The 57,671-nt window shown below is 48.2% G+C and carries 52 protein-coding genes (2 of these 52 running past the window's edge); 28 read left to right on the top strand and 24 right to left on the bottom strand.

Features of this window, described 5'->3' with window-relative positions; all coding sequences use genetic code 11:
• Positions 1 to 934 carry the 3' portion of a PAS domain-containing sensor histidine kinase gene (locus tag EJV45_RS11145; protein ID WP_165305040.1) on the top strand. It extends 542 nt beyond the left edge of the window, so only the last 934 of its 1,476 coding nucleotides appear in the window; its start codon lies beyond the left edge, outside the window; the stop codon is at positions 932 to 934.
• Here EJV45_RS11145 and EJV45_RS11140 read toward each other — a convergent pair.
• Positions 931 to 1,413: a thioesterase family protein gene (locus tag EJV45_RS11140; RefSeq protein ID WP_129715755.1), complete on the bottom strand. Its 483-nt coding sequence runs from the start codon at positions 1,411 to 1,413 to the stop codon at positions 931 to 933. The genes EJV45_RS11145 and EJV45_RS11140 overlap by 4 nt on opposite strands.
• Before the next feature lie 77 nt (positions 1,414 to 1,490).
• Between EJV45_RS11140 and EJV45_RS11135 the strand changes: the two genes are divergently transcribed.
• The 4 genes from EJV45_RS11135 to EJV45_RS11120 all read left to right on the top strand — a co-directional run bounded on the left by EJV45_RS11135 (position 1,491) and on the right by EJV45_RS11120 (position 5,990).
• Entirely contained in the window at positions 1,491 to 1,925 is a 435-nt protein-coding gene (locus tag EJV45_RS11135) for an Hsp20/alpha crystallin family protein (protein ID WP_129715754.1), read from the top strand.
• Positions 1,926 to 2,050: 125 nt separating this feature from the next.
• Complete coding sequence (locus tag EJV45_RS11130; RefSeq protein WP_129715753.1) at positions 2,051 to 3,364, top strand: nicotinamide mononucleotide adenylyltransferase; 1,314 nt, start codon at positions 2,051 to 2,053, stop codon at positions 3,362 to 3,364.
• Positions 3,365 to 3,564: 200 nt separating this feature from the next.
• A complete protein-coding gene (locus tag EJV45_RS11125) occupies positions 3,565 to 3,981 on the top strand; it encodes a Fur family transcriptional regulator (RefSeq protein WP_129715752.1) in 417 nt (138 codons plus the stop codon).
• Between the two features lie 56 nt (positions 3,982 to 4,037).
• On the top strand, positions 4,038 to 5,990 hold the full coding sequence (locus EJV45_RS11120) for a heavy metal translocating P-type ATPase (RefSeq protein ID WP_240755260.1): 1,953 nt from the start codon (positions 4,038 to 4,040) through the stop codon (positions 5,988 to 5,990).
• A gap of 57 nt (positions 5,991 to 6,047) precedes the next feature.
• On the opposite strand, the gene EJV45_RS11115 is transcribed toward EJV45_RS11120, so the two are convergent.
• Entirely contained in the window at positions 6,048 to 6,413 is a 366-nt protein-coding gene (locus tag EJV45_RS11115; protein ID WP_129715750.1) for a PleD family two-component system response regulator, read from the bottom strand.
• Positions 6,414 to 6,550: 137 nt separating this feature from the next.
• On the opposite strand from EJV45_RS11115, the gene EJV45_RS11110 reads away from it, so the two are divergent.
• From EJV45_RS11110 to EJV45_RS11080, 7 genes are all read left to right on the top strand, one after another.
• Positions 6,551 to 7,684: an MBL fold metallo-hydrolase gene (locus tag EJV45_RS11110; protein WP_129715749.1), complete on the top strand. Its 1,134-nt coding sequence runs from the start codon at positions 6,551 to 6,553 to the stop codon at positions 7,682 to 7,684.
• A 43-nt stretch (positions 7,685 to 7,727) separates the two neighbouring features.
• Complete coding sequence (locus tag EJV45_RS11105; protein WP_129715748.1) at positions 7,728 to 8,099, top strand: hypothetical protein; 372 nt, start codon at positions 7,728 to 7,730, stop codon at positions 8,097 to 8,099.
• Complete coding sequence (locus EJV45_RS11100; protein WP_129715747.1) at positions 8,090 to 8,863, top strand: hypothetical protein; 774 nt, start codon at positions 8,090 to 8,092, stop codon at positions 8,861 to 8,863. The genes EJV45_RS11105 and EJV45_RS11100 overlap by 10 nt, the downstream gene beginning before the upstream one ends.
• Positions 8,856 to 9,818 (top strand): tRNA (adenosine(37)-N6)-dimethylallyltransferase MiaA, encoded by a 963-nt coding sequence (miaA, locus tag EJV45_RS11095; protein ID WP_129715746.1) that lies wholly within the window; start codon positions 8,856 to 8,858, stop codon positions 9,816 to 9,818. The genes EJV45_RS11100 and miaA overlap by 8 nt, the downstream gene beginning before the upstream one ends.
• A 205-nt stretch (positions 9,819 to 10,023) precedes the next feature.
• Entirely contained in the window at positions 10,024 to 10,524 is a 501-nt protein-coding gene (locus EJV45_RS11090; RefSeq protein WP_129715745.1) for a hypothetical protein, read from the top strand.
• Between the two features lie 147 nt (positions 10,525 to 10,671).
• Positions 10,672 to 11,205 (top strand): DUF3347 domain-containing protein, encoded by a 534-nt coding sequence (locus EJV45_RS11085; protein WP_165305039.1) that lies wholly within the window; start codon positions 10,672 to 10,674, stop codon positions 11,203 to 11,205.
• An 83-nt stretch (positions 11,206 to 11,288) separates the two neighbouring features.
• Positions 11,289 to 12,578: a citrate synthase gene (locus EJV45_RS11080; RefSeq protein ID WP_129715743.1), complete on the top strand. Its 1,290-nt coding sequence runs from the start codon at positions 11,289 to 11,291 to the stop codon at positions 12,576 to 12,578.
• Between the two features lie 74 nt (positions 12,579 to 12,652).
• On the opposite strand, the gene EJV45_RS11075 is transcribed toward EJV45_RS11080, so the two are convergent.
• From EJV45_RS11075 to EJV45_RS11055, 5 genes are all read right to left on the bottom strand, one after another.
• Complete coding sequence (locus tag EJV45_RS11075; protein ID WP_129715742.1) at positions 12,653 to 13,798, bottom strand: DUF3667 domain-containing protein; 1,146 nt, start codon at positions 13,796 to 13,798, stop codon at positions 12,653 to 12,655.
• A gap of 23 nt (positions 13,799 to 13,821) precedes the next feature.
• Complete coding sequence (locus tag EJV45_RS11070; RefSeq protein WP_129715741.1) at positions 13,822 to 15,078, bottom strand: nucleoside permease; 1,257 nt, start codon at positions 15,076 to 15,078, stop codon at positions 13,822 to 13,824.
• A gap of 190 nt (positions 15,079 to 15,268) precedes the next feature.
• Entirely contained in the window at positions 15,269 to 15,889 is a 621-nt protein-coding gene (locus EJV45_RS11065) for a bifunctional nuclease family protein (RefSeq protein ID WP_129715740.1), read from the bottom strand.
• 63 nt (positions 15,890 to 15,952) lie between these two features.
• Positions 15,953 to 16,921 (bottom strand): electron transfer flavoprotein subunit alpha/FixB family protein, encoded by a 969-nt coding sequence (locus EJV45_RS11060; RefSeq protein WP_129715739.1) that lies wholly within the window; start codon positions 16,919 to 16,921, stop codon positions 15,953 to 15,955.
• Positions 16,922 to 16,976: 55 nt separating this feature from the next.
• Positions 16,977 to 17,714, bottom strand: coding sequence for an electron transfer flavoprotein subunit beta/FixA family protein (locus EJV45_RS11055; protein ID WP_129715738.1), 738 nt, complete (start codon positions 17,712 to 17,714; stop codon positions 16,977 to 16,979).
• Between the two features lie 47 nt (positions 17,715 to 17,761).
• On the opposite strand from EJV45_RS11055, the gene EJV45_RS11050 reads away from it, so the two are divergent.
• Both EJV45_RS11050 and chrA read left to right on the top strand, forming a co-directional pair.
• The gene (locus EJV45_RS11050) at positions 17,762 to 18,100 is read left to right on the top strand and encodes a tetratricopeptide repeat protein (RefSeq protein ID WP_129715737.1); all 339 of its coding nucleotides are present in this window, start codon (positions 17,762 to 17,764) and stop codon (positions 18,098 to 18,100) included.
• 60 nt (positions 18,101 to 18,160) lie between these two features.
• On the top strand, positions 18,161 to 19,360 hold the full coding sequence (gene chrA, locus EJV45_RS11045; protein ID WP_165305038.1) for a chromate efflux transporter: 1,200 nt from the start codon (positions 18,161 to 18,163) through the stop codon (positions 19,358 to 19,360).
• Between the two features lie 20 nt (positions 19,361 to 19,380).
• On the opposite strand, the gene EJV45_RS11040 is transcribed toward chrA, so the two are convergent.
• Together EJV45_RS11040 and EJV45_RS11035 are read right to left on the bottom strand one after the other, a co-directional pair.
• Entirely contained in the window at positions 19,381 to 20,016 is a 636-nt protein-coding gene (locus tag EJV45_RS11040; RefSeq protein WP_129715736.1) for an autotransporter outer membrane beta-barrel domain-containing protein, read from the bottom strand.
• Positions 20,017 to 20,075: 59 nt separating this feature from the next.
• A complete protein-coding gene (locus EJV45_RS11035; protein ID WP_129715735.1) occupies positions 20,076 to 20,441 on the bottom strand; it encodes a response regulator transcription factor in 366 nt (121 codons plus the stop codon).
• Positions 20,442 to 20,588: 147 nt separating this feature from the next.
• On the opposite strand from EJV45_RS11035, the gene EJV45_RS11030 reads away from it, so the two are divergent.
• From EJV45_RS11030 to EJV45_RS11020, 3 genes are all read left to right on the top strand, one after another.
• Complete coding sequence (locus tag EJV45_RS11030) at positions 20,589 to 21,287, top strand: DUF421 domain-containing protein (protein ID WP_129715734.1); 699 nt, start codon at positions 20,589 to 20,591, stop codon at positions 21,285 to 21,287.
• A 94-nt stretch (positions 21,288 to 21,381) separates the two neighbouring features.
• A complete protein-coding gene (locus tag EJV45_RS11025; RefSeq protein ID WP_129715733.1) occupies positions 21,382 to 22,074 on the top strand; it encodes a lysoplasmalogenase family protein in 693 nt (230 codons plus the stop codon).
• Between the two features lie 52 nt (positions 22,075 to 22,126).
• Positions 22,127 to 22,534 carry a hypothetical protein gene (locus EJV45_RS11020; protein WP_129715732.1) on the top strand — a complete coding sequence of 136 codons (408 nt, stop codon included), beginning with the start codon at positions 22,127 to 22,129 and terminating at the stop codon, positions 22,532 to 22,534.
• 29 nt (positions 22,535 to 22,563) lie between these two features.
• Here EJV45_RS11020 and EJV45_RS11015 read toward each other — a convergent pair whose 3' ends face one another.
• From EJV45_RS11015 to topA, 5 genes are all read right to left on the bottom strand, one after another.
• The gene (locus EJV45_RS11015; RefSeq protein WP_129715731.1) at positions 22,564 to 23,622 is read right to left on the bottom strand and encodes an NAD(P)-dependent alcohol dehydrogenase; all 1,059 of its coding nucleotides are present in this window, start codon (positions 23,620 to 23,622) and stop codon (positions 22,564 to 22,566) included.
• A 55-nt stretch (positions 23,623 to 23,677) separates the two neighbouring features.
• Positions 23,678 to 26,095, bottom strand: a complete 2,418-nt coding sequence (gene pbpC, locus EJV45_RS11010; protein WP_129715730.1) for a penicillin-binding protein 1C — start codon at positions 26,093 to 26,095, stop codon at positions 23,678 to 23,680.
• Positions 26,074 to 31,656: an alpha-2-macroglobulin gene (locus tag EJV45_RS11005; RefSeq protein ID WP_129715729.1), complete on the bottom strand. Its 5,583-nt coding sequence runs from the start codon at positions 31,654 to 31,656 to the stop codon at positions 26,074 to 26,076. Before EJV45_RS11005 ends, pbpC begins: the two co-directional genes overlap by 22 nt.
• Before the next feature lie 154 nt (positions 31,657 to 31,810).
• Positions 31,811 to 32,215, bottom strand: coding sequence for a hypothetical protein (locus tag EJV45_RS11000; RefSeq protein ID WP_129715728.1), 405 nt, complete (start codon positions 32,213 to 32,215; stop codon positions 31,811 to 31,813).
• 27 nt (positions 32,216 to 32,242) lie between these two features.
• The gene (topA, locus tag EJV45_RS10995; RefSeq protein ID WP_129715727.1) at positions 32,243 to 34,792 is read right to left on the bottom strand and encodes a type I DNA topoisomerase; all 2,550 of its coding nucleotides are present in this window, start codon (positions 34,790 to 34,792) and stop codon (positions 32,243 to 32,245) included.
• Positions 34,793 to 35,054: 262 nt separating this feature from the next.
• On the opposite strand from topA, the gene EJV45_RS10990 reads away from it, so the two are divergent.
• A complete protein-coding gene (locus EJV45_RS10990; protein ID WP_129715726.1) occupies positions 35,055 to 35,567 on the top strand; it encodes a glutathione peroxidase in 513 nt (170 codons plus the stop codon).
• Between the two features lie 1,109 nt (positions 35,568 to 36,676).
• On the opposite strand, the gene EJV45_RS10985 is transcribed toward EJV45_RS10990, so the two are convergent.
• Both EJV45_RS10985 and mnmA read right to left on the bottom strand, forming a co-directional pair.
• A complete protein-coding gene (locus tag EJV45_RS10985) occupies positions 36,677 to 37,156 on the bottom strand; it encodes a hypothetical protein (protein ID WP_129715725.1) in 480 nt (159 codons plus the stop codon).
• Between the two features lie 9 nt (positions 37,157 to 37,165).
• Positions 37,166 to 38,257 (bottom strand): tRNA 2-thiouridine(34) synthase MnmA, encoded by a 1,092-nt coding sequence (gene mnmA, locus EJV45_RS10980; protein WP_129715724.1) that lies wholly within the window; start codon positions 38,255 to 38,257, stop codon positions 37,166 to 37,168.
• A gap of 173 nt (positions 38,258 to 38,430) precedes the next feature.
• Here mnmA and EJV45_RS10975 point away from each other — a divergent pair, with 173 nt between their 5' ends.
• Entirely contained in the window at positions 38,431 to 40,716 is a 2,286-nt protein-coding gene (locus tag EJV45_RS10975) for a GH92 family glycosyl hydrolase (RefSeq protein WP_129715723.1), read from the top strand.
• A gap of 62 nt (positions 40,717 to 40,778) precedes the next feature.
• Here EJV45_RS10975 and EJV45_RS10970 read toward each other — a convergent pair whose 3' ends face one another.
• Together EJV45_RS10970 and EJV45_RS10965 are read right to left on the bottom strand one after the other, a co-directional pair.
• A complete protein-coding gene (locus EJV45_RS10970) occupies positions 40,779 to 41,798 on the bottom strand; it encodes a glycosyltransferase family 2 protein (RefSeq protein WP_129715722.1) in 1,020 nt (339 codons plus the stop codon).
• Positions 41,798 to 42,670: a lysophospholipid acyltransferase family protein gene (locus tag EJV45_RS10965; protein WP_129715721.1), complete on the bottom strand. Its 873-nt coding sequence runs from the start codon at positions 42,668 to 42,670 to the stop codon at positions 41,798 to 41,800. The genes EJV45_RS10970 and EJV45_RS10965 overlap by 1 nt, the downstream gene beginning before the upstream one ends.
• Positions 42,671 to 42,710: 40 nt before the next feature.
• Here EJV45_RS10965 and EJV45_RS10960 point away from each other — a divergent pair, with 40 nt between their 5' ends.
• The 6 genes from EJV45_RS10960 (at position 42,711) to EJV45_RS10935 (ending at position 49,902) form a co-directional block, all read left to right on the top strand.
• Positions 42,711 to 43,325: a WbqC family protein gene (locus tag EJV45_RS10960; protein ID WP_129715720.1), complete on the top strand. Its 615-nt coding sequence runs from the start codon at positions 42,711 to 42,713 to the stop codon at positions 43,323 to 43,325.
• Positions 43,326 to 43,477: 152 nt separating this feature from the next.
• Positions 43,478 to 44,530, top strand: coding sequence for a magnesium/cobalt transporter CorA (gene corA, locus EJV45_RS10955; protein ID WP_240755259.1), 1,053 nt, complete (start codon positions 43,478 to 43,480; stop codon positions 44,528 to 44,530).
• Positions 44,531 to 44,560: 30 nt separating this feature from the next.
• Positions 44,561 to 45,910 carry a magnesium transporter gene (gene mgtE, locus EJV45_RS10950; RefSeq protein WP_129715718.1) on the top strand — a complete coding sequence of 450 codons (1,350 nt, stop codon included), beginning with the start codon at positions 44,561 to 44,563 and terminating at the stop codon, positions 45,908 to 45,910.
• Positions 45,911 to 45,923: 13 nt separating this feature from the next.
• The gene (gene bioB / locus EJV45_RS10945) at positions 45,924 to 46,934 is read left to right on the top strand and encodes a biotin synthase BioB (protein WP_129715717.1); all 1,011 of its coding nucleotides are present in this window, start codon (positions 45,924 to 45,926) and stop codon (positions 46,932 to 46,934) included.
• A 47-nt stretch (positions 46,935 to 46,981) separates the two neighbouring features.
• Positions 46,982 to 48,796: a M1 family metallopeptidase gene (locus EJV45_RS10940; RefSeq protein WP_240755258.1), complete on the top strand. Its 1,815-nt coding sequence runs from the start codon at positions 46,982 to 46,984 to the stop codon at positions 48,794 to 48,796.
• Between the two features lie 338 nt (positions 48,797 to 49,134).
• Entirely contained in the window at positions 49,135 to 49,902 is a 768-nt protein-coding gene (locus EJV45_RS10935) for a porin family protein (RefSeq protein WP_129715715.1), read from the top strand.
• 60 nt (positions 49,903 to 49,962) lie between these two features.
• Here EJV45_RS10935 and queG read toward each other — a convergent pair whose 3' ends face one another.
• Positions 49,963 to 50,901, bottom strand: a complete 939-nt coding sequence (gene queG / locus EJV45_RS10930) for a tRNA epoxyqueuosine(34) reductase QueG (protein ID WP_129715714.1) — start codon at positions 50,899 to 50,901, stop codon at positions 49,963 to 49,965.
• Positions 50,902 to 50,981: 80 nt separating this feature from the next.
• Between queG and EJV45_RS10925 the strand changes: the two genes are divergently transcribed.
• On the top strand, positions 50,982 to 51,188 hold the full coding sequence (locus EJV45_RS10925; RefSeq protein ID WP_129715713.1) for a hypothetical protein: 207 nt from the start codon (positions 50,982 to 50,984) through the stop codon (positions 51,186 to 51,188).
• Between the two features lie 74 nt (positions 51,189 to 51,262).
• Here EJV45_RS10925 and EJV45_RS10920 read toward each other — a convergent pair whose 3' ends face one another.
• The 5 genes from EJV45_RS10920 to pdxH all read right to left on the bottom strand — a co-directional run bounded on the left by EJV45_RS10920 (position 51,263) and on the right by pdxH (position 56,569).
• Positions 51,263 to 52,771: a carbon-nitrogen hydrolase family protein gene (locus EJV45_RS10920; protein WP_129715712.1), complete on the bottom strand. Its 1,509-nt coding sequence runs from the start codon at positions 52,769 to 52,771 to the stop codon at positions 51,263 to 51,265.
• Positions 52,772 to 52,873: 102 nt separating this feature from the next.
• Complete coding sequence (locus EJV45_RS10915; protein WP_129715711.1) at positions 52,874 to 53,947, bottom strand: Gfo/Idh/MocA family protein; 1,074 nt, start codon at positions 53,945 to 53,947, stop codon at positions 52,874 to 52,876.
• 1 nt (position 53,948) lies between these two features.
• Positions 53,949 to 54,971, bottom strand: a complete 1,023-nt coding sequence (ruvB, locus tag EJV45_RS10910; RefSeq protein WP_129715710.1) for a Holliday junction branch migration DNA helicase RuvB — start codon at positions 54,969 to 54,971, stop codon at positions 53,949 to 53,951.
• A gap of 15 nt (positions 54,972 to 54,986) precedes the next feature.
• A complete protein-coding gene (locus tag EJV45_RS10905; RefSeq protein ID WP_370291347.1) occupies positions 54,987 to 55,883 on the bottom strand; it encodes a 3-hydroxybutyryl-CoA dehydrogenase in 897 nt (298 codons plus the stop codon).
• Positions 55,884 to 55,915: 32 nt separating this feature from the next.
• Entirely contained in the window at positions 55,916 to 56,569 is a 654-nt protein-coding gene (pdxH, locus tag EJV45_RS10900) for a pyridoxamine 5'-phosphate oxidase (protein ID WP_129715709.1), read from the bottom strand.
• Positions 56,570 to 56,622: 53 nt separating this feature from the next.
• On the opposite strand from pdxH, the gene EJV45_RS10895 reads away from it, so the two are divergent.
• Positions 56,623 to 57,186, top strand: a complete 564-nt coding sequence (locus EJV45_RS10895) for a YqgE/AlgH family protein (RefSeq protein WP_129715708.1) — start codon at positions 56,623 to 56,625, stop codon at positions 57,184 to 57,186.
• Between the two features lie 70 nt (positions 57,187 to 57,256).
• Positions 57,257 to 57,671: the 5' portion of a DUF2975 domain-containing protein gene (locus EJV45_RS10890; protein ID WP_129715707.1), read on the top strand. The gene runs 239 nt beyond the window's last position; the window shows 415 of its 654 coding nt (coding positions 1-415); the start codon lies at positions 57,257 to 57,259; its stop codon lies beyond the right edge, outside the window.

The following is a 57,671-nucleotide window of genomic DNA, read 5'->3' as shown; positions in this document are numbered from 1 at the left end:
CGGCCTGCCGCTGGCAGAAGCAATACCTGACGCTGCCGAACAACCGCATCTGTCGATCCTGAAAAAAGTTTACGAAACAGGTGAGGCCTTTCATATTGATCAGCAGCAGCTTCTGCTCGGGGCCGGAGACGAAAAGATTCCATTCTGGTTCAACTTTACGTACAAGCCGCTTAAAAATCCTGAAGGAAAGGTTTACGGCATCGTTCACGCAGCAGTAGACATCTCGAGGCTGGTTCAGCTTCAGAAGCAAAAAGATGAATTTCTCGGCGTAGCCAGCCACGAACTGAAAACCCCCGTAACAAGTGTCAAAGCATATACGCAGGTTCTCGAGCGTATTCTTCGTGCAGAGGGCGATGTGAAAAAGGCAGACATGGTTGGTAAGATGGACAGACAGCTTGACCGCCTTACCGGTCTTATCAACGATCTTCTCGACGTAAACAAAATCCAGTCCGGACGGCTGCGCTTCAACCCCGAGTATTTCAATTTTGATGAAGCTGCAATCCAGATGCTTGATGAGCTGAGCCTGTCTATGAATAATCACAGGATTCATATCGATTATAACGCAGACACAACCGTTTTTGCAGACCGCGAACGTATCCGTCAGGTCATTGCAAACCTGCTGAACAATGCGATCAAGTATTCGCCCGGCAGTGCAGACATCTGGGTAAGCACGGCTGTATCAGGTCAGAGTGTTGTGGTATGCATCCGAGATGAAGGCATCGGTATTGCAGATGAAAATAAGGAACGCATTTTTGAACAATTTTTCAGGGTAACGGGCGACCTTCAGCACACTTTCCCAGGCTTAGGACTTGGCTTGTATATTTCATCAGAAATTATCCGCACAGAAGGGGGTAAGATGTGGGTCGACAGTGCTGAAGGCGCTGGTTCAAGTTTCTTTTTCAGTATTCCGGTTCGCAGCCGGTCCGGCGCTTAGAGCTGTTCGAAATTTATCATACGTAACCTTTCTTCGGCCGGAATCTCTGTTGGACGCTTGTCCTGATAACTTACGGCTATGCAGGTCGTTTTGCCTGTGCTGCAAACTTCATCCGAACCGTTGCTGTTTTTTACAATTTTGTACTCAAGTTCAAAACTGCTTCTGCCAATCCTTACTGTCCGAACATAAATACTGATCTTTTCATGTAGCAGCACAGGTTTAATGAAATCCAGTTCAGCATGCGCAAGAACAATTCCGGTCTTTTTCCAGTCCCACTTCACAATCTCCTGCCAATAACGTGTGCGGGCATTCTCAAGATAGGTAAAGTACACGGCGTTGTTAACGTGCCCCATCATATCAAAATCAGAAAATCGCGTCTCCACTGTCGTTTTGAAGTTGAATTTGTCTGAGTTATTTATAATTTCTGACGATTTGTCATCTAGTTTTGGCTTTTTACGCCATAATGTCTTAAAGATCATCTGGTTTGGACGTTGGTATAAGAGTTGAATAGCGACAGATATAATCGTGAACTTTAAAATATAAGGAGATAAACACCATGACATTAGTAAAATTCAACAACCGTACCCGCAACCATGTGCCATACTTTAACAATGTTTTTGATTCTTTGTTTAACGATGCATTGATCAAAACCGGTCGTCCGGCACAACAGCCGCAGGTAAACATTAGCGAGACGGAACAGGCCTATCATATTGAAGTCGCCGCTCCCGGTCTTAAGAAAGAAGATTTTCAGGTAACCGTGAATGAAAGCGTGCTTTCTGTCTCAGTTGATAAGAAAACGGAGCAGGCTGAAGAGGCAAAAGGTTACACCCGCAAGGAATTTACCTTCAGCTCATTCAGGCGCTCGTTCAATCTTCCTGAGACTGCAGATGAGTCGCAGATCAGTGCAGCTTACACAGATGGAATTTTGAATATCACAATCGGAAAAAAAGAAGAATCGAAACCTGAGAAACGGTCGATTGAAGTTGCCTGATCATTTCAGGGCACGAACAGGCGCTCGCACGGCAAAGCGCTTCAGCATGAGGTAAGTGCAGATTTAATGTGATTGATAAGGGCAGTATGGCAACATATTGCCCTTATTTTTTTTAGTTTTGCGGCATGGAAAGAGAAATTTTGGACACGAAGCGCAAAGCCCTGAAAATTAACCTTGACCCGAACATTTATGGCACATTTGCCGAAATCGGGGCAGGGCAGGAGGTGGCCAGAAATTTTTTCACAGCGGGTGCTGCATCAGGCACGGTTGCAAAAACCATGTCTGCGTACGATATGACTTTCAGTGATGCCATCTATGGTGCAGAGGCTTCAGGCAGGTATGTGAGCCAGAACCGTTTGCTGCGTATGCTTGATCATGAGTTTGGTTTGCTGACTGAGCGGCTAAATGGCGAAAAGTACGATTCACGGACCTTCTTTGCCTTCGCAAACACGGTTACCACGCTGAATTATAAACGAACGAATGACCCGCATGGCTGGATCGGCATTCGCTTTCAGACTGAAGCTGGCGGTAGTCCGAATGAGATATTTTTCCACGTCCGGTTGCTCGACACTGACGTTTACATGCAGCAGAAGGTGCTTGGCATTATCGGCGTAAACCTGGTTTATGCAGCATTTTATCACAACAGCGATCCCAAAACAATGATTGAATCGCTGGCAGACAATCTTACCATCGGTTCAGTAGAAATAGACCTGATTTCTGTAAAGGGCCCGGCGTTCCCGGATGTCAATAACATCCTGCTGAACCTGTACCTGATTATGAAAGATTTTTCGACTGCGGCCATTTTTGACTCAGACGCGCATCCCCGACAGGCAAAAGACCTGTTGTACAAAAAGGATGTCATGATTCTTCGCACAAAGTATGGCCAGAAATCAAAACCAAATTTCAGCATGTTGAATAAAGCGGTGGAGCAGTTTGTGCGAGCAGAGCATGTAGCACAGGAAAATCTTGCCGTTCTTATTGAAGTGTTGCTGACCAATGTGCTGACAGATGAGAACGAAACGCCCGATGACATTGATCTGGAAGCCGTTGCAAAACGTGCAGAGGAAATGTGTGAAACCGGTAATCTCGTGCTCGTATCAAACTTTACACGGCATAACCGCCTGGCGAAATATCTTGACCGCTGCCGCGCGAAGAGTGTGGGCCTGACCACGAACATCAACAACCTCAAGTTCGTTTTCAATTCCAATAACTTTGGCGAGAACTATGCGGGTCAGTTGCTGAGTTATGTAAATGATATGTTTAGTCGCAATACCCGCCTGTTTGCCTATCCTTTCCTTGATAAAAAAACAAATGAAGTGATTACTACGGCCAACATGCCTATCACGCCGGATGCCAAGCCTTTATTTGATTTCCTTCTTACCAACGGTTACATCACAGACATCAGGGATTACGAAGAAGACGACGTAAAAACTGTCTGATCGCTGCGCTTGCCAACCGGCGCTTTTCGCTCCTTGAAAAACGCTACTCACTATAAAGTTTGCAACCCGGTTGCAGTTCGTTTTACGTGTCAATGAATGTAGAGTTTGCGTAAACTGCTTACCTTTGCATAAAGTTTCGGGCTGGTTCTCCCTGCGCATAGTGCAAGGAGCGACTGCTGACCCCGGAAACCTGATACCGGATGAAAGATAACATCGAACAGTTGTTAAGAGCTCATGACGTAAGTCCGACGGCTATGCGCATGATCGTTCTGGATTACCTGGTCGATCAGCCTTCGGCCCTGAGCCTGGCAGACCTCGAAACTGCGCTGAGACCGGCAGACCGGATTACAATTTACCGCAGTCTTCGCACCTTTGAAGAAAAAGGTCTTGTTCATAGTATTGACGACGGATCGGGAATAACGAAATATGCCTGTTGTGCTTCAGACTGCGGGCCGTTTGGTCATCATGATGTACATGTGCATTTCGTTTGCCGTGGTTGTCAGGAAACCTATTGCCTGCCCCGTACGCAGGTGCCTGAGCTTGGACTTCCACAGCAGTTCCTTTCTGAAGAAGTCAATTTGGTCGTAAAGGGCGTCTGTGCAGCCTGCAACCGCTAACATTGCAATCCCATTGCAGGCTTTCCTTTTGTACTTTTGGACAAATGACAGCACACATGCAATCCACATCACATCAACATACCGGGCATAAACACGACCATAACCATGATGACGACCATAACCATGATCACGATCATGAGCATCATATGCATGACACCATCGGTATTCCTGCCTGGAAGCAGCATGGTGCGCTGATACTTGCCTTTCTCGTACTTGTCGTTATGCTTGTGTGCGAGAATTTTGGCGTCATCATTCCAGTTCCTGTTCAGCTTGCTGTGTTTGTGCCAGCCTACCTGCTGGCCGGATGGAATGTTTTGTTACTGGCGCTGAAAAAACTGCTGCGTGCAGATTTTTTTAATGAGTTTGTGCTGATGAGCGTGGCAACCATCGGTGCTTTTTCCATCGGTGCCTATAGCGAGGGGCTCGCGGTTATGGTGTTTTATTCAATAGGTGAATGGTTTCAGGAAGCAGCGGTAAACCGGGCAAAAAAAAGTATAAAAGCCTTGCTCGATGTCAGGCCTGACCGTGTAAGCGTTTTCCGGAATGGCAACCTGACGGATGCTGATCCGGCCGGGGTACAACCCGGTGAAACGATTCGTGTACTTCCCGGCGGAAAAGTAGGCCTTGACGGCGAGCTGCTTACGGAAAGCGGCCGTTTCAATACCGCTGCGCTGACAGGTGAGGCGAAACCGAGGCATCTTGTAAGCGGCGAAACTGTGCTGGCCGGCATGATCAATTTAAATACCCCGGCAGATATCCGCGTCACCTCGCGATTTGCGGACAGCAAAATGAGCCGGATTCTGGAAATGGTACAGGATGCCACTTCGAGAAAATCGAAAACGCAGCTCTTTATCTCGCGTTTTGCAAAAGTGTATACACCTATCGTTTTTGCGCTCGCGCTCTGCGTACTTATTGTCCCTTACATTTTTCTGGACCATTACAATTTTCAGGACTGGCTTTACAGATCGCTTGTATTTCTTGTAATCAGTTGTCCCTGTGCGCTCGTAGTTTCTATCCCCCTGGGATATTTCGGAGGAATTGGACTTGCCTCAAGAAACGGGCTGCTTTTCAAAGGTGCTAACTTTTTGGATGTACTGGCAAGAACAACCACTGTGGTGATGGACAAAACAGGAACACTAACTGCTGGTGTATTTGAAGTGCAGGAAGTGAGTTCGGCGAGGGCTGACGATCTGCTTGTCATGGCTGCTGCGGTAGAACGACACTCGACACATCCCGTGGCAAAAGCAGTTGTCAGGGCGGCAGGCAGTGCTGAACTGCCTGAAGTATCGAACGTAGAAGAACACCCGGGGCAGGGTATGACTGCAATGCTTGACGGTGACCGTGTGTTGGCCGGTAACAAAGCGCTGTTAAAAAGTTTCGGCGTTACCTACCCCGATGATCTTGATGCGATCACGGATACGCTTGTCCTGGTTGCAATAGCCGAAAGGTATGCTGGTTACATCCGTATTGCCGATCAGATGAAACCGGATACGCCTGCGGCTATAAAGGCACTGCATAAGGCGGGAATCAGGACCGTTCTGCTGAGCGGTGATAAGCAGGCGGTAGTTGATCAGATTGGCAGTCAGCTTGGTATTGAAGCGCGGTTTGGAGATTTGATGCCTGAAGATAAGACGGCACGTCTTAACAGCCTCAGGCGTTCAGGAGAGACAATTGTATTTGTTGGCGATGGAATTAATGATGCTCCTGTACTTGCGCTTGCCGATGCAGGTATAGCCATGGGAGGGCTGGGAAGTGATGCGGCGATCGAAACTGCAGATATCGTAATTCAGGATGACCAGCCTTCGAAGGTCGTACGGGCCATACTGATTGGTAAAAAAACGAGGAACGTTGTCTGGCAAAATATCATTTTAGCCATGACCGTTAAAGTGGCGGTATTGATTCTTGGTGCCGGCGGGCAGGCCAGTCTGTGGGAAGCGGTAATTGCAGATGTGGGCGTTGCGCTCCTGGCAATTCTTAATGCGGTGCGGATTCAGCACACTAAATTTTAACAACGGTCAGGGCTAGCCAAGTTTTCTGTAGGCGCCTGCTGCCGGGCTCGTTATGTGCTAGTGCGCGGTTAAGCGTTCAATCCGGTTCACGAGGTCAGAAATTTCGAAGGGCTTGGGAATAAAATCATCTGCACCTGCATCTTTAGCTGATCTTTCAAGCTCGGCGCCTGCAGAGAAAAGAATGATTGGAATGTGTTTGGTTTGCTGATCGCTTTTTAACTTGCGGCATATATCCCGGCCGTCAGATCCGGACATCCAGATGTCTAACAATAAAATGTTCGTCTGTGGATCAACAAGCTGAAAAACGCTGTTTCCGTTATCTGTGGCGAGAAGTTCGTATCCCTCATATTGCAGAATCAGACCAACGGCGTCCAGAATTCCTGGGTCGTCATCTGCGAGAATTACTTTTTTAGTTTGCGGCATCGCAAAGTGTAAACAAAAACCTTGCCTTTTAGGCGATTGTCTAACATTTCTCATAACTATCGCACATGGACTGAAAAAAACCTGAAATTTTTGGGTCGTAACGCCTTAAGTTTACCTTTGCAAACCGCACAATCACCATGATCTATTTTCTGATATTTATAGTTGCTGCCACCGCGCTTGTCTGGTGGATTCTCAAACTGCCTGTGTTTGGCCGGCTGCCCGCCGGTTTTCGCCTGGAACGAATTAGGGCACAGCCAAATTATGCAAATGGTGCTCTGAACAACTTATTGCCAACACCTATGCAGCCGGAGGGCGTCAGCATGGTTACCATTCTTCGCGCGTTTCTGAAAGGTGATCCGGCGAGGCGGCCGCCTGTCCCGATTGTTCCTGCCTTACCCGACTTTACACGCCACGGCGGCGCCGGAAGCGAATTATGTATAACATGGTTCGGGCACTCCAGTTACCTGATCCAGTCTGAAGGCAAATCGCTGCTGGTTGATCCGGTGTTTAGTGAGCGTACATCGCCATTTGACTTTATCGGGACCAAGTGTTTTGAGGGCATGAATTTTATGGATACCGGCAAATTGCCTGTACCTGATGTCGTTCTCATTACACATGATCATTATGACCACATGGATTTTCAAGTGATCAAAAAACTGAGAAAAGAAAAGACTATTTTTATTTGCTCGCTGGGCGTCGGTGCGCATCTTGAGCACTGGCAGATTGAGTCTTCACGCATACACGAGCTTGCCTGGTATGAGCACGCCGAAGCAGCAGGCTTCTCATTAAGAGCGGTGCCGGCCAGACACTTTAGCGGCAGGCTGTTTAAGCGGAACCAGACGGCCTGGTCAGGGTTTGTCCTGCAAACGGGTAACAAGCGGCTTTTTTTGGGCGGCGATTCGGGTTATGGTCCGCATTTTAAAGACATCGGCGAGGCGTACGGACCATTCGATCTTGCCCTGCTTGAGTGTGGGCAATACAATGAGTTTTGGCCTTACATTCATATGTTTCCGGAAGAAACTGTAGCTGCCGCCGCTGATCTGCGCACAGCTGCACTGATGCCGGTGCACTGGGGAAAATTTACGCTGGCCATGCACCCCTGGAATGAATCTGTGATCCGGGTCCGTGCCAAAGCGCTCGAGACCGGCATGCCTTTATTGACGCCCCGGCCCGGCCATACATTCCGGATCAGTGAACGGCCCGCTGATGCATGGTGGGAAAATCTGCAGTTTGCCGGAACCAGCACACAAAATATTGCAACCGCAGGCTAAATTTGTGAAACCAATTACCGCCCGCGGCGTTTAAATGATGAATATGAAAACAGATCCTGTAGAAATTTTTCAAACCATCAGGGCAGTCCTGCAGCCCTATGCGGCCCTTGGTTTTGTAGTCAGGGAAAACAGCGAAACGGTTTACGACCTCTGGAGTGAAAAAAAAATCGAAGTAAAAGGTCAGGAACGTACTGAGCTTCACTTTGCTTCACTTGAAATAGACGGTACGGCAGTTGATTTTCATTTCCTTCCGCCAGATACGGCCGACGATTCGAATCCCGGCTCTGCGCTGACTTCATTGCAAAGCGGCGATGGTCACTTCAAAATAAATGAACTGGATGATACCATCCTCGCAGAGATTGAAAACCTGCTGGCTATCGGCTTTAAAAAGTTTAAGCAAAACGATTGGATCTGAGAGACTGGTCCGCTGCGGTTGTAAATCGTCTCGGGGAGCCTGCGAATTGCCAGGTTTTTGAGGAAGAGGGAATGCTGCTAGCCGCCTTTCCGCCACAGCGCCTGGTTATACACTTTGTGAGTCTCTTTACAAAGGACACGCCCGCTAAATTACTTTCCGTTCAGGCGCGTTACGCACAGTCGGGACATTTTCTCATTCACTTGTGGGAAGATGTCTGGAAGGCCAGGCCCGAGCAGGTATTGAGCCGCGTCCGTTCACTGCTCGGCCTTGACCGGAAGATATATGCCCGTCAGACACACGCATCAGTACTCGATAGCCGGGCCACATCAGCCTTTCTCGACGATCATCATTTGCAGGGTGCGGTACGCGCAAAATATCGTTATGCGCTTTTTAAAGATGATATGCCGGTGGCTGTGGCTACATTTGGTCCGCTGAGGCAAATGGAAAGCCGGGGCGTGCAGCATATCTCTACAGAATTAATCCGCTTTGCCGGACTTTCGGGTTTCAGGATAACCGGCGGACTCAGCAAACTGCTTCAACATGCTATCACAGAGCTCGGGGTTCAAGATGTCATGTCGTATGCGGACAGGGACTGGTCGCTCGGCAAAGGTTATGAAACGCTTGGTTTTAAATTAGCGGGCGAAACCCCACCTTTGTACTTTGAACTCAGAAACGGTGAGCGGGTCAGGAAGAATAACGAAACCGCCGATTGCACTGCTAAACCTTTTAATACAGGAAGTTTGAAATATATCTTAGATGTCTGATCAGGAAATACCTAACCTCATCGTGATTCTTGGCCCCACGGCCTCAGGAAAGACCCGGCTTGCCGTCCGCCTTGCTACCATACTCGATGCCGAAATCATCAGTGCAGACAGCAGGCAGGTTTTTAAGGGGATGGATATAGGTACGGGAAAAGACCTGACGGAGTATGAGACGGAAACAGGCAGTCACATTCCATACCATCTGATTGACATTTTGCCGGCGGGTGCCAGTTATGACGTTGCTCAATATACAAACGATTTTTACAGAACTTTTGAAGATATAACCAGACGCGGAAAACGTGCAATTCTTTGCGGGGGAACGGGTTTATACATTCATGCCCTGCTGAAGAATTATCAGGAAACCCTGGTACCCGTAAATATGAATCTGCGGCAACGCCTGGAACATGATGAGCTTCCCGATCTGATCAGGAAGCTTCAAAATTTCCCCGAGTCGCTGCGCCTGAATGCCGATACGGGCACAAAAAAACGAACCATCAGGGCAATAGAAAAAGCAATGCACTTACAGGAAAACAGCATGCCTCAAAAGGCACGACCTCGCTTGATTCCGGTCGTTTTCGGGTTAGAGCTGGCGCGCGATGAACGCTGGTCTCGTATCGAAAAGCGGCTCGATGACCGGCTTCAGGCCGGTCTGGTTGCTGAAGCTGAACAGCTGCTTGCGAACGGGGTCTCTGCCGACCAGCTTAAATTTTATGGCCTGGAGTATAAATACCTTGCGCAGCATCTTGAAGGAGCGCTTGACAGAGCGCAGCTGCGTGAACAACTTAATTTTGCGATCCGTCAGTTCACCAAACGGCAGATGACGTTTTTCAGAAAGATGGAGAAAGACGGTATTGCCATCAACTGGCTGCCCGCTAACACACCCATTGCCACGCAAACGGAAGCGATTTGTCAGATTCTGGCTCAGGCAGGTCTTGAATTTCCGACAAAGCCCGATTAATTAACCCGAACAGATTTACCGGCGTTATTCGGGCTGAAAGCCTTAGTTATCTGTGGTTTGAAGGCTTCCGGCTGGTGCCTGGCGCGGTTGGAACAATGGATTGGCATGCCTTTTGAAAGGGTGAGAAAACTGAGCTGCCGGGCACGGCCAGCGGGAAAAGGGAATCTTTGACCGTGGCACTCAAACACTAAATGAAAAACTCGAAATGAAAAAATTAACAAAAATGATCGCTGCCGCTGCAGCAGTAGCAGTGATACTTTTCTCGACAGAAAGCAAAGCCCAATCAACGACAAAACTTGGTATCGGATTAAACGGCGGCATCCCGACGAATGACGGACACGGATTTGCACTGGGCGGAGACCTTCGCTTACAGTTTGACGTATCTAAACGCGTATCGATCCCTGTAACTACAGGCTATACGCACTTCTTTGGAAAAGACAACGTGCCTGATTTTGGTTATATCCCCGCTAAAGCAGGTGTTAAAGTATTCTTGAATGATACAGGTTCAGGTGCTTATGGTTCAGGAGAACTTGGAGCGGCCTTTGGTACCAACGAAGGTGGCGGTACCCGCTTCCTGTATTCGCCGAGTCTTGGATATGCATGGAGCAACGGTCTTGACTTAAGCGTTAAGTATGAAGGCCTTCCGCAAAGCGGTAACAACATTGGTCAGGTAGGACTAAGACTGGCTTACGGTTTTAAACTGTAACCTCAATTTCATGAAACGAATAAAGCCCCGCAAACTCGGGGCTTTTTTTATTTTTTTACGATATAAATTGCTATTTTGAGCGCATAACCGAATAACACCGGGAGACGTGGCAACTTTCCACTGATGCCATATATTAACACAATACGAATGAAAAAACTACTCATGCTTGCCTCTTGCCTCGCGTTTTTTGCCTGCGGCAACAGCAAACAGGAACATGCCGATGCCCATCAGGAAAAAGAAGAAAATGTGGTTCCCGTAGCCACCGTGCCAATAAAAATAAAGGATCCTCAGATTCAAAACGTTTATACCCAATACATCCGCCTGAAGGATGCGCTGGTCAGCTCAAACTTTGATGCAGCCAAACAAGCTTCTGTAAGTCTTCAGCCCGAGCTAAAGAATGTATCAGGCTGCGAAACCGCGCTGTCACTCAACAAAAAGATCAGTGAAGCAAAAGACCTGGCAGAACAGCGTAAGCACTTCACCTCATTGAGTGAAGATCTTATCGGGCTTTTTAAAAATACTTCGCTGGTTACCGGTAAGATCTATGTTCAGCATTGCCCGATGGCCAACAATGGTGATGGGGGCGACTGGCTGTCATCAGATGAAAAAATCCAGAATCCTTACTACGGCGACGAGATGATGGAATGTGGTAACATTTTAGAAGAGATTAAGGCTAAGTAGGCATTTTAACACGAAATTAACATCAGATAAGGCACCTTTAAGGTCTATTTAACTACTTTTATATCATAAATAATTAGAAGCACATGTCAGATATTGCAGAAATCAAAGTTGACGGGAAAACCATAGAATTGCCGGTTATTACCGGTAGCGAGAATGAAAAAGCCATTGATATTGCCAAGTTGCGCGATCAAACAGGGTTCATAACTCTGGATACAGGCTACAAAAACACGGGCTCTACGAAAAGTGCCGTTACCTTTCTCGACGGTGAAGAAGGCATCCTGAAATACCGCGGTTATGCAATCGAAGAGCTTGCAGAAAAATCCAGTTTCCTCGAAGTAGCCTACCTGCTTATCTATGGAGACCTGCCAACTCAGGCTGAACTGGATAAATTTCAAAGTGATATCAGCATGCACACACTGATTCATGAAGACATGAAGAAGTTTTTTGATGGTTATCCATCGCGGTCGCACCCGATGGCGCAACTCATCTCGCTGGTTTGTTCACTTTCAACTTTTTATCCTGAATGCCTGAAGTCACAACAGACTCCGGAAGAAAAAGATCTGACCATCATCAAACTGATGGCAAAAATGACTACACTGGTAGCGTTTATCTATAAAAAATCGCTTGGTCATCCGCTTATTTATCCAAAGAACAAGTATGACTATGTGACAAATTACCTTTGGATGACCTTCGGCCAGCGTACCGAAGATTATGAAGTGAATCCGGTAGTGGTAAGTGCCATGAACAAACTGCTGATCCTGCATGCAGATCATGAGCAGAACTGTTCGGCATCAACCGTTCGTATGGTTGGCTCTTCTGATTGTAACCTGTACGCTTCGATCTCGGCAGGAATTGCAGCTCTCTGGGGCCCGCTGCATGGCGGAGCGAACCAGGCCGTTATCGAAATGCTTGAATTGATAAAAGAAGATGGCGGGGACACCGAAAAATGGATCAATAAAGCGAAAGATAAGAATGATCCTTTCCGTATGATGGGATTTGGACACCGGGTGTACAAAAATTTTGATCCACGCGCCAAGATCATCAAAAAAGCCTGCGATGATATTCTTGAAAACCTTGGTATCGACGATCCCGTGCTCGAAATTGCTAAGAAACTTGAAGAGGCCGCGCTTACAGATCAGTATTTTATCGACCGTAAACTATATCCGAATGTCGACTTTTATTCAGGTATCATTTACAGGGCGCTCGGTTTTCCGTCTGAAATGTTTACTGTCCTTTTTGCACTGGGCCGCCTGCCGGGTTGGATTGCACAGTGGAAGGAAATGCATGAGAATAAGGAACCTATCAACAGACCGCGCCAGGTTTACGTTGGGCATAAAGATCGTGAATTTGTTCCGATCAAAGACCGCGGTTAAATACCGTACAACCATAAAAAAAGCAGGACCATTGTCCTGCTTTTTTTATGCCATTGTTTATTCTGAAACAGTTTTTATGCCACTGTATATTCTAAGATAGTCTCGATTACACTCTCAGTGATAAAGAGACTCAGCTTGTAAAGAATAACCAGCGTAATCACCTTTTTTATCGTCTGACCGCGGGAACGGTTATAGAATTTTCTAAGCCCGGAATACAGGTACCAGATGATGCCCGCCAGTACCACCATATCTATGGCCTTACCGACGTACGAACTTTCTCCAAATACATAATTCTGGATCGGCACACTGAAGATCTGAACGATAAAGAACGCGATCATACCATGGATCGTAAAGATGAGGTGGTCGAGGTAATAAATATGATTGCGTCTGAAATTAAGCATGATAAAGAACGCCAATAAAGGCATCAGGAGAAAGTATTGCTTAGGCCTGTATTTTTCAACCTCTTTTTCTATTGTCCATTCAGGTCCTGTCTTCGCCCTCAGCTTGATATCCTTCTTTTTTTCAAAACGTTCAAACCAGTTGTCGCGATCTTCAGCTGGCAGCCTTCCCTGGCGAATCATATATGATTCATAGGTGCTGTCTTCCTTTAAAATATGTTCGCGGCGGTAACTGTTCACTATCCGGTCAATTGAATCGCCGGGAGCGGCCTTTTGTTTGGCCTCAAGGTCTTTCAGAACCACAGCCTGCTGGCTGAAACTAAGCTTGCTGAACTTTTTGCGGTCAAGTTTTTCGTAAATCCTGTCCATGGTGGTTCCGACAACACTGGCTCCCGGAATGCCCTTCATTTCCATCGTGTCTTTGGCCAGCTGCATCTGCTGTTGCAGATCTTTTGCTTCAGCCAGCGTTTTTTGCTCAGACTTTACCTGCTTCTTCGTCTGGTTATGGTTCTCTGCCTGCGGCACAATCAGGAAATAAACGATCGACACAAAAATATACATGCTGACGGGCGGCAGATATCTTGCGCGTTTGCCGGCGATATAATCGAGGGTAACTTGTCCTGGTTTGGTCAGCAGCGGAACAAGTGTTTGAAAGAACTTGCTGTCGAAATGAAAATAGTGACCAATACTATGGCTGATGAAATGCCAGAATGGTTCCTTAAGCTCAATATTCGGCTGGCCGCAGTTGCTGCAGTAGTGCTTTTCTACATGTTCCCCGCAATTGAGACAATTGTGTTCTTTCCTGTATTTTCCTCCTGACATAGTGGAACGGGATGGTGTGAGTGTTAATGTTGAATAGCCGTTACGTCTGCAGCTCTGTGCTTATACCTGAACGCAAAAGGAAAAATCACCGCTAATACAAGCGCGTACAGCGCAAAAGCGGTCCATATGCCGGGCCAGTCTTTACTCTGGTCTGGCATGGTATAAAAATGTTCTATGATGTATCCGCTGGTGAAGCTGCCAAACAGCGCTCCAAAACCATTCACCATCATCATAAACAGGCCCTGTGCGCTCGCCCTGATTCGGGGCTCGGTCTGTGTCTCCACAAACAGCGACCCCGAGATGTTAAAGAAATCGAAGGCCATGCCGTAGATGACACATGACATGATAATCATCCAGAGTCCGTCGGCCGGGTTTCCGTATGCAAATAGTCCGAAACGAAGCACCCAGGCCATCATGCTGAACAACATCACGTATTTGATGCCAAAGCGGCGCAGGAAAAACGGGATAGCCAGAATGAACAATGTTTCTGAGATCTGAGAGATGGACATAATAATGGCAGGATATTTAACTGCAACCGTATCGCTGTAGGCAGGAATGTTTTTGAAGTCGTGCAGGAACGTATCTCCATACGCGTTTGTGAGCTGCAGGGCAGCGCCAAGGAACAGGGAGAAGATAAAAAACACCGCGAATTTGCTTTGCCTGAACAGTGTAAAAGCATTCAGGCCCATCACGTCAACAAAACTTTTACTTCCCGTCTTCGTCCACAGCGGTGGGCATTTAGGAAGTGTAAAGGCGTACAGACCAAGCGCTACCGCTACGGTGCCGGCAATGTAGAACTGGTTTGCCGAGGTTTCATTTTCGGTGAGGCTTACCGTCCAGAGTGCAGCAATAAAACCGATTGTTCCCCAGATGCGGATCGGAGGGTAGTCTTTTACCACATCCTGGCCTGCGCTTTTAAGCGCCGAATATGCCACACTGATAGACAGTGACAGGGTCGGCATATAAAAAATCATGTTTAACAGCATGACCCAGAAAAACGTAACCGGATCTTCGATCAAAGGGAGCGAAAACAAACTCATGGCGCCCAGTAAATGCAGGATGCCGTATAATTTCTCTGCGTTGATAAAGCGGTCGGCAATGATTCCGGTCAGAGCGGGCATAAAAATCGCTGAAATGCCCATTGTAGAGAAGATGATTCCAAATTCGGAGCCAGACCACTGCTTGTTCTGGAACCAATACGCGCCGATTGTCAACAACCAGGCCCCCCAGATGAAAAACTGAAAGAAATTCATCGCGATCAGGCGCAACTTAACATTCATAAAGATCCTTTTGGTAAATAATAGTCAGTTTGGACGTAATATATTATGGCTCTAAAATGCTAAAAAAAATCGATGGAAGCCGCACGCCGTTTATATTTTATCCATTGGACGGAAAAAATAAAGCCTGTACGGGACAAGCTTTCATTTACACTATTGTAAGTGTTAAGGGAAAAAAGAACTGTCCGGACAATCAGGACGTTCCTCTTTTATTGATCTCATCACGAATGCGGGCAGCTTTTTCATACGCCTCTTCTGCCAGCGCATCCTGAAGTTTCTGTTGAAGTTCTTCAAGGCTAAGCTGGGCAAACGAACTTTCACGCGCAGCGCTCAGCGGCACCGTCTCTGCCTCAGGATCTTTTACGATGGCATCGATATTTTCGAGAAACAGAAAATCGTTGCTTTCGATTACGATGCCTGCAGAAGCAAGAATAAACTCGTAGGTATAAATTGCTGCACTGAATCGCACAGCCAGTGCAATAGCGTCGGATGTTCGTGCGTCAATCTCCTTAACCTGGCCGGACTCATCTGCACAGACCAGCTTGGCATAAAAAACGCCATCAACAAGGTTGTAAATTATAACCTCGGTTACGGTGATACGAAACGTTTCTGCGAACGATTTGAATAGGTCGTGGGTAAGCGGCCTGCTTGGCGTCATTTTTTCAATCTCGATCGCTATCGCCTGGGCTTCGAAGGCGCCAATAATGATGGGCAGCCGCCTTCTCCCCGTTACCTCTCCCAGTACCAGCGCATAAGCCCCCGACTGGGTCTGGCTGTAGGAAAGGCCAACAATATCTAATTTTACTTTTTTCATTGAAGGTGATATTGCAGCGCTGCCTGTAAGGAACAGGTTTGCAGGTAGCGCTGCATGCTGTAATTAGGCTTTATGGGCTTTCAGTGCTTCGATCAGTTTAGGCACGACCTCAAAGGCGTCGCCCACTATACCGTAGTCTGCCACTTTAAAGAACGGCGCTTCGGGATCTTTGTTTATAACGACGATCACTTTTGACGAACTTACGCCTGCAAGATGCTGAATAGCACCCGAAATGCCGATCGCAATATAAAGATTCGGACTGATGGCGATACCTGTCTGGCCAACGTGCTCAGCATGCGGACGCCAGTCAGCGTCAGATACCGGTTTCGAACAGGCAGTCGCTGCACCCAGCAAATCAGCCAGTTCCTCGATCATTCCCCAGTTTTCCGGACCTTTAAGTCCGCGGCCGCCGGAAACAACCCGTTCTGCATCAGGTAAGGAAACTTTGTCGGTTGCTCTTACAATATCTTTGATTACGGTCTTCAGGTCGTTGCCGCTGATCTCGGGCTGGAAAGATTCGATCTGGACATCAGTTGGCTGCTCCTTTACGCCGAACGCATTCGGATTTAAGGCAATGACCTTCTTTTCAGAGGTTAATTCGGTAATTGCAAAGGCCTTACCGGAGAAGGCTGTTTTTTTAACTCTGAAGCCACCAGATGTGTCAGGAAGATCAACGGCACCATCGGCCAGACCTGCCTGCAACTTAACAGCGATACGCGGTGCAAGACCTTTGCCCGAAAATGAATTAGAAAGGACAACAATATCGGCACCCTCTTTTTCGGCCGCTGCTGCAATAACACTGGCATATGCCTGGTTAACGAATGTTTTCAACTGCTCGGCACCTACACTCAATACCTTTGCCGCGCCGTAGCGGCCCAGTGCGCTAAGCTCATCCTGGGCCACGCTGCCGATTGAAATAGCGGTTAATGTAGTACCAACCTGATCGGCAACGGCCTTTGCATAGGCTACCGCTTCAAAACCTGATTTTTTGAATTTGCCATCGGCATGTTCAACGTATACTAGAACTGACATATATTTTTAGTTCCCCGCAGGGATTTAAATGTTCAAATTTGGACTGTTGGAAGTATTAGATAACCTTAGCTTCCGAATGAAGCAGGCTGATAAGCTGTTCAGGCTGGTCGGCAGGAATTTGCTTCACTGCCCCGCGCGGCGCCGGGGTTTCGTAACTCACAATTTTTGTCAGTTCGGCTACAGCCTGTGCCTCTACAACCGCGAGTGGTTTTGTGCGCGCAGACATGATGCCACGCATGTTCGGTATTTTCGGTTCAGCCACACCTTCAGCGCAGCTGGCAACGAACGGACCTTCAATGCTGATGACCTCTTTACCGCCCTCGATCTCGCGTTCAATCTGACTTGCAGATCCGTCTGTATCCAGTTTTTTGATTATAGATACGGATGGAATTCCTAATATCTCAGCGGTCATCGCAGCGACCTGCGCGCCATTGTAGTCAATAGACTCACGACCGGTAAGAATCATGTCGAATGCCTGGTCTTTCGCATAAGCTGCAATCTGACTGGCTACAAACCAGGCATCACGCGGAGCGGCATTGATGCGTACTGCATCATCAGCACCGATGGCAAGCGCCTTCCTGATGGTTGGCTCGGTGCTAGTTTCTCCGACATTAACGACAGTAACTGTTCCTTTTCCACCCTCAGTAAGCTCAATAGCCCGCGCAAGCGCAATCTCATCATACGGGTTGAGAATGTATTGCACGCCGGCTGTATTGAATTGGGTATTTTGCTCGGTAAAAGTTATTTTTGTCGTCGTGTCGGGCACGTTACTGATACACACTAATATTTTCATATATGTAGGTCTTTTTGCAAATCTACTTAAAAAAGCACGTAATTAAAATGTCGACAGACCGAATCTCGAAGTTGCTGGAGTTTTTAAAAAGTGAGCCGAATGACCCCTTTGTGCTCTATGCGCTGGCTACTGAATACAACAGTAAACAGGATACAGAAAAGGCGCTCGCGTACTATCTGCAGCTTACACGCGACCACGCAGATTACGTCGGCACCTATTATCACCTGGGGAAACTATATGAAAAGTCGGGCAGGACAGAAGAGGCGCTGAGTACCTATCAGACAGGTATGGAACAGGCACGGAAAAAGCGCGACATGCATGCCTTGTCAGAGCTGCAGGGCGCGTACAACAGTGCCTCCGGATTCGACGATGATGACGATTATTAAAGGCTTTTAAATTCTTTACATCCCTGATTATGTTGTAACTTCAACAACGTTTTACAGAACTTGGCAAAAAGACAATGGTTATTTATCCGTAACGTAATTTTCTTTACGTTTACATCCTTTGGCGGCGCGCAGGCACACCTGGCCCTGCTGCTCAAATACTTTGTAAAGAACAGTCACTTCGTAACCGAGGACGAACTTCTCGAACTAAATGCGCTATCGCAAGTGCTTCCGGGGCCGGCCTCTACGCAAACGCTTGTGGGTATTGCGTATAAAGTAGGTAAGTTAAAGTTGGCTTTACTTACCTTTCTTATCTGGATGCTACCATCAGCGGCCATTATGACCTTTGCTGCAATCAGTTATTCCATGCTGGACCAAAAGGAAAAGTTCATGGAGGTGCTGGAGTTTATTCAACCCATTGCGCTTGGAATTGTTGCGTACGCCGCGGTCAACCTGGCAAAAAAGATCATGGCATCGCAGGTTTCGGTGTTCCTCGCTATCGGATCTGTGATTGCAACGCTGGTACTGCGTAATGCTTATGTATTTCCGCTTGCTATCCTGATCGGAGGGATGATCTCTTCTGCGGTTGAAACACCCCGGGAGGAAACGGAATTACGCGTTAAGTTGTTTTCTAACATTAACCCAAAAAAGCTGTTCTATTTTATCGGTGTGCTGCTTATTTTCGCGCTGCTGGGTGCATTGATCAACACAACCTCGCCATTCAGTCTGCCTATTCGCCTTTTCGAGAACTTTTACCGCAACGGGATCTTTGTGTTTGGAGGCGGCCAGGTGCTGGTGCCGCTTATGTTTACCGAGTTTGTGCAGATGAAGCATTATTTGCATGCAAGCGGCTTTCTTTCAGGATACGCCTTACAGCAAACACTTCCCGGCCCGACATTTTCTTTTACCAGTTATCTCGGAGCGCTTACAATGAAAAACTTTGGATATGGGATGAGCGGCCAGGTATTGGGCGGATTGGTCGGCGTGATCGGTATCAATCTTCCCGGTCTCATTTTGATCCTGTTTATTGTGCCCTTCTGGGATCAGCTAAAAAAAATAAGCCGGATTAAACATTCGCTGTCGGGTATCAATGCAGTGAGTGTCGGTTTCATTGTAGCCGCCTTTCTGCTGATGCTGCTGCCTATGGGTTTCAACTGGCTTTCGCTCGCTATCATGCTGGCGACTTTCCTGTTGCTGAATTACACGAAGATCAGTCCGCCGCTCATTGTCCTGGCTGGTATTCTTCTTAGTTTTGTTCTTTAAGAACACGATTACAAGATTCGCTATTTCAGCTTGTTAAGCAATTTGCTGAGGTTTGGTTTAATACCGACACTGACGGGAACGGTTTGAAATACCTTGCCTTCAAAGTCGCTGAAGCCGCGCATGTAGGCAGCCTGCAGAAACAGATTGGCTCCGCCAATATTGTATTCAACTCCTCCGCCAATTTCAGCGAGGCCATTCCAGTTCGTTTTGTTTTCCATATTGATGGTACTGTTTTGTTGATTTACGGTAGCCCGCGGACTCAGTACGAAACCGCCTCCGCCACCTGCAAAGCCATAGAAAGCAACTTTGTTTATGATCTTGCGATAACCGAGGTTCATGTTCAGGAGGTATGTTGTTGCCCTGCCTTTCTGAACGGTGTGACTATAACCCGGATCAATCACTTGTCCGTCAAAAGAAAACGCATGAAGACTTACTTCCGGATACAGGAAAAGCCCACTTTTCCCAAGTCCGATATTGAGACCAATGGTTGTCGAAAATTTGGGGCCGAGATAGTCGGCCGTTTCTCCGACCGGGAAGGCGAAACCAAGTCCGCTCATGGTATATAACCTGTCTGTGCGGGTGGTATCAGCCTGCCGGGCAGCAACAACAAATGCCTGACAAGCCAGGCAAAATAAAATTATTGATTTCTTGATCATCTGGAGGGTATATCAAGGGTAACAACAGAGACCTGCGAGATTTGTTTTCGGCGGCTTTACTAATCTGTCAGCTTCTTTACCTGGGCCAGAAGGTTGTCGATGTCAAAGGGCTTCTCGAGAAAGGCCTCCGGTTCCATTCTGTCGCTGTGAATAAATTCTTCCTTATAGCGGGCAGAAGTCATCATGACCGGAATGTGTTTTGTTTCAGGGCGGGACCGCAGATCCCTGAAAATTGCCCGGCCATCCATGCCGCTTAACATGATGTCGAGTACAATGAGATCAGGATTAAATTCATCCACCGCGCGAAGGGTATGCCGGGCATCGAGCAGCGGGAATACCCGGTAGTCTTTCGACTCAAGCGTAAGCTGGATGACCTCCAGAATGTCGGCATCGTCTTCTACAACAAGAATTCTCTTTTGACTCATTGTGACTTTTAAAGTGCCCTTAAGACGTACTAGGACGCATTTTGTTTGTCAGATTTTGCCAATTCTTTATAAAATGCTGACAGGCAGTTAAAAAATTAAAACAAAAATGCCCTCCCGCTGATTGATAAGGTCAATAAACCAAAATCAATGCAAGATAAACCTGAAGGCTGGCAAAGTTTGCTTTTCGGAGACCAGGATTGGAGCTTCATCCCCGAAATTATGTTGCGCACGCTTGTGATGTATATTGTCATCCTGGCCAGTTTACGTATGCTTGGCAAACGCGGTGTGCGTCAGCTTTCTGTGTTCGAACTGGTGGTCATCATCAGCCTTGGTTCGGCGGCAGGAGACCCGATGTTCTACAAAGAGGTGGGCCTGGTTACGTCTCTTATTGTTTTTATCGTGATTGTTTCCGCTTACAAAATTACCGCATACCTCACGGGTAAAAGTAAAAAGGTGGAGGCGGTATTAGAAGGGACTCCAACCTGCCTGATAGAAGACGGCATGTTTGCAATCAGCAATTTTGCAAAAGAAAGTCTGGCTCAGGACGAATTTTTTGCCGAACTCCGGCTCCGGGGCGTCGCGCATCTCGGACAGGTTGAGCTCGCTATCATTGAAACGTCCGGAAGCGTAAGCGTATTTTATTTTGAAGACGAGGATGTGCGTTTCGGCCTGCCGGTGCTCCCGGAATTATATAAAAAACAGAGCAGAGAGATTACAACTAACGCACATTACTCATGTAGTTTCTGCGGATACACCAGGCTCATCGGGCCGGCAGAAAGCTGCGCCTGCCCACGCTGTAAGAAAGATACCTGGGTTCCTGCTATAAATAAGCGCCGGGTGAGCTGATCTGTAGACCTGCAGGCCCACAGAGGTGAATGGGCTATGCTGCTGATCTGTTATATTTGCCCATAGCCGGATAAGGGACGGCGCTTATACTTTTATGTCTAAAACAAAAGTTTTCAATCTTTCTTACGCAGGCCTGTTGATAGCGCAGCTCGGGGCGATGAGCCTGGGTTATACGAGCATTGCCACGGCCTTCAAGCCCATGCTCATTGTGTTGTTACTGATTTGGCTTGTTGTCACGACCCGGTTGCAGGGCAAATTCAGGAAGTACATCACCAGCGGCCTGCTTGCTGCCGGAGCAGCCGATATTTTACTGTCTTTTCCAGGCAATGCCTTTTTCACGGCCGTACTGGCATTAATGTCAGTATCGTATATGCTTTATATCCGCGCGTTTAGTCTGGATCATTTGTCTGATCCTCACAAGGGCAATGTATTCTTTAAGTGGGGTATTGCCGGCTTTGGGGCTGTTTGCGCAATCCTGATGGTAAGCATGCATGCGTATTTAGGGAGCATGCGGCTGCCGGTGCTGCTTTATTCATTTATATTTTCATGGATGGGGGTGATGGCGGTTAACAGATTTGATAAGGTTAGTGCAGAAAGTTTCAGGTTAATCCTGGCCGGCGTATTTATCCTCGTCGTCTCATCCATTTTGCTGATTACAAGTAAGTTCTATGGATCCGGCCTGGCTGTAGATTGTGTCAGGGTCTTCTGCTGGTTATCAGGACAATATCTGGTAACTGAAGGAACGCGCCTGCGCAGACTCAAAGTGCTTCAAACACCGGTCGACTGACAGATTTCTCGAATACGTACAGGATACGTATTTTTGATACATACATTTTTACATGAAAACATTTGCCCTCCGATTAGTTTTTTTTATGGCCTTTACTTTCGGGCTGTCAGGCTGTGATAAGACTTCTGAAGAGCAGGTTCGTATAGAGGGCGTTTACAAGGGGACTTTTGAGCGCCGGGGCTTGCAGGATTCAAAAAAATCGAATGTTACAATCACGTTTGAGCAAGAGACCTGGACGGGAACGGGCGACTTACAAAAATATCCCGCACTGTGTAACGGTCGTTTCCTTATCACTATGAACCAGATCAAGTTCAGTAACCTGTGCAGCTGGCCGGGCGACTTTGACAGTACCTATGTATTGTCCGGAGACTATGCACTGCAGTTTACCGGCGGAACCATGATTCTGACCAAGCGATACAGCAGCGGACTTACCGACGTTTACACCCTTACAAAACAGTAAACCGGCGGGCTGCCCCGCCGGTGCCGGTTTTAGTTTTCCTGCTCTTTAAGCGATTTCATGTCGATTACAAACCGGTAGCGCACATCGCCATCGATGGTCCGGTCAAATGCCTCGTTGATCTGATCAATCGAGATCAGCTCGACGTCTGAAACAATGTTGTGTTCAGCGCAGAAGTCAAGCATTTCCTGGGTTTCCCTGATACCACCTACAAGCGAGCCTACGAGACTCTTGCGGCCAAATATGAGATTAGCCGCGGGCACCTGTGCAGGCACGGGTGGTACACCAAGCAATACCATTACACCGTTGGTTTTGAGCATGCTCAGATATACATTGTAATCGTGTTCAGCAGACACGGTGTCTATAATAAAGTCGAACTGGTTTGCCAGCTTTTTTACACCTTCTTTATCAGTTGTCAAAGCAAAATGGTGCGCACCAAGCCGCTCGGCATCGTCTTTCTTGTTTGGCGAGCGGCTCAACATCGTTACCTCTGCGCCCATGGCTACCGCAAGTTTCACCGCCATATGGCCCAGACCACCAAGCCCAACAACGCCAACACGATGGCCCTTCGTTACACCCCAGTGGCGAAGCGGCGAATAGGTGGTGATGCCCGCGCAAAGCAGCGGTGCAACGTTTTCGAGCGGAAGGTCTTCTGAAACGCGAAGCACAAAGTCTTGCGTAACGACGATATGTGTTGAATACCCGCCGTAGGTAATCGTCTTACGATCCTGAAGATAAGAGTTATATGTTTGAGAATGTCCGTTTTCGCAGTACTGCTCGAGGCCATCCTGGCAGTTGCTGCAGGTCCGGCACGAATCCACAAAACAGCCCACCCCGACTATGTCGCCGGCTTTGAATTTTGTAACGCCGCTGCCTGTTTTTGTTACCCGGCCTACGATTTCGTGCCCCGGAACAACGGGGTACATGGTTCCCTGCCATTCATTTCGGGCTGTGTGAATATCGGAGTGACAGACACCGCAGTACAGAATTTCAATTTCGACGTCGTCGGTCTCAGGGCTGCGTCTGTCCAGGCTGAACGGGGCAAGCGGCGAATCGGCATTTTGAGCTGCGTAAGCTTTTACTGTTGTCATGATCTTAGTTTTTTATGAAATTGGAATTGTACTTTTTTAACACGCAGGTTGTCTTTTAGTTTGGCTTCCTGTTGCCTGCAGCAACTGTAAATGTTTGTTCAAGGCGGTCGCCGTCTTCATCGACTAGGGTAAGCCGGTGTTTTCCCGGTGATGCTGCGACTTCCAGCTGATGAAAGGTCTCTGTGGTACCGGCAAAATCGCCGTCCAGATGCCAGTAGACCTTTTTTGCCGGGCTACGGTGTGCCAGGTTGAGGATCACCCGGCCTCTGTTGCCATCCAGCTCGAGCGGAATATAGATCATCGCATTGTTTTTTGGATAGATCATTTCCATGGCTGCATCAATGTGATCTGTACATCCGGCTTTAAACGGTGGCAATTCGCGGTAGCCGGTGTTTTTCATGCGGTAATAGTAGGCCATTGACGGTGGAAGCACAAACCAGTTCCGATGTGTCATAGCGCTGATTTCTTCGCAGCGGTCGGTAACCCTGAAAAGGCCTGCAGCATCAAGGTGTACACGCCGGTGATAGAGACAAATGCGCGTTTTTTCGCCTGCCGGCGGAACCAGGGCAAACTTTGCACCATCGCAATAGTCACCTGCTTTGTATCCGCTTTCAGGACACACGCGCATGCGTTTCAACTTTGAGGACGGTACATCGAACCACTTGCCCGGCGGCAGCAGCTTAAAAATATCAAACAATACCGGGGCAGCGCTCTCAATACCGGTTAAGCCGGGCCTACCTTCGCCATCTGCATTACCCACCCAGACACAAACCAGGTGGTCCGGACTCAGGCCGATAGCCCAGGCATCCCGGAATCCGAAACTGGTACCGGTTTTCCAGGCCAGCCGGCGGGAAGATGAAAATTGCTCCCAGAGTCCTTCCTCGCCGGGGCGCATCAGCTCTTCCATGGCGTTGAACGTGGCCCAGATACTTCCATGATCGAGCGGCGCCGACGGCTGTAAGCCATACCGGTCGAACCGGGTGTCGCGGGTGCCCGCACTGATTTCAGGATTATCATAATCATGGGGGTCATATTGCCCGTTGTACATATTATGGTGGTTCAGGCTGCGCGCCATGCCAAGGTACATGCGGCTCAGTTCCCACATACTTACTTCTGCGCCGCCGAGAATTAACGACAGGCCGTAATGATCGGGAGGTTGTGTCAGGGAACTGATGCCAAGTTTCTTAAGCTGATTATAAAATCGCTCGTATTTGTACTGCTGAAGCATTTTTACAGCGGGAATATTCAAAGATCTGCTCAGTGCCTTGTCAGCGGCGATGGCACCGTCATAGCCAAGATCGTAATTTTGAGGGGTATAACCGGATATCTGAGTTGGGATATCAGGTATAAGCGTTTGCGGCAAAATAAATCCATCTGCGAGCATACTTGCATAGAGAACCGGCTTCAGCGTGCTACCTGGGCTGCGAAGCGCGCTAATCATATCCACATGGCTTTCCAGTTCAGGTTCAGCCGGGTTATACATATTGCCGACATAACTCATCACCTTGCCGCTCCTGACATTAACAACGAGTGCAGCAATGTTGTTGATGTCGTTGGAACGGTACCGGTTGTTATAACGCCTGAGCAGCAAGTTAACGCGTTGCTGCAGGTTGAAATCGACTGAGGAGCGTAAACGTGTATCAGGCTTGGCACCCTGTTCAGCGCGAAATCTGTTGAGCAGGTGAGGGGCATCCTGCGGTAGCGGCAGGGGTTTGCCCGGCACAGGCTCCAGCTTTGCCAGTGAGGCCGTTTCCCGGTCGATAAATTCTAGTCTGACCATTTTGTCAAGCAGGTCATTTCGCTTGCGGATCAGGGTGGCTGTATTGCGACCCGGATGCACCAGTGACGGACTGTTGGGAAGCACCGCAAGCGTCGCCGTTTCCCCCCAGGAAAGGGTTGCCGCCGGCCTGCCAAAATAACGCCAGGATGCCGCCTCAAGTCCGACCACATTTGTCCCGAAAGGTGCGTTGGAGGCATAGAGGTTCAGGATCTGGCTTTTTGAGTTTCGGATCTCCAGCCGGAAAGCCAGGATGCCTTCCAGAAATTTTTGCCACAGGCTGCGTTTTTTCAGGCGTGACAGCCTGATTACCTGCATAGTCAGCGTGCTGCCGCCGCTCACGATGCTGTTCGCCCCGAGATTTTGCCGGACAGCACGGGCAAAGGCAAAGACATCGACCCCCGGATGACTGAAAAACCGTTTGTCTTCAAAAGCGATAATGCTTTTCTTAAATTTATCAGGCACGCTGTCGGCAGCCGGAAAGCGCCACTGACCATCGGCAGCAATGGCGGCGTTAAGCAGTCGGCCATCGGCAGCCTCTACCACATAAGATGTTGGCTGTATGAAGAGCTGCGCAGGCAGGCACAACAGAAACCAGACAGCCAATGCGCCCAGGAGCAGATCTGAAAAAATAAAAGGCTTGTACGCAGCTGCGATACGTACAAGCCCTTGTCTTATCTTGTTACTTCGACCCATTGGCCAGGAATGGTTGCGCTGATGTTGTTGTCATACATAGCCTCGCACAGCGTAGCCGGCAAATAGAACCTGCCGAGATAAGATGCATTGAGCAGAACCTTGTAAGTCAGTGTTTCTCCTTCCCTGATATTAAAATAGGTAAATACCCGGTCGTCCCGGATGTCCTGATAGTTGGCAGGGGAAGACGCGAGGATACTCTCATTATCGTTCAGTCTGGCATTTATGATCTCCCAGCCTGAAGGGAAAATCTGCGTCAGCGCCATTTGCTCGTAAAGCCCGCGCCCCCCCGGGTTTCGAACGGTCACTTCTGCGAAAAAGTCTGTTCCCTGTTTAAGGGTCGCTGGGTCCAGCACCTTGCCGTTAAGAAGTTTATACGTTACAGTAGTCTGCAAAACATCGCTGCGGTTCGGCAGGAAATTGTTTTGACCGGCTGCCGGTTGCCCTGTCAAAATGAGGCGTATGAACAGAACGCGTTTACCGTTGTTTACAATGCTTGCACTGCCATTTTTGAAGGCAAGCGCCGTGCTGTTCATATAATTTTTATTGCTGACACTGCCTGACTTGCCATCGATCACATAATTATACTGCAGCTGATTACCAGCGCTGTTTTTTCCGCAGAATTTTGCGACGGCCAGCAGGCTGTAGGCTGTGGTTTGTGTACTGTACCAGGTGTCTTCTCCCATGCGTGCAGCTACCGTTTGCAGCATCGAAGCTGCCTTGCCGGTCTGTCCAAGCAGCGTCAATGTTTCGAGAATCATGGCCTGATCGCGAAGATCTGATCCATAAGTACCCGATAGCTGGTTGTAAGGTTTTACTTCGGTAGACAAACCTCTTACCAGTTGCTGCGCTGCTCCGGCTTGTCCCGCAAGTTTATAAGCCGCGGCAAGCCGCCATTTAGCGCTTACAGACAGGTATTCGAAAGCCCTGAGCCGGTTCATGGCGGCCATCTCCGGTTTACGTGCCAGGGCCAGTACGTAAAGCCGGTAGGCTTGCATCAGATCGCCACCGTAGAAATTACTGCTGTTTGGTGCCCAGGAATTTGCTTTTGAACGCAGATAACGGATCAGCCCGCCTTCAACACCAGCCGGCATTTCGTAACCCGCTGCCTGTGCCTCAATGAAGAAGTGACCCGCATAGTTTGTTCCCCATTCATCGGCAGTTGCTTCATTCGGCCAGTAGGCCATTCCGCCGTCTGCCGTCTGGAAATTTTTAAGTTTATTGATACCGGCCTTAATGTTTCGCTGAACACTGGCCTTTTGCTGGCTGTTTAGTTGAGTGAGCTGGTCCAGGAACAACTGAGGAAATACTGCCGATGTGGTTTGTTCGACACAACCATGCGGGTATTGCATCAGGTAGGTAAGCCGCTTCCCGAGATTGACAGGTGGTATCGTCGACACCTCGATTGAGCCTGAGTTGCTGCCGGCTGTACCGATAGGCTGATAAGCGGTTGACCAGCGCTGTCCCGGCTGAATTGTTGCGCCCTGTACATTTGTCACAAACGGATTCGGATTGCGTACATCCATTTCGACATCATAGTAGGAGCGCTCAGAACCGCTCTGTGCACTAATCCTGACCTTTGCTATACCCGTCTGGTTCGGAACGGTAACATCAAAGAAGCACTGCTGCTCGCCCGGCTGGCGGAAGAACAGCGTCTGGCTGCTTTTTCCGTTAAAGTTGAGTTTTTGCGCAGCAATTGACACCGACACATTTTTCAGGTTATTTTCTGTGGCAAAAACCGTGACAGGCAAAGTAAACTGTTCACCCGGACCAATCATTCGCGGAAGGGTGGCAAGCAGCATCAGCGGTTTCTTTACCTGTACGGATTTCTCCGCATGACCATACGCACCATCCTGGCCGGCTACGACCATGGCGCGCACCGCACCGATGTACGGCGGAAGCGTAAACTTATGCGTTTTCTTTTCACCTTTACCCAGATAAAACGGACCTAAGTATTTTACAACCGGTTTGAAGCGGTTCGCCTTGGCAGGATTCAGGTTCCTGTTTGCCGCGCCATCACCACCGATGCTGAGCAGGCGCTCGAGATTGCCACCCCATGCACCAAGTACATAATCGAAAAGGTCCCATGTTTTAACGCCGAGGCCTTCCCGGGCGTAGAACGCGCCGTGGGGGTCGGGTGTTTTGTACCGGGTCAGGTCGAGTAACCCTTCATCTACGATAGCCACCGTATAAGTCATTGCCTTGCCGTTTTGCTCGGACACGGTCAGGCTTGAAGATGTCTCAGGTCTGATCTTCGCCGCCATACTGATCTGCGGTTTGAGGATTGTTTCCGGGTCTTCTATCAGCAATGGGATTGCCCCGTACATGCGTATAGGAAGGTCATTCACTGTTTGCGCGTGCGGCTGCAGCAGTGTTACATTCGCAAATACGTTTGGTGCCATTTCCTTTTCTGCCTTGAAGCGGAACTGGGTCTGACCTGCTTCGGTTTTGGTCCAGAATGTTTTCAGCACACGGCTGCCATTTTCAATAGATATAAACGCACGTCCCGCTTTCGCCGTCGGGATCGTCAGCACAACTTCTTCCCCAACACGGAACTTCTGTTTGTTAGCCGTGAATGATAACATGGCGGCTTCTGTCGGGTTGCTTGCCTGCTCGCGCTGTGCCCAGCCCGGCCAGTCTATATAGACAGACTTGCCGCTTACGTGCCCGCCCTGAAGATCCCGTACCAGGATCAGGTAACGGCCCCATTCGGGTTCATCAAGCCTGAGGTTCCAGCTGCCGCGCCCATTGACCAGGGTAACGTTTGTCTTTTCAATGATTTTGTTGTACTCATTTTGGGTGAAGTTGGCATAGGTATACGCATCATCCTGATCCCACCACCAGCGCCACTGAACTTTGTAAAGCTCCACCTGCACCGTTTTGTTACCTGCAACCAGTTTTCCATCCGTATTAACGTTAACGAGGTTTACGCGGTGATCTTTGCCGGTTACAAGCATTCCGCTCAGGCGGTCGCCCTGCGGTGTCTGTATGCCCATGTAATTGTTATAAACGTGGTAGGGAATGCTGAAATAATCCAGGCTGAAGTTGCCCCCCGGTTCAAAGACCTTGGTCGTGAAATTTGCTTTCAGCATGCCCGGCGCTGACCGCTCATCGAGGCTGGTATTAATGGCTGCCGTGCCGTTCTCGTTCAGGCTGCCGTTAAAAACCGTTTTGACCTGCGACTCGAAACGGATGGTCGGGTTGTCAAAGCTGTAGCCTTCAAAACCTTTAAAAGTCGTCGTGGTTGTGTTCAGGTTTACGTCTACTGTGGCCCTGAGATTCTGTGCAGCGGCACCAAAAAGCCACCGGGCCGATAATTGGGCGGCACCGGAACTACCACTGCGCAAATACTTTCTGCCGCCGGTATTGAAGTCAATCTTCAATCGGTTTGGCATGACCGTCTCAATCTTAATCGTTTTGCTGAATACGGAGCCGCCTGCTTTCGCCTTCAATAACCAGTTTCCGGTCGGAGCGCTGGTCTCGGTTGCCGTTTTGTACGTATAGAACCCGTTTAACGCTTTTCCGGAGATCGATTTCTGATAAAGTTTGCCCCGTGCATCGTACAGCTCGAAGGTTACCGGATAACGGGCCGGCAGTTTTTTAATTTTGTCTTCCAGTATAAAGGAAACAAAGATCGAGTCGCCGGGGCGCCATACACCCCGTTCGCCGTATATAAAACCTTTGATTCCGTTTTGAACCACATCTCCGCTCACATCAAAACGGCTCAGGGGAAGTGAACCCGCATCATCCAGTTTCAGATAGCCGCGCTCTTCACCTTTTCTTGCGATAAGTAAGAACGGCCGCCTGGTCAACGTAAAATTAGCGAGACCGTCACCGTCCGTTTTTCCTTTCAGTAAGATCTGGTTTTGATAGTCCCGAAGTTCAACATCGACACCGCTCATCGGCTCTGCGGTAAGCAGGTCTGTAGCCACGACAAGCATGCTGTTGTCGTTGCCGCGTTTTGCAACAAGGCCCAGATTCGAAGCCATCAGATTCCGGCTCGCAAACCGTTCCCGTGTGTAGTAGGATGGAGTACATGGGTTGTCGCGGTCATTCCAACTGTAGTTCATCGGATAGTAGGCTTCATATCGGGACCAGAACTCATCGTCTTCGTCAATTTTTTGCGAGTAATACGAGTCATCCTCCGATTCTGTTGAAGAGGTCGCTTCGGCGGTTGAAGTACACTTATAGAGATTATACGCCTGCCTGAAACCGATCGTAACGCGGTACATGGCACCAGGCTCAGTTTTCAGCAGTTTGTCGAGGTCCAGGTTAAAGCGGTTCTTTTTATGGAGGTTCAGCGACTTGTCATCGTCCAGGCGAATGGTTTTCTGAACCACAGGTCGCGCAACCCGGCGAAGCTCGTTTCCATCTTTATAGTTATTTGCCTGAAAGAACTGCGGGATGTTGTCTTCGTAGATTTTAATGATGGTAATGTCTACAGCGCTCAGGTTTACCGCATCAAAGGGCAACAGAAGTTTACCAGAGTTTGGCAGGATGGTACCGCTTCCGGCGATGATGGCCTGGGGAAGTTTGTTCTCGAAGACAAGGGTGGCAATTTTGGTGGCGTCGAGCCGTCGATTCCTGATGTTTTCAACACCAGCATTCACCTCAAGGCGGTGGCTGCCCTCTAATGATTCAACGCCATAAACCTTTACCTGGCTGCCATCGATAGTGAAACGCAGATCCGGGAAACTGCCAAGCGTGATCAGGCCCGACAGATCCTGTGCTACATTGACGGGTTCTGAGAACTGTACCAGCGCATAGTCTTCCTCGTCCTGCACCGCCCGCATGTCGAGCACAGTGAAGACACCAAGTTTCGGTACGTTCAGCGTCGTTTTGCCCTCCTGATCGGCATTGATGGCGTCTCCTTCCCAAAAGAGGTTAAGTTGTTGGTTTTCTGAAGATTTCCGGATACTATCTATGGTAAAAGTTGATAGTTTTTTGGCAGGCTCATGTTTCCATTTGATGCGCAGGTCTTTAGACAATGAGGCCCGGAGCAGCTTTTCTATAGCAGGTGTTTCCTCGGTATCTGCCGTAGTGATCTGGCCGGAAAGCTTCATCAGGTCGAGCGAAGAACTGTTCTGAGAAACGAGACCGTAATTCTCGATCAGGAAGCCGGGCGTAATGACTTTAAAACTGAAATCGAACGCTTCCAGCCCCTCTTCGGTTTCGGTCAGTTCGCCCAGATTTAAAGTTGCGTGGTATGTCTCGCCGGGATCCAGATCTTCTTCGGGCCTGAATTCGAGTGTTCGGGCGTCGACCCAATAGCTTTTTCCGCTGATGGAAGGAGAGAACTCAAGCAACTCCCGTGAATCGGCTTTGCCAGGCGTAATCATGTTTTTTACATTTCCTGTAAGCTGCACACGGATGGCGCTTTTTTTTGATATTGTTCCGGCTGTGTACGCTTCGATGTACTTTTCGTAAGCTTTGCTATCGCTGTCTTTTTTTGGTTTCCTGAAAATAAAGAAGAGCGAGACTGAAAGGGCCAGCACTGCCGCAGCAGCCAAAATGAGATTTCTGGTCCGGTTCCGGGCTGTGACCCGGGGAGGTGTGTTTTCCATACGTTAATGATAAAAGGCGTCGGAAAAATACAGCTTTTTTCTTTTCAAATGCAAAAATCGAGCTTCAGGAAAGTGTTTCAGGCATGGACCAGGAACCAGGATCAGTCACGGCAGAGCTTGTTACAAGCAATAGGGTACAGGCAGCCGCATTGTACTACCTGATCATTACTCCCGGCATGTTAACCAGCGGGATGCGGATCAGATTGCCTTCAATGATGCTTTCAGGCAAAAAGTAAAATTTCTTGTCGAATATGGTGCCGTCTATGTAATAACTCACCCAGTATTCATTTGTCAGGCCAAATACTGCCGGGTCAATTGCTTCGACACCGGCGAAGCTGTTGCCTTTCAGGTCGCCTACAAAATGCCGGAGTACAGATGTTTTGACCTGCTTGCCGTCTTTCTCGCCATAACCCTTTGAGCTGATCAGTACATTGGTAATGTCTACCTCTTTCAGGTTGATGATATAGACTGTCCAGTGCTTGGCTTCAGGCGTCTCGTTTTTGAGCACCACCGCCATCGCAATGTCTTCAACGATATTTTCGGGCAGGTCTTTTTTCATACTTTAGAAGCGAAACACCTCAGCAGGTTACTTGGTTTTCGAAGCGGTTTTTTTAGCAGGTGCCTTTTTCTTTGCCGGTTTTGCCTTAAAGGCATCCGGAACCTGCGCTTCGATCATTTTTTTAACTTCTTCGAGGCTGATACCAGACAATTCTTCGGCTGTATATTTTTGTTTCGTGGCAGGATTTGTTCCTAATTTCAGCATTTGTTTACCGAAACGAATAAATGGGCCCCAGCGACCGTTCTCGATCGCTATTTTGTCGGTCTCCCAGCTTCGAATAAAACGATTTGCTTCTTTTTCAAGTTTCTTATCGATCAGTTCATTGATATCTTTTTCGCTCAGCTGGTCGAAATTGTATGCCCGGGGAACGTTAATGAACAGATTGTTCCACTTGATAAAAGGCCCGAAACGTCCTTTACCCTTTGTGACAGGAAGATTCTGATACGTAGCTACCGGTGCATCAGTATTGATCTTCTCGGCAATGATTTCGATAGCACGCTCCTGGTTAACTGAAAGCGGGTCTTCGTTTTTTGGAATGGAAATATATGTTTCTCCCCATTTAACGTAGGGCCCAAACCTGCCTACGCCAACAGATACTTCCTTACCTTCATAGTCTTCCAGCTCAAACGGCAGCCTGAAAAGTTCAAGCGCTTCATCCAGGCTGATTGTAGCAACAGACTGCGATTTAAGCAGGCTGGCGTATTTTGGTTTCTCTTCATCGTCGTTTTCACCTATCTGTACGAGGGGCCCGAAACGACCTACTTTTGTGTAGACATTTTTTCCTGTCGCAGGGTCCGTTCCCAGTAGTCTTTCGCCGGTTGCACGCTCAGCTGTTTCGAGTGTGTTTTCTACTTCGTTATGGAATGGGTTGTAAAAGGAGTGAAGCATCTCGGTCCACTCTTTCATGCCCTGTGCTATTTCGTCAAATTCCTTTTCTACTTTGGCGGTAAAGTTGAAGTCGACTATACCTTTGAAATGTTCGACAAGGAAATCATTAACAACTTCGCCGATGTCTGTAGGAAAAAGTTTTGCCTTTTCAGCACCGGTAAGCTCTGATTTGGTGAGGCGGCTTACCTGGCCACCACTAAGCTGCATGGTCAGAAATTTCCGCTCTTTGCCATCGCGGTCTTCTTTTACCACGTACCCGCGGTTCTGAATGGTCGAAATGGTAGGAGCGTAGGTAGACGGGCGGCCAATGCCAAGCTCTTCCAGTTTCTTGACCAGGCTAGCCTCCGTGTAGCGTGCCGGCGGACGCGTGAAACGTTCGGTGGCATTCATTTCCTTAAGGTTCAATGCCTGGCCTTTTGAAATGGTCGGAAGCGTGTTTCCATTGTCGCCATCCTCGCTATCATCATCATCTGTCGATTCGAGATACACTTTCAGGAAGCCGTCAAATTTCATAACCTCTCCCTCGGCAACCAGGTGCTCAGTCCGGGTGCTGACCTCAATTTGAGCTGTCGTTTTCTCAAACAGGGCTTCACTCATCTGGGAGGCGATGGCACGTTTCCAGATCAGCTCATACAGACGCCGTTCAGCGTTATCTCCTGAAACGGTGTGCTGGTTGAAGTAGGTCGGACGAATCGCCTCGTGTGCTTCCTGCGCACCTGCAGACTTTGTTTTATAACGTCTGGGCTGGTGATATTTATCGCCATAGGCAGAACGGATCTCTGCTTCGGCCGCCTGAACAGCTGTGTCCGAAAGGTTCACGGAGTCGGTACGCATATAGGTGATCTTACCGGCTTCGTACAGACGCTGGGCTAATTGCATAGTACGCGACACAGAAAAACCGAGTTTCCTTGATGCTTCCTGCTGCAGGGTTGATGTTGTAAACGGGGGAGCAGGGTTACGCTTGGCAGGTTTTGTTTCGAGCGACGCGATAGAGAATGAAGCAGCGATACAGTCGTTAAGAAACTGCTCGGCGTCTGCGGCGGCTTCAAACCGCCGCGGCAGTTCGGCCTTTACAAGTTCCCTGCCGGTACCGGTACCAAAGACGGCTGTAATTCTGAACGCTGCACTTGCTTCGAAACGGTTTATTTCGCGTTCACGTTCAACGATAATCCGAACGGCTACAGACTGCACCCGGCCGGCTGAAAGTGATGGTTTTACCTTTTTCCAGAGCACCGGCGAGAGCTCGAAACCCACGAGACGATCAAGAACCCGGCGCGCCTGCTGTGCATACACCAGGTTATAGTCGATGGTTCTCGGATTGTCTATCGCTTTTAAGATAGCCGGTTTTGTAATCTCATGAAACACAATACGTTTCGTGCGGTCTTCCTTCAGGCCAAGCGTTTCGTAGAGGTGCCAGGAGATCGCTTCACCCTCCCGGTCCTCATCGGATGCGAGCCATACCATCTCGGCATTTTTGGCCAGCTTTTTTAACTCAGTAACCACCTGCTTTTTATCTGCAGGAACCTCGTAGGTCTGCGCAAAGTCTTTGCTGATGTCTATACCCATGTCGCCCTTTACAAGGTCGCGGATATGGCCATAGCTTGACTTGACGAGAAAGTCCTTACCCAGGTACCCTTCGATTGTTTTGGCTTTCGCCGGTGATTCTACAATTAATAAGTTCTTCGCCATCCGGAACGTTTTTCTGCAAATAAAACTATAAAATACCCTAAATTCAAAATCAACAGCGCAATATGTATACACTTTGAAGGCTCTTATCAGCTGTTTCAGGCTGCTTAAGTCTTTATTGACATAACTTAAGTGACTTGAGGATAGGATGCTAGGAAGATCCCGGCGACACGTCAACAACGTTTACCTTGTCCTGATAAAGTTTACATTCCTTATATATATGTAAATCCTTTTTTCGTGTAATTTCGTTTCTAAAGAAAAAATTATGATAAACACTTTATTAATCCTGTTCAGTTTGCTGGTTACGCCACCAAAGAACGTGTATGATTTCAAATTCAAATCGATAGATGGCAAAGCGGTGAGCCTGTCAAAATACAAGGGCAAAAAAATCCTGATTGTTAATACTGCTTCCAAATGCGGGTTTACGCCTCAGTATGAAGAACTGGAAAAGCTGCATAAGCAGTACGGCAAAAAACTGGTTCTGATCGGTTTTCCCGCCGGAAATTTTGGTGGCCAGGAACTGGGTACCAACACTGAAATTCAGGAGTTCTGCAAAAAGAACTATGGTGTTACCTTTCTGATGGCGGAGAAATCGAGTGTAAAAGGCGCTGACATTACACCGTTGTTCTCATGGCTGACTACCCAGGAGAATCCGGACTTTACCGGCGATATCAAATGGAATTTTGAGAAGTTTCTGATCAACGAAAAAGGGGAGCTGGTACATCGCTACCGTTCGAATGTGAAACCGCTGGATGCATCGATTACTAAAAATCTGTAGTCAGGAGGAACGACATAGCCGAACCATGAGCCATGAATCATGAGCCAGTGTTGTCCGGGGAAAGTGTTTCGAAAGTATATAACCGTTCGACTTTCAACAAATGTGAAACTGTGGTATCGGACCGCTCACCGCCGCGGGGGCTCCTTCTTTTTGGCGAAAAAGAAGCAAAACGCTCCGGCTGTGTATCTCTTCTTGCATAAAAGCATCAAAAGTCCGACAGCGGAGGGAAAAGGCCCGGATTACCCTTGCGCCATTCTGTTCCGGGCTGGTTCCCCTCCTTGGTTCCGCCCGACCTCCTTAAAGCAGTGCAAGACTTTTAGTACTTTTCTGCGGCGAGAAGATACAAGGCCGGTTCGCACCTATCAGTGGCAGTAAGCAGGCAAAACCGTCATCAAAACCACCGCCTGTACGTAAAACCCGCAGACATAAAATTCAGGAGGGCTTGCTTCAGAACACTCTGGCAAATACTGCTTGGAGACTGTTCAGAAGGATCTTATTTCATTCAGTCAATTTTTACCGGACAACAGTGAGCCATGAATCATGAGCCACGACCTGGGCGCAGAGCCATTCATTGAGATTAAAGAGAAAGGAAAAAGGAGGAAAGACCGCGGCGCATACCCCTCAATACGCGATAACCGGCCGAGGGTTTTTGCGCCACGCCTAAATACGAACTACGAATATCTATGTACTATTGAAGTGAGTTGAAAGTGAAAAGTTTAAAGCCCAAGGCCCTGGGCGCAGAACCCCTCGATGAGACCAAAGGAAATGGAAAAAGGAGGAAAGACAAGGCGAACCATGAGCCATGAACCATGAGCCATGACCTGGGCGCAGAGCCCTTCAATGAGACTAAAGAGAAAGGAATAAGGAGGAAAGACTCCAGCGCATACCCCTCAATACGCGATAACCGGCCGAGGGGTTTTGCGCCACGTCTCAGGACTCAATTCTCATATATCAAATCTAAAGAAATCCATTGGATTCATTCCTCGATGCGATCCCATCAGGTGTCATTCAGCGCGTAGCGAAGAATCTGACCTGTAATCAAGAGTCAGATCCTTTCCAATTTTATCATCGAGGTTATATGACTATTCCTGGTATCCTGCGCTACCGCTCTACATCATCCCTACGGCGATGATAAACGGGTCAATAATCCGGACCGATTTGAAAGGCGCAAGTTGTTTTAGTGCGGTGTTTCGAACCGCGGCATCAGGGTTTCGCAGTTTGTTTGTTGTTTCGCCACTCATGTTCTGCACGGTTACGTAACATACAACAACAGTCGATGAAGTGTTCTTAAATGCTTCTCTCTCAGCGAGGATCTGCGCGATCGCCGCTTCACCATTTAGCAGGCTGTCTAAAAGGGCATCCTTGTCAAAAATCACGGCTTTCTCCGGCTTTCCTGAAGCGTCGACTTTGACAGCTACGGCAAATTGCATCAGCTTTCCCTTATAGGCCGCGTCATTGCTGTAACGCTCGTGTCCTTCCGCGGTGATCCAGTTGCAGTTGGCAAGGAAACGCCCGGCAAGTTCATCATCCTGCGCAGCAGCAGGGAACAGGGAAGAAGCCAGGAGAAGGAAGATCAGGAGCGCTTTCATGTCGACGAGTTACATTAAAAACCCGCCGCCAAGAAGGTCATTGCCTTCATAAAACACGGCCGACTGGCCCGGAGCAATTGCAGACACGGCATGATCAAACACGACACGCATGTTGTCTTTCTCCTGAACAATGGTACTCAGTGTACCGGCATCTTTATAGCGGATCTTTGTCACCACATCGTTCATCGGCTCATCAATGCGTTCGTATTTGATTAGGTTCAGATTACGTACCATCGCTTCAGTACGTTCGAGCTCGTCGGCCCGGCCCAGTACAACTGTGTTGCTCTCGGGAAGGATCTGCGTTACAAACATCGGTTCGCCAAGGGCAATGCCCAGGCCTTTACGCTGCCCGATTGTATAAAACGGGTATCCCTTGTGCTGGCCCACAACCATACCGTTCGTGAGAATGAAATTTCCACCGGCTACCTGATTTTCCAGTTCGGGCACGCGGTGTTTCAGGAATGAACGGTAATCATTTTCGGGAACAAAACAGATCTCGTAGCTCTCGCTTTTCTTGGCGAGCTCTTCCTGTCCCATATCAAGCGCCATCTGTTTGATCTCTGCTTTAGAAAAACTTCCCAGCGGAAATTTGGTGCGCTTCAGATTTTCCTGCGATACGCCCCATAATACATAACTCTGGTCCTTATTTTCGTCTTTACCTTTTGAGATAACATATCTGCCATTGTCATGCTGACGGATGTTGGCGTAATGCCCCGTGGCAATAAATTCGCAATCCAGCTTATTGGCACGTTTGAGCAGCGCTTCCCACTTAATGTGGGTATTGCACAACACGCAGGGATTTGGTGTTCGGCCGGCCAGGTATTCATCGACAAAATTGTCGATCACAAAATCCCCGAACTCATCACGAATGTCAAGAATATAATGGGGAAAGCCGTAATTAACGGCAAGCGTACGCGCATCATTGATACTGTCCAGGCTGCAGCATCCTGTTTCTTTACTGTCAGAACCGGAAGTAGCATAATCCCAGGTCTTCATTGTAAGACCGATCACCTCATAACCCTGCTCATGAAGCATTACAGAAGCAACCGAGCTGTCGACCCCGCCACTCATGGCCACCAATATTCTTCCGTGTTTACTCATCTTGATATTATTGTTGCAAAAATAGGGGTTTTACTCATAAGATGATGCGTGCGCAGGTCAATGCGCTGTCAAAAGCATATCTGTCTCATTTCCGTTAGTTAAACGATATAGCAGGCTTTTATTTTCAACTTCTGAGCAAAATGGATACCTTAGACAAATATTAACAACCAACAATGACCAACAGAATTTTTATTTGTCTGCTTGTTCTGAGCAGCATTACCGTACGTGCCCAGCAAAATCTGGTCAGGTATGTGAGACCAATTATTGGTACAGAGAAGATGGGACATACCTTTCCGGGTGCCACTGTTCCGTTCGGAGCTGTTCAGCTAAGCCCCGATACCGATACCATTCCCTATGAAAAAAACGGTAAATACAATGGAGAGGTGTATAAATATTGTGCAGGCTACAAATACGAGGACAAAACAATTGTCGGTTTTAGTCACACACACTTTAGCGGTACCGGACACTCAGATCTGGGCGACTTTTTAATCATGCCGACTCAGGGCGCGCTTCAGCTAAATCCTGGCACGGCAGATAACCCTAAATCGGGTTTCCGTTCGGCCTTCAGTCACCAAAACGAAACTGCAGAAGCGGGTTATTACAAAGTGAAGCTTGATGACGACAACATCATGGCCGAACTCACCACTTCGCAACGCGTAGGCATGCATCAGTATACCTTTCCTAAATCTGACCAGTCGCATATCATTCTCGATCTTATGTCGGGAATCTACAACTACGATGATAAAAATGTCTGGACGTATGTGCGTGTGGTAAACGACACGCTGGTTACGGGCTACCGTCAGACCAACGGGTGGGCGAGAACCCGTACTGTTTATTTTGCCATGACCTTCTCTAAACCGTTCAAGTCTTATGGCAAAAAAGATTTTGATACCAGGCAGGTATATCGCGGCTTCTGGGGAAAGTTTGATCAGAACAGAAATTTTCCCGAACTGGCCGGAAAGCGGTTCCGCATGTATTTTGACTTCAGTACCGCTGCCAATGAAAAGGTAAAAATCAAGTTTGCACTGTCGCCGGTTAGCCAGGATGGCGCCCTGCGTAACCTTCAGGAAGAAATACCAGGCTGGAATTTTGACGCGGTTAAAAAGCAGGCGCAGGACAGCTGGAACAGGGAGCTGAACAAAGTTGTTGTCAATACCTCTGAGAATGATAAAATCAACTTCTACACTGCACTGTACCATGCGTTCATCAACCCTACGCTGTACATGGATACTGATGGTCAGTACAAAGGCCTTGACCAGAATGTACACAAAGCTCAGGGCTTTAACAACTATACAACATTTTCGCTGTGGGATACATACCGGGCGCTGCACCCGTTTTTCAACCTGGTACAGCCGTCGCGCAACAATGATATGGTCCACTCCATGCTTGCTCATTATGACCAAAGCGCGTTAAAAATGCTTCCGATCTGGTCACATTACGCAAACGACAACTGGTGTATGAGCGGGTATCACAGCGTTTCAGTTATTGCTGATGCCGTAATAAAAGGCGTGTACAAAGGCGATGTAAACAAAGCGCTTGAGGCGTGTGTAACTACCGCCCGTCACCGCAGTTATGAGGGAATTGGTTATTATATGGACCTTGGTTACATCCCTGCCGAAAGAAGCGGCGTTTCAGTTTCTAACACGCTTGAATATGCTTACGATGACTGGTGTATTGCGCAGATGGCTAAGCGTTTGAACCGGAATGATATCTACGAGGAATTCAGCAAACGTGCAGGCAACTGGAAAAACAACTTCGATAGCAACATCGGTTTTATGCGTCCGAAAATGGCAGATGGTTCCTTCAAGAAAGAGTTTGACGTGCTGAGTACACATGGCCAGGGCTTTATTGAAGGTAACTCATGGAACTACAGTTTCTTTGTGCCGCACCAGCCGGAGCAGCTTATTGAGATGATGGGCGGCAAGAAAAGGTTTGCTTCGAGACTTGACACACTTTTCACCATGCACCTGCCTGATAAGTTCTTCGCCGATACGGAAGACATCACCCGTGAAGGGATTATCGGCGGTTATGTTCATGGAAACGAACCTGCGCACCATGTAGCTTACCTGTACAACTGGGCCGGACAACCATGGAAAACCCAGCAGCGCGTACGCATGATCCTGAAAATGCAGTATAAGCCTGCGGCGGATGGTCTTGGCGGCAACGACGACTGCGGGCAGATGAGCGCATGGTATATGTTCTCGTCAATGGGATTTTATCCGGTATCTCCCGGCTCTGAACAGTATTCGCTGGGTAGTCCTTCGGTAAAAAATGCAGTTATCAAACTCGAGAATGGAAAAACATTTGAGGTTGAAGCTATCAACCAGAGTGATAAAAATGTTTACGTGCAGAAGGTGCTTTTAAATGGTAAACCTCTCGAAGGCCTGACGCTTAATCACAGCGACATCCTGAAGGGTGGCAAAATCACCTTCTATATGGCCTCGAAAGCCAGAAAATAGTCTTTCCAGGTATCCGGCCCTGATGGCTGGATACCTTTTTTTTAGGCGACTACCGACAATCCCTATCCAAGAGCCGAAAACTTCCTTTTTCCTTTTATAAAAAAGTCCCACACGATACTTTTCGTATAAACACCCTTATGCTTTCGCAGTGGGAGTGTCTTTTTGTCGCGCTTAGCAGAGGTTTTACCGATTGATTTCAAAAAATGCCAGTGTGCTTTTGTAACCGCCATGGTGAGTTTTGGTTTGCCGGTCAGCAGAAACTGCCACCATGCTGCAAAGTCGATCCACATGCGCACGAAAAGCAGCCACGGCACCGATCCTGCCGGCAGGTTTTTTTGCATGATGATCAGGTTGTTCCTGAAATTCAGATAGGTTTTGTAGGGGTTGTCCTTTTGAAGTGTAGCGCCGCCAACATGAAAAACCTGCGACTGCGGAACGTAGACCACTTTCAGTCCGCGGTTTTTTAAGCGCCAGCACAGATCAATTTCTTCCATATGTGCAAACAGGTCGGCATCAAAACCACCAGCCGCTTTCCAGTATTTTGATTTGATAAAGAATGCCGCACCACTGGCCCAGAAAACCTCATCGGCGGTTTCATACTGTCCGTGGTCGGTCTCTTCGATATTAAAGATTCTTCCGCGGCAGAAGGTATAGCCAAATTTATCGATAAACCCACCGGCTGCCCCTGCATATTCAAACCTTGACGGATCTTTTTGCGCTTTGATCTTTGGCTGCGCGGCTGCGATCGTATCATCGCTTTCCATGACGGCTATTACCGGGGCGATCCAGTTTTCAGGAACCTCCACGTCAGAGTTAAGCAATACAAGATAATCAGCAGTGACATTTTTCAGCAGGGCATTGTAGCCGCCCGCATATCCATAATTTTTTTCCGTCCGCAAAATCTTAACGGCAGGAAAATTTGTGCTGACAAAGTCGACCGAGTCGTCAGTAGAAGCATTGTCGCCGAGCACAATGCTCAGGTTATCGTACCGGCTTTTCAGCACAGAGGGCAGGAAACGTTTCAGCATGTCTTTGCCATTCCAGTTCAGAATGACGACGGCAACAGATGGCACTTGATTCATTATTCGGGTTGATGTTTCCAGCGGTTATGGCTCCACAGCCAGAACTCGGGTTGTTCTTTAATACATTTTTCCAGGCTGGCAAAATGCATGCCCGTTATTTCAAGGTCTTCCGTCTGCCGGGGCTCCATACAGAGCTCCTTACAGTCCACTTCATAGTACCCGCGCCGCGGCCGTCTGATTGTAAAATAGAAAACAGGCCGGTTTGTCTGCCTTGAAATCTTTTCGATTCCGGGAAGGGCGGCGGTTGGCTGATTGAAAAAGGGAACCCAATACTTTGCATCGGTTTTAGCGGGCGACTGATCCCCGGCAAAGGCGAACAATGTGGATTCTGTCCGGTATGCGGCAAGCGCACGCAGCGTTTGCCGCATGGGTACAAGCGTGTTTCCAAACTTCGAGCGCATATCGATAAAATACCGGTCAAACTGTCCCTGGTTTAAGGGCTTATAGATCGCGACAAGTCTCTGGCTGATCTCGGTGCCCATGGCAAGCGTGGCCCATTCCCAGTTGCCATAATGGCCGGTACAGGCAAGCGCGCTGCCGCCGTTTTCCAGCCACTGTTTTAACGATGCGGTATTGGTAAACTTTACACGGCGGCGCAGTTCACTTTCAGAAAGCGAATGCATTTTTATGATTTCGAACACCAGGTCAGCGAGATACCGGTAAAAGCGCTTGCCGACCTGTATGATCTCTCCGCTGGATTTTTCGGGAAAGGCACGATGCAGGTTGGAGATGACCGTTTTTTTTCGGTAGGAAATAATGTAATAAAGCAGATAATATGCTAACCTTGCAAAAAAATAGAGAACCGGCAGGGGGAATAGCGATAACAAGCGCAGGAGAGAAATTCCAAGATATGCGAAGACCTTGTTGATCATTAATTTTAAACGGTTCAAGCGACAAAAGTAAGAATTAGAGATGCAAAACACGGCTATATTTCCGCTATTTTATCTTCCTTCAGTAGACTATTTCAGGTTGCTGGCCAACCACGACGGAGCGGTAGTTCTTGAACAGCATGAACATTTTCCAAAGCAAACCTATCGCAACCGCGCCTCCATTTATTCGCCCAATGGTCGTCTGGATCTCACGGTCCCGGTTGTGAAAGGTTCAAAGGTGCATACCAAAGTAAAAGATGTAAAAATCAGTTATGATTTCGACTGGCGCCGGCTGCAACGTCTCAGCCTGGAAAGCTGCTATCGCAATTCAGCATACTTTGAATATTATGAAGATGAACTGATGACATTTTTTGACAAAAAGCCGGTGTTCCTTTTTGATCTGAACCTTGAACTTACTACCTGGCTGCTGCGAAAATTAAAACTTGATGTGCCCTTTTCATTAAGCGCAGCCTATGAACATGCGAATGATGGACAGGATTTTCGTTCATCAATCCATCCAAAAAAAGAATCTCCGCTGGCACCGGGTGAATCCTATTACCAGGTTTTCGGAGAACGGCATGGCTTTATACCGAACCTGAGCATTATCGATCTGCTGTTCAGCAAAGGTCCGCAAAGTAAAGCTTACCTCGGCCGGTAGGCGCACGCGCAGGCGGCAACAATTTTCCGAAGTGTGTGTTATTATCTTAATTTTATACCAGCACCTGCTAACAGATGGCGACCAGCACAACTTCCGCAAGCCGAAAAAAAAGGCGCAAATATGCCCTTCCTGAGCCCGGCTCAAGCCCGGGCATGGTCCATATTTCTCAGGACGCCCTTAAGTCTAAAATAAGTTTTCATGTTTACAACAGCAGCAAGTACGAAGTTACGGAACTGATAAATCTCAATAACATCGCTGAGCTGACGGCAGATAAAGAATCTTTTTATTGGATTGATATTAAGGGTCTTGGCAGCGCCAAAATCTACGATACGCTGAATAAACATTTTAAGGTGAGCAGGCTGGTGCTCGAAGATATCACGCGCACGTATCACAGGCCTGCATTTGAGGAGTATGACGACGACGGTTATCTTTTTGCCGTAAGCAGGATGCTCCGGTTAGATTCGGAGAACCACCTTGAAAACGATCAGGTATCTTTTATCGTAACAGACCGGGTGCTTATCACCCTCCAGGAGAACTACGAGGACTGCCTTGATCCCGTCCGCAAACGGCTTTCTGTTGGCAAGGGTAATATCCGCACCGGAGGCGCCGGTTACCTGATGTACGCCATTATGGATGCAATCGTAGATCATTATTTCGTACTCCTGAATGCCTGGAGCGAGAGCCTTGACAGTATTGAAGACAGGCTGTATGAGCGGCCCGACCGGCGCATTATGTATGATACACAGGCTATCAAAAGGTCGCTGATCAATATCAGACGTGTAGCCTGGCCGGAGCGCGACAAACTGAATGATATCATCAGGAGTGACAGCCCCCTTATCACAGATCAGACGCGGCTTTACGTCAAAGACGCATACGACCATTGTGTGCAGATCATTGACCTGGTCGAATCGCTGAAAGAAATTGCTGTAGCGAACGTTGATATGTATCTATCGATTATCAGCAACCGCATGAATGAAATCATGAAAGTGCTGACAATCATTTCATCGATTTTTATCCCGCTCACGTTTATAGCAGGCATTTACGGAATGAATTTCGCCCGCGAAGATCCCGTTACCGGCAAAGTTTTAAAAGGAAACATGCCTGAGCTATATTCAGAACATGGTTATCTTTACACAATGATTGTGATGGCGGTAATAGCCGTTGCGCAGGTCATCTACTTCTGGCGAAAGGGATGGTTCAGGTAATACAATATAAACCGGGGAAAATAGGTAGATATGCAGTCTTTCGAACTTGATAAAAAAGACGTACAAAAAATTAAAGCCGCACTGGCTGAAGGAACCGGTGCGCTTGAAAATCTGCTGCCGGATTATCACCCTTCGGAAATCGCTATCCTGTTTGAGGGCTTAACGAAAGAGGAGCGGGAAACAATTATCAACCTCCTCGACAGCAGTCAGGCCTCTGAAGTGCTGTCTGAAATGGCTGAGGAGACGCACCCTGAAGAACTGCTGCTGACCCTCGATCCGGAAAAACGTACTGGTATTGTTGAAGAACTCGATTACGATGATGCAACCGACCTTATAGCCCAGCTTGATGAGGCTGAACAGAACGAGATTCTCGATGAACTGAACGAAGAGGATGCATCGCATATCCGCTCGCTGTTAAATTATCCGGAAGATACCGCCGGCGGACTTATGAATACCCGGGTGATAAAGATCCCGGAATTGCTGATTAAGAAAGATGCAATTGATGAGATCATTCGTCAGTCTGAAGACATGGAAGAGTTTTATACCGTCTATGTTGTAGATCAGAAAGACATTTTTCAGGGAATTGTTTCTTTGAAGGATATCATAAAATCAAGACCCGAGGCACGTATAGCTGATTTGGTAGTAAAAGATGCGGTTTTTGTGCAGCACGACACTGACCAGGAAGAAGTGGCTCGGCTGATTTCCCAATACAACCTAAGCAGTATTCCGGTGGTAGACCAGCACATGAAACTGCTTGGCCGCGTTACATTTGATGATGTGATCGATGTACTGGAGGAAGAAAATACAGAAGACATTCTGAAAATTTCGGGTGTGTCTGAAGACGAGGAACTAAGCGGTAACTGGAAAGAGGCTGTTAAATCCCGCTTGCCCTGGCTTGTTATCAACCTCGGTACAGCGTTTCTGGCCTCATCGGTGGTGCGGTATTTTGAGCCGACAATTGCCAGGATTGCAGTACTTTCAGCATACATGACCATCATTGCGGGAATGGGCGGAAACGCGGCCACACAAGCGCTCGCAGTGACCGTCCGGCGTATTTCGCTTTATGACCTTACAGATAACCAGGCTTACCGGACCGTGCTGAAGGAGTTCACTGTCGGTCTGATTAACGGCGCGGTGACGGGACTCATTGTTTTTCTGTTTGCCCTGTTTTTCGATGCGAATACCATGTTAGGTCTGGTTATCTTCCTGGCAATGACGGGAAACCTGCTTATCGCCGGCGTTACGGGAGCGGGGATACCGCTTGTTTTAAAGCGCGTGGGTATTGATCCGGCCATTGCTTCTTCAATAATTATTACCACTTTTACCGATGTTTTCGGATTTTTGTTCCTGCTGGGATTAGCCAGCCAGTTATTATTATAGATTCTTAGTTAATATGCATACAACCAGACACGATTGGACCAAAGCGGAAATCGCTGATATCTACCACAGACCATTCCTCGACCTTGTTTACGAAGCTGCCAGCATTCACCGTGCAAATAAAGACTATAACGAGGTGCAGATCAGTTCACTAATCTCTATCAAAACCGGAGGATGTGCTGAAGATTGCGCTTATTGTCCGCAGGCTGCGCGTTACAATACAGATGTAAATGTGCATGCGTTGATGAAGGTAAGCGAGGTGGTCAGTGCAGCTGTCAGGGCTAAAGAGGGTGGAGCCTCCCGTCTTTGTATGGGTGCGGCCTGGCGCGAGGTTCGGGACAACCGCGATTTTGACCGTGTTATAGAAATGGTAAGGGCGGTGAACGATATGGATATGGAGGTTTGCTGCACACTTGGTATGCTTACCGAAAGCCAGGCGCAGCGGTTGGCCGATGCCGGTCTTTATGCCTATAACCATAACCTTGATACTTCTGAAGACGACTACAAACGCATCATCTCTACGCGCACCTATGATGACCGCCTCAATACGATAAAAAATGTCCGCAAAGCCAAACTTACCGTTTGCAGCGGCGGCATTATCGGGCTGGGCGAAACTGTTGAAGACCGGGTTTCCATGTTGCATACACTGGCTAATATGCCGAAGCATCCGGAATCGGTTCCGGTTAATGCTTTGGTTCCGGTTAAAGGTACGCCTCTTGAAGATCAGCCACGTGTTCCCATCTGGGATATGGTGCGCATGATTGCAACGGCGCGGATCGTTATGCCAAACTCGGTTGTACGTCTGTCTGCCGGCCGTACTGAGATGAGCACCCTCGAACAGGCCTTCTGTTTTATGGCAGGAGCCAACTCCATTTTTGCAGGTGATAAATTGCTGACAACGCCAAACCCTGCATTCGTTGATGACATGGCCATGTTTGAACTGCTGGGACTTAAGACGCGCGAAGCCTTTAAAAACGGTCGTCCGGCAGCTGTTCGCAGAGAGGAAGAGGCGCTGCTTAGCGAATAATGAGGCGGGCCTTCGTTTTGTTTATGCTGACAGTGTTCAGCAATATAGTGTCTGCACAGGATTTGCCTGTTGATCCCGCCTTCAGTCGTGCATACCAAAAAGGAACGCGAAGTCCTGACGGAAGACCAGGGAAAGCGTACTGGCAGAACTCGGCAGATTATGATCTGAAAATAGATTTTGATCCCGAAAGCGGCCTGCTGAGCGGCAGGGTCCAGATTAAATATATCAACAACAGCCCGGATACGCTGAGGCAGCTCTGGCTCAAATTGTATCCTAACCTGTATAAAAAGGGTGTGCCGCGCAAGTCGAAAATCGCACCCGCCGATCTTGGCGACGGTGTCAGGCTTACCGCCTTCCAGGTCGAATCAAAGAAACGGGAACTCAGTTCACTTGAGGCAGACGGCACCAACCTGGTTGCAGGAATTGATCCGCTGTTGCCTGGAAAAAGCGTGAAGCTCAGCATTGAGTATAATTACCATGTTAATAAGGGGTCGCATATCCGGACCGGCAGGGTAGATGCCAGCTCCTGGTTTCTGGCTTATTTTTTTCCGCGTATTGCTGTATATGACGATGTAGATGGCTGGAACAAATTACCTTACACCGGCGCGGAGGAGTTTTATAATGATTTTTGCAATTTCAAGGCGGAAATAAAGGTTCCTGCAAATTTCGTTGTATGGGCTACCGGCGATCTTTTAAATGCACAAAAGGTATTCTCGCCCGATGTTACTGCGCGGCTGGCCCAGGCAGAAAAATCTGATCAGACCGTCGATGTCATTTCCGAAGCCGACCTGAAGGCCAGAAAAGTAAGCAGACAGGAAAAAACGCTGACCTACAGGTATGAAGCAAAAAATGTGGTTGATTTTGCCTTTGCCACAAGCGACCATTATTTATGGAAATCAAAAAGTCTGGTTGTTGATTCGGCAAGTGGCAGACGTACACGTGTTGATGCAGCTTTCAATCCGTCACACAAGGATTATTACGAAGTTGTTGATTTTGCGTATCAGACCGTGCAGGCCATGAGTCATCGCTTTCCGAAATGGCCTTATCCTTATGCACACGAAACCGTATTCGACGGCCTGGACCAGATGGAATATCCGATGATGGTTAATGATAATCCGGTAGACAAACGGGAAGATGCAATTACGCTGACAACCCATGAAATTTTTCATACGATGTTTCCATTTTATATGGGAACTAATGAGACCAAACATGGCTGGATGGATGAAGGCTGGGCTACAATCGGCGAATGGCTGATCTCGCCCATGATTGACCCGTCTATAAATGATGACTATGGGATCGCCCCGACCGCCCAAAGCTCGGGCACAAAGAATGACACACCGGTTATTACGCCAACAACGGAGCTTGCCGGCGCGGGCAGTTTCACAAACTCGTACCCGAAGCCAGCGCTGGGTTATCTGTATGTAAAAGAAATGCTTGGCGATTCGTTGTTTACCAAGGCACTTCATCATTATATCAAGACATGGAACGGCAAACATCCTATGCCGCAGGATTTTTTCAACTCCATGAACACTGGCAGCGGCAGGAATCTGAACTGGTTCTGGAAACGTTGGTTCTTCTCTACCGGCGTTACTGATCTGGCCATAAGCGCCGTAACGAAAAGCCCGGCCGGCTACAATGTTTCGGTTGAAAACAAAAGTGATAAGCCGTTGCCCGTTCACCTGCGCATATTTTTTAGCGATGGAACCAGCATCGAGCAGAACCAATCTGTGGCTGTCTGGGAAAGCGGCAGTAGTAAGGTTTCAATCCCTGTTCGTACTGACAAACGTGTTGTCAAAGTGGTGATGGGCAGTACATATGTTCCGGACCGCATGCGGAGTGATAACACATTTATCGTTAACTGACAGCTGCGATTTTGATACGCATGGCGAGCAATGAGAAAAGAATAAAGATGAAGTTCTAAGTTGTAGGTGCTAAGTTGTAAGTCCGGGCGCATAGCCACTTCATGAGACTAAAGAAAAAGGAATAAAGAAGATTGACCGGTGCGCACATACCCCTCGCTCCGCCATAACCACCTGAGGGGTTTGCGCCTCGTCTGTCAAGACTCAAATCTCATATCTCACATCTCTAGCAATTGCACCCTGTCTAAATACGAACTACGAACACCTATATACTAAAGCCACAGCGAACAATCGCGCATAAATCAAACAGATTTATTATCTTTAGTTTAACACGCAAAATCATGAAATCTATTATTAAACGCACGGTTATCGGAGCCGGTATGCTCTGTGGCCTATCATTCTTCTGCCTGCCAGGTTCACTGGCGCAGGAAACACCCGTCCGGTTCGGGATTAAATCAGGTGTGAATTTCTCATTTTTTACACGTCATGTTGATGGTTTTGGCCGCAATGCGCGAACGGACTCCTATAAGTCTGACTACAACACCTTCTTTCGCACCGGCATTCCTGCCGCATTGAACGTAGAATTCAATTTTTCTGAACAGCTGGCCTTTGACATTGAAGCGGCTTACAGTCCGCGGGGGATGGCGTACAGGCAGCCTACCGACTTTTATGTATATGATCAGGATGGCAACAGCAGCCGCGCGCACGATTATTATACATACAGGCTGGAGTTTTTTGAAACGCCTATAACGGTTAAAGTGGCCTTGGGTGGTGTTCCCGAAGACGGACGGCTCAGGGTCTACGCCGGCGTGGCACCGGCATGGCTGTTTGATTATTCGGCCAAACTTACCTTCGACCGTGTAAACGGACAAGCGTATAGCGGCCGTGATTTTGAGTATATGCCTCCGGTAAACCGTTTCAATGTAAGCGCGCTCGGCGGCCTGCAGTGGGTATCTTCCAAGCGGAAACGCGGCGAGCCTTCATTCTTATTCGATTTTCGTACCAGTTATGCCTGGCTGCCCGTATTCCAGGAAAGCCGCAATGCAGATCTTGAGAATTTAAGGACAGGTATGATCACCTTTTCACTTGGTGCCGGGATATTGTTCTAGACGTTTTTTCGCCACGCGAACGGTGCGGTAATCCGGGAGAAATGGTTTGCTGAAAACGCGTTATTGCGCCGGCTTTAGAAAATCTACATTCCGTTTCAATCCGCTGTATTTTGTTCGTTTTACCGCCGAGCCTTTGAAAACCTTTCTGAAAACATCTTCGGTGATTTCAGAAATTTCTGGTCCTGTCAGAGACAACAGCCCCTGGGCCGGCATAAAAGCCTGCTCCTGGTGAATCGTAGAGAACCTGTTCCATGGGCAAACATCCTGGCATATGTCGCAGCCAAACATCCAATTGTCCAGCTTACCCTTGAAGGCTGCAGGTATTTCATTTTTCAGTTCGATCGTCAGGTAAGAAATACAACGGCTGCCATCTACAACATATGGCTCGCTGATGGCGTCAGTCGGGCAGGCATCCATACAGCGCGTGCAGGTACCACAATGATCATTCTTAAAGGGCTGGTCGTAGTCTAGTTCCAGGTCGATGATTAATTCAGCAAGAAAAAAAAATGAGCCTTTTTGCGGACTGATCAGGTTACTGTTTTTACCCTGCCAGCCCAGACCTGAGCGTTTGGCCCAGGCCTTATCCATAACCGGTGCCGAATCAACAAAGGCCCGCCCATCTACCTCGCCGATATTGTTGCGTATAAAGTCTAGCAATGAAAACAGTTTTTCTTTGATCACTGAATGGTAATCTGTTCCATAAGCGTACTTCGAAATTTTTGGTGCCTGTTCATCTGCCTGTTTCTCGTCTGTATAATAATTGAGCGCAAGCGAAACGACTGATTTTGCTCCCGGAACGAGCAGTCGCGGGTCCAGACGCTTATCGAAATGGTTCTCCATATAGGTCATCTCGCCATGGGCATTTCTTTTCAACCACTTTTCCAGTCTTGGCGCCTCTTCTTCGAGAAATGTAGCACGCGCAATACCGCACTGAAAGAAACCGAGTCGGGTAGCTTCAGCTTTGATCATTGCGGTGTACGAGCTGCTGTTCTGTGCCATTGCAGCTGCAAAGTTAAAGCTAAAATCCAAACCATTTAACATCTCTGTTGTTATTCAGACATCAAACTAATCATAACGTTATGGAAAATACAGATCCGCAACACCAGCATGGCGAACATACGCCGCCACCGGTTGAGCAAGATTATAGCAAACATGAAAGCAACCCGGGCCCGTCAAAAGAGGCCGTTCAGGAGAGCAACAGCAACGGTGCCGGCCCCGTATTAAGGTGGATTATTCCGATCCTGGTCGTAGCCCTGCTTGTCTGGTGGTTCCTGATCAAAAAATAATTTGTGTGTTTTAAATTTAAGAGGCCTGGCAGATTTGCCAGGCCTTCTTTTTTGCTACCGGCAATGGCCGGTGTTTATTTAAGCAGTTTTACCTGATAGAGGTCTCTTCGCCTGTCTTTGAGGATTTTGACGGTACCAAAGTGATGTAGCTCATCAAGCAGATGCAGGTCGACATCTGCAACCAGCATCATTTCTGTATTCGGCGTCGTCTCAGCCTTGATGCCATTTGTAGGGAAAGCAAAGTCAGACGGTGTAAATACAGCCGACTGGGCAAACTGGATGTCCATGTTGTTCACCTTGGGTAAATTACCCACGCAACCGGCAATCGCTACATAACATTCATTTTCAATGGCCCGGGCCTGCGCGCAGTGACGAACACGCGTATAACCGTTTTGTGTATCTGTCAGGAATGGCACAAAAAGCAGCTGCATGCCCTGGTCTGCATAGAGGCGGCTCAATTCAGGAAATTCGACATCATAGCAGATCAGGATACCTACTTTGCCGCAATCGGTATCGAAAACCTGGATCTTGTTTCCGCCGGTCATTCCGTAATACTTTTGCTCATTCGGCGTAATGTGAATCTTTCTGTACTCATCAATTTTGCCGCTGCGGTGACACAGGTAAGTGGCATTATACAGTTTATTGTCTTCCAGAAGCGGCATGCTGCCTGATATAATGTTTACGTTGTACGAAACCGCCAGGGCATGCATCTTGTTAACAATTTCATCTGTTTTTTCCGATAGCCTGCGCATTGCCTCCATCTCGCCAAGATGATTGTATGGCTGTAACAGTGGTGTATTGAAAAACTCCGGGAACATGATAAAGTCAGACTTGTATCCGCTTACGGCGTCGACAAAAAACTCGACCTGCTCATAAAAACTCTCCATGTCCGGGAACAGACGCATTTGCCACTGTACCAGTCCAAGCCGGATGGTTTTTGCCGAGCGCGCTGAGGCCTCGATGCCCTGATAATAAATGTTGTTCCATTCTATCAGGGTAGCAAACTCTTTAGACTCGTGATCACCGGGAAGATAGTTTCGAAGTACTTTCCGGACGTGAAAGTCATTCGACAACTGAAACGTAAGGGTAGGGTCGTAGATCTCTTTTGTCCGAACCTTTGCAATGTATTCACGCGGCGTGAGCGTTCCGGCGTATTCATGGTAGCCGGGTATGCGCCCGCCGGCGATGATACTTTTAAGGTTCAGGCTTTCACAAAGTTCTTTTCTGGCTTCGTATAAGCGGCGGCCAAGCCTCAGGCCGCGGTGTTCAGGATGCACGAAGATTTCTATGCCATACAACGTATCGCCGGTAGGATCATGCGTTGAAAAAGTATAACTTCCGGTAATGTTATTGTAGGTATGTTTGTCTCCATATTCATCATAGTCTACAATGATCGAAAGGGCACAGGCAACAACTTTATCATTTACGGTTATACATAACTGGCCTTCGGGAAATATGCTGATCAGTTTCGAGATGCTCCCTTTTGACCACGTTTGTCCCCCCATCGTATCATATGCCTGCAGCATAGATTCTTTCAGGTCAGCATAATCCTCGAGCGTAAGTTTTCTGAGTTCAATATTCATAAGCTTGTTTCTTATGCGCAGATTCACTGCGCCTTGCTCAGGAAACAAGCAGAAGATCGCTTTGTTGGGATGAACAGGAAATAAGTATGATCTGATGGCGTGCTACAGCACAACACGCCGCTTTTCTTTCGCTGCCCGTTTGGCGGCATCAAGAATGCGCATGACAGTCATGTTATAGTTCAGCGAAGAGGGGTCATTCTGTCCTGTGATCTTTCCGCTTAATACGGCATTCAGATAACTGAAGGGATTATCAAGCGGCGCAGGCAGTGCCTCGGCTCGGGTCGAACCGGTTCGGTTACCAATGCGCTGGGCAACCTGATCCTTATCGCGTGCGTGGTAATATCCTTTATCGCCAAAAACTTCAAGATCCTTGATGTCGAAGGGCCAGTTCCAGGAGCCTTCGATAAAACCCGTTGCCGTACGGTATTCTACCATGACAGAAGCGTCATCGTCAACTTTCGGGTAAATTTGGGGCTTATAGGTCTTTGTTACTGCCGTTACAGCGATGGGTTCTTCACCATTCATCAGCCAGGTCATCAGGTCAGCACCGTAACATCCAAAATCATTCAGCGCACCTGCGCCGTTCATAACCGGGTCGGTAAGCCAGGCCAGAAATTCTTTGCTGCAGCCAATTTCCTGCGGACCCCGGTGACCATCATGGGCTACCATTTTCCGGATTGTACCGATATTACCTGATCTGATGTCGTCATGAACTTTTTTCAGACTTGGGTACCAGGTAGTTTCATAGTTGGTAAGCAGGTTGATCTTATGTTTACGCGCTAACTGTTCCATTTCCTTTGCCTGCGCCAGGGTGGCCGCCAGTGGCTTTTCTACCATGACAGAAATGCCCAGGGGTGCGCAAATTCTCACTAAATCGACATGTTGGGCTACCGGGTTGTATCCAAGCACGGCCTGCGGACGCTCTTTTTTCAACAGCTCTTTCAGATCAGCATAAAAGAGGGTTTCCGGAAGTTTGTACATCGCCGCGTATTTTTTACGCAGCTCAGCGTTTGTTTCTGCAATGCCGATGATGTCAATACGTCCCTTGCCGTATTCCCGCAAGACAAGGTGAATGTGGTCGTGACTCAGACCTGCAATGGCAACGCGGGCGGGCTTATCCTGCGCCCGGCTCTGGAGTCCGATTAAAACCAATACAAGGGCAAGCAGTTTTTTCATTTTAAAAAAGTGTAGGTGATGAACCGCGGCGGTTTAGTCCGAGGTGTTTATAAGCATTATCTGTCGCTTCCCGGCCACGCGAGGTACGCATAAGATACCCTTCCTGTATAAGAAACGGTTCATAGACCTCTTCGATGGTGCCTTCGTCCTCACCAACAGCCGTAGCTATCGTTTTCAAACCTACCGGGCCACCCTTGAACTTTTCAATGATCGTAGTCAGGATCTTGTTATCCATCTCATCAAGGCCATGTTCGTCAACGTTTAAGGCGTTGAGCGCAAAACTGGCGATGCTGGTATCAATGCTGCCGTTGCCTTTTACCTGTGCAAAATCGCGTGTTCGGCGCAGCAGCGCATTGGCTATACGCGGCGTACCCCGGCTTCGTCTCGCTATCTCGTATGCGCCTTCTTCGGTTATCGGAGTTCGCAAAATTTCGGCCGATCTTAAGATGATAGTAGTTAACAATTTAGCATCGTAATACTGAAGCCGCGAGTTAATGCCGAAACGTGCCCTGAGGGGAGCCGTCAACAGGCCCGAGCGGGTAGTGGCACCCACAAGCGTAAACGGATTAAGTGAAATCTGAACCGAACGTGCATTTGGCCCGGTCTCAAGCATAATGTCAATCTTAAAGTCCTCCATAGCAGAATACAGGTACTCTTCTACAAGGGGACTGAGGCGGTGAATTTCGTCGATGAACAGGATGTCGCCGCTATCAAGATTAGTAAGCAGACCCGCCAGGTCGCCGGGTTTATCGAGCACCGGACCGGATGTAATTTTGATGCCGGCGCCCATTTCATTTGCAATGATATGCGACAAAGTGGTCTTGCCAAGACCCGGAGGGCCATGCAGCAAAACATGGTCGAGAGCTTCGCCACGCATTTTTGCCGCCTGGACAAAAACTTTGAGGTTCTGCATGACCTTTTCCTGTCCGGTAAAATCTTCGAAGGCCTGCGGGCGCAGCACTTTTTCTACATCACGTTCGGCAGGGCTCAGGTTAGATGCTTCCGGATCCAGGTTTTCATTCATCTGTTAAAGGTAAGGCTATTTTTGAAATTTGGCAGCAACCACGAGTGCTTTCGAGCCCGCCGTATAGGTATAAAAACCCTCGCCGCTTTTCGCGCCTTTTTTTCCTGCGAGCACCATGTTAACAAGGAGGGGGCAAGGCGCGTATTTCGGATTGCCAAAACCCTGATGCAGTACACGGAGTATCGCCAGGCAGACGTCAAGACCGATGAAATCAGCAAGCTGCAGCGGACCCATCGGGTGTGCCATGCCCAGCCGCATCACCGTATCAATCTCTTCCACACCGGCCACACCCTCGTAAAGCGTGTAGATCGCTTCGTTTATCATCGGCATCAGAATGCGGTTGGCAACAAAGCCCGGGTAGTCGTTTACTTCAACCGGCGACTTCTCCAGGGTACGGGAAAGTTCCATAATCCGTTCAGTCGTTTCATCGCTTGTGCCATATCCGCGTATCACTTCGACAAGTTTCATAACGGGTACAGGATTCATGAAATGCATGCCGATCACTTTATCAGGTCGCGAAGTGGCGCCGGCAATTTTTGTAATCGAGATAGAAGACGTATTGGATGCGAGAATGGCATCAGCGGGAGCGAGCCTGTCTAATTCGCCAAAGATTGCAAGTTTAAGTTCCTCATTCTCTGTAGCGGCCTCGACTACTAGATCTGCATGCGCTACGCCCGGACCATTTTCTGTAAAGGTGCTTATGCGCGCCAGTGTTTGTGTCTTTTGGTCGGGGGTCAGCGTGCCTTTGCTGACCTGCCGGTCGAGGTTGCGGCCTATCGTATCTAATGCCCGGTCTAACGCCTCTCGGCTGATATCGACCAGTGAAACCAGGAAGCCATATTGCGCAAAAGTATGCGCAATACCATTGCCCATCGTACCTGAGCCAATAACGCTTATGTTTTTAATTTCCATCATGGAATCGAGTTGCTTTTGTGTCTCTGTTGTCAAGGCGCGAGCCGGTTTTTTACCCAGATGCCATTATCCATCAGCCGGTAGGCGATACGGTCGTGCAGACGGCTGGAACGTCCCTGCCAGAATTCCATGTAGTCTGGTTTAAGCCGGTAACCGCCCCATTCAATCGGCCTTGGTACATCCTGATCCTCAAACTGCCGGGTAAGCACGTTTACCTGTTCTTCAAGAAACTCACGGTTTGGAATAACGCGGCTCTGTGGAGATGCCGCTGCGCCGATCTGGCTTCCGCGTGGCCGCGACTGAAAGTACTGGTCTGAAAGCGTCTCTTCAACCCTGGTAACAGAACCCTCGATCCGCACCTGACGCTCAAGCTCTGACCAAAAAAACAGAAGCGCAGCCTGTGGGTTCTCCGCGAGGTGATCTGCCTTATGACTTTGATAGTTCGTGTAAAAAACAAAGCCTTTTTCATCAAAACCTTTCAGTAGTAGGATACGTGCAGATGGCCGTCCCTGTGCATTCGCAGTTGCAAGTGTCATGACGTTTGGCTCATAAATATTGGCCTGAACGGCGTTTTCAAACCATTTTGCAAACTGCACAACCGGATTTGCTTCTGTGTCTTTTTCTTCCAGGCTGGCATTCCGGTAATCCTGACGCAGGTTCTGGATAAATTCTGTGGTAATCTGCATGCAACAAAACTACGTTTATTTGGTTATATATTTACAACCACAATCGAACCCGCATGCTTAGTAAACTATCTCCCCAAGCCGGCAGAATCCTCATTTCCGAACCTTTTATGATGGATCCCAACTTCAAACGTTCCGTTGTTTTGCTCGCCGAGCATACAGAAGAAGGAACACTCGGTTACGTCCTGAACCAGATGAGCAACCTGGAGATTAGCGATGTGGTGAGCGATTTTGCACCGGCGCATCATCCGGTTTTTATCGGCGGGCCGGTTGGTCAGGACACATTACATTTTGTGCATCGCTGTTATGACCTGCTGCAAAGCGGAAACGATCTCGGCAACGGTCTTTACTGGGGCGGGAATTTTGAAACACTTACAATTCTCCTGCAAAACAACGCAATCCCAGAAGATCAGATCCGGTTTTTTCTTGGTTATTCTGGTTGGGGTGCAGAACAATTGCATGATGAAATCGAGCAGAATACCTGGATTGTCGGCAACGTTTCAAACCCGGATATCTTGTTTAATGAAGATATGGAGCGCTTATGGAAAGAGGTTGTAATCGATATGGGGCCGAAATATGCGCACGTAAGTAATTTTCCAAGTGACCCAAGTCTAAATTGATTTTAAAATAAATCGATAAATATTAGTTGTTTTATTTTAAATTTTGTAGGTTTGATGAAAGCCTTACAAGATGAATAAAACCCAGTCTATCTTGCTTCGCGTATTGTATGCGCTAAGCAATTTCGCAGTTGTTGTGTATGTGATCGCATTTGTTGTCAATGTCCTGACATCTGCCTCACCGGCAACATCGAAGGCGATCAAAAGCTTTCAGTTGGAAGATATCAACGTTACCAGGAGACAACATCAGGAACTGACCCCGAGCCAGACGCTTGAAGGGTGGTTCAAAAACAACGTTATTGTGCACGAATACAAGCGCGGGACGGTGCACCTGCGATTCAGAAGCTGGAACGAACTGATGTCTTTTCCGGCGGTAAGTTTTCAGCTGGGGTGGTTATTATACTGGCTGATCATAGGCCTGGTGGTGCTGGGCGTGCGCCAGCTACTTGCTGCCCTGCGAAAAAATATGATCTTTACACGCCGGAATA

The sequence above is a fragment of the Pedobacter sp. SYP-B3415 genome (assembly GCF_004138205.1).
GTDB lineage: Bacteria > Bacteroidota > Bacteroidia > Sphingobacteriales > Sphingobacteriaceae > Pedobacter.
This window is presented reverse-complemented; position numbering and strand designations above follow the sequence as displayed.

What these genes read in the sequence shown, in the direction of transcription:
- EJV45_RS11140 (WP_129715755.1), bottom strand. Translation starts at nt 1,413, where the DNA reads ATGATCTTTAAGACATTATGGCGTAAAAAGCCAAAACTAGATGACAAA.
- EJV45_RS11135 (WP_129715754.1), top strand. Translation starts at nt 1,491, where the DNA reads ATGACATTAGTAAAATTCAACAACCGTACCCGCAACCATGTGCCATAC.
- EJV45_RS11130 (WP_129715753.1), top strand. Translation starts at nt 2,051, where the DNA reads ATGGAAAGAGAAATTTTGGACACGAAGCGCAAAGCCCTGAAAATTAAC.
- EJV45_RS11125 (WP_129715752.1), top strand. Translation starts at nt 3,565, where the DNA reads ATGAAAGATAACATCGAACAGTTGTTAAGAGCTCATGACGTAAGTCCG.
- EJV45_RS11120 (WP_240755260.1), top strand. Translation starts at nt 4,038, where the DNA reads ATGCAATCCACATCACATCAACATACCGGGCATAAACACGACCATAAC.
- EJV45_RS11115 (WP_129715750.1), bottom strand. Translation starts at nt 6,413, where the DNA reads ATGCCGCAAACTAAAAAAGTAATTCTCGCAGATGACGACCCAGGAATT.
- EJV45_RS11110 (WP_129715749.1), top strand. Translation starts at nt 6,551, where the DNA reads ATGATCTATTTTCTGATATTTATAGTTGCTGCCACCGCGCTTGTCTGG.
- EJV45_RS11105 (WP_129715748.1), top strand. Translation starts at nt 7,728, where the DNA reads ATGAAAACAGATCCTGTAGAAATTTTTCAAACCATCAGGGCAGTCCTG.
- miaA (WP_129715746.1), top strand. Translation starts at nt 8,856, where the DNA reads ATGTCTGATCAGGAAATACCTAACCTCATCGTGATTCTTGGCCCCACG.
- EJV45_RS11090 (WP_129715745.1), top strand. Translation starts at nt 10,024, where the DNA reads ATGAAAAAATTAACAAAAATGATCGCTGCCGCTGCAGCAGTAGCAGTG.
- EJV45_RS11085 (WP_165305039.1), top strand. Translation starts at nt 10,672, where the DNA reads ATGAAAAAACTACTCATGCTTGCCTCTTGCCTCGCGTTTTTTGCCTGC.
- EJV45_RS11080 (WP_129715743.1), top strand. Translation starts at nt 11,289, where the DNA reads ATGTCAGATATTGCAGAAATCAAAGTTGACGGGAAAACCATAGAATTG.
- EJV45_RS11075 (WP_129715742.1), bottom strand. Translation starts at nt 13,798, where the DNA reads ATGTCAGGAGGAAAATACAGGAAAGAACACAATTGTCTCAATTGCGGG.
- EJV45_RS11070 (WP_129715741.1), bottom strand. Translation starts at nt 15,078, where the DNA reads ATGAATGTTAAGTTGCGCCTGATCGCGATGAATTTCTTTCAGTTTTTC.
- EJV45_RS11065 (WP_129715740.1), bottom strand. Translation starts at nt 15,889, where the DNA reads ATGAAAAAAGTAAAATTAGATATTGTTGGCCTTTCCTACAGCCAGACC.
- EJV45_RS11060 (WP_129715739.1), bottom strand. Translation starts at nt 16,921, where the DNA reads ATGTCAGTTCTAGTATACGTTGAACATGCCGATGGCAAATTCAAAAAA.
- EJV45_RS11055 (WP_129715738.1), bottom strand. Translation starts at nt 17,714, where the DNA reads ATGAAAATATTAGTGTGTATCAGTAACGTGCCCGACACGACGACAAAA.
- EJV45_RS11050 (WP_129715737.1), top strand. Translation starts at nt 17,762, where the DNA reads ATGTCGACAGACCGAATCTCGAAGTTGCTGGAGTTTTTAAAAAGTGAG.
- EJV45_RS11040 (WP_129715736.1), bottom strand. Translation starts at nt 20,016, where the DNA reads ATGATCAAGAAATCAATAATTTTATTTTGCCTGGCTTGTCAGGCATTT.
- EJV45_RS11035 (WP_129715735.1), bottom strand. Translation starts at nt 20,441, where the DNA reads ATGAGTCAAAAGAGAATTCTTGTTGTAGAAGACGATGCCGACATTCTG.
- EJV45_RS11030 (WP_129715734.1), top strand. Translation starts at nt 20,589, where the DNA reads ATGCAAGATAAACCTGAAGGCTGGCAAAGTTTGCTTTTCGGAGACCAG.
- EJV45_RS11025 (WP_129715733.1), top strand. Translation starts at nt 21,382, where the DNA reads ATGTCTAAAACAAAAGTTTTCAATCTTTCTTACGCAGGCCTGTTGATA.
- EJV45_RS11020 (WP_129715732.1), top strand. Translation starts at nt 22,127, where the DNA reads ATGAAAACATTTGCCCTCCGATTAGTTTTTTTTATGGCCTTTACTTTC.
- EJV45_RS11015 (WP_129715731.1), bottom strand. Translation starts at nt 23,622, where the DNA reads ATGACAACAGTAAAAGCTTACGCAGCTCAAAATGCCGATTCGCCGCTT.
- pbpC (WP_129715730.1), bottom strand. Translation starts at nt 26,095, where the DNA reads ATGGGTCGAAGTAACAAGATAAGACAAGGGCTTGTACGTATCGCAGCT.
- EJV45_RS11005 (WP_129715729.1), bottom strand. Translation starts at nt 31,656, where the DNA reads ATGGAAAACACACCTCCCCGGGTCACAGCCCGGAACCGGACCAGAAAT.
- EJV45_RS11000 (WP_129715728.1), bottom strand. Translation starts at nt 32,215, where the DNA reads ATGAAAAAAGACCTGCCCGAAAATATCGTTGAAGACATTGCGATGGCG.
- topA (WP_129715727.1), bottom strand. Translation starts at nt 34,792, where the DNA reads ATGGCGAAGAACTTATTAATTGTAGAATCACCGGCGAAAGCCAAAACA.
- EJV45_RS10990 (WP_129715726.1), top strand. Translation starts at nt 35,055, where the DNA reads ATGATAAACACTTTATTAATCCTGTTCAGTTTGCTGGTTACGCCACCA.
- EJV45_RS10985 (WP_129715725.1), bottom strand. Translation starts at nt 37,156, where the DNA reads ATGAAAGCGCTCCTGATCTTCCTTCTCCTGGCTTCTTCCCTGTTCCCT.
- mnmA (WP_129715724.1), bottom strand. Translation starts at nt 38,257, where the DNA reads ATGAGTAAACACGGAAGAATATTGGTGGCCATGAGTGGCGGGGTCGAC.
- EJV45_RS10975 (WP_129715723.1), top strand. Translation starts at nt 38,431, where the DNA reads ATGACCAACAGAATTTTTATTTGTCTGCTTGTTCTGAGCAGCATTACC.
- EJV45_RS10970 (WP_129715722.1), bottom strand. Translation starts at nt 41,798, where the DNA reads ATGAATCAAGTGCCATCTGTTGCCGTCGTCATTCTGAACTGGAATGGC.
- EJV45_RS10965 (WP_129715721.1), bottom strand. Translation starts at nt 42,670, where the DNA reads ATGATCAACAAGGTCTTCGCATATCTTGGAATTTCTCTCCTGCGCTTG.
- EJV45_RS10960 (WP_129715720.1), top strand. Translation starts at nt 42,711, where the DNA reads ATGCAAAACACGGCTATATTTCCGCTATTTTATCTTCCTTCAGTAGAC.
- corA (WP_240755259.1), top strand. Translation starts at nt 43,478, where the DNA reads ATGGTCCATATTTCTCAGGACGCCCTTAAGTCTAAAATAAGTTTTCAT.
- mgtE (WP_129715718.1), top strand. Translation starts at nt 44,561, where the DNA reads ATGCAGTCTTTCGAACTTGATAAAAAAGACGTACAAAAAATTAAAGCC.
- bioB (WP_129715717.1), top strand. Translation starts at nt 45,924, where the DNA reads ATGCATACAACCAGACACGATTGGACCAAAGCGGAAATCGCTGATATC.
- EJV45_RS10935 (WP_129715715.1), top strand. Translation starts at nt 49,135, where the DNA reads ATGAAATCTATTATTAAACGCACGGTTATCGGAGCCGGTATGCTCTGT.
- queG (WP_129715714.1), bottom strand. Translation starts at nt 50,901, where the DNA reads ATGGCACAGAACAGCAGCTCGTACACCGCAATGATCAAAGCTGAAGCT.
- EJV45_RS10925 (WP_129715713.1), top strand. Translation starts at nt 50,982, where the DNA reads ATGGAAAATACAGATCCGCAACACCAGCATGGCGAACATACGCCGCCA.
- EJV45_RS10920 (WP_129715712.1), bottom strand. Translation starts at nt 52,771, where the DNA reads ATGAATATTGAACTCAGAAAACTTACGCTCGAGGATTATGCTGACCTG.
- EJV45_RS10915 (WP_129715711.1), bottom strand. Translation starts at nt 53,947, where the DNA reads ATGAAAAAACTGCTTGCCCTTGTATTGGTTTTAATCGGACTCCAGAGC.
- ruvB (WP_129715710.1), bottom strand. Translation starts at nt 54,971, where the DNA reads ATGAATGAAAACCTGGATCCGGAAGCATCTAACCTGAGCCCTGCCGAA.
- EJV45_RS10905 (WP_370291347.1), bottom strand. Translation starts at nt 55,883, where the DNA reads ATGGAAATTAAAAACATAAGCGTTATTGGCTCAGGTACGATGGGCAAT.
- pdxH (WP_129715709.1), bottom strand. Translation starts at nt 56,569, where the DNA reads ATGCAGATTACCACAGAATTTATCCAGAACCTGCGTCAGGATTACCGG.
- EJV45_RS10895 (WP_129715708.1), top strand. Translation starts at nt 56,623, where the DNA reads ATGCTTAGTAAACTATCTCCCCAAGCCGGCAGAATCCTCATTTCCGAA.